Here is a 57671-nt window from a genome sequence, read left to right as displayed (position 1 = left end):
GCTTGATCTATTAATCCCATCATCATAAGTGAGTGTCAAAGGAGAGACCCCAATAGCCTTAGGGTCGAGGATAAGCATGCCCTCATTGACCTTGGCATCGATGATGTTGTCTTTTGCTCCTGTGATAGAGATTGCTGTTTTCATCCCTTGGGCAAAAGAGATAATATCGGTAAGGGCAATCTTATAGCCTTTGTCTTTGAGACCTACGATAATATCCTTGGATCCTACAAATCTAGGCGCTTGGTATTTGACCACCTTGTAGGTGATAGGGTACTCCTTAGCTTTCTTGTGCTCATCGATGAGCTTTAGGGTAAAGGTGTATTCACCCTCAGGCTGCTCAGGATAGATAGTGATATTGACTTTATCTTCACCACTATTACGCTTTATCACTACGCCCTTGAGTATACCACTCTTGTCGAGAGTCCACTTATGACCCTCTGGATCCTTCACGGTTAGTACGAGGTCTAGGGTAGACCTATTGGTGAGGGTAAGAGGCATATCGGATAGCCCGCTAATGACGGCAGGAGCTTCGTTCTTTTTGGTCTGGAACTCACCCTTTACGATACCAGACTTAGCACCCCAGCGGTCGACAGCACGGATAGCATAGAAGTACTTGCCTTCGTCTGTAAGTTCATCAGAGGTGTATTTTACCTTTTGTCCTACCCTGAGGGTCTCACCGAAGATCTTGATAGGGGTAAGCTGGTCTAGCTCACTATCGTTGGTGATAGCCTTGTCGGTAATATAGAGGTCGTAGAACTGTGCTACCTGGTTGTGCGCATCGGCATCCTTAGATACATCCCATGTAAAGTCTACATAGGTATAGTCTGCAGTAGCGACTACGTTGGCTGGGGTTGCAGGAGCAGTATTGTTTGCCCCTTTAGCGTCTAGAGCTCTAGCGGCATCTATGTATCCGGCACCAAGTTTCCCACGATAGTTGGCATGGTTGAGCGCATTGATGTCGTAAGGACGCAGTGCTGTAGTGAGCATCTCTTTAAGTTGTTTATTGGTAAAGCCCTGCTTGCCATATTTGGAAACGACCAATGCGGCAATGCCTGATACATGAGGACAAGCCATGGAAGTCCCCTGCATAAATCCATACTTATTCTTCGGTAATGTGCTGAAGACACCACCAAACTTCCCGAACTTGCCTTGGTCTCCACCTGGAGCCATGATATCGACCCAACTACCATAGTTGGTAAACTCCGACTTGGTGAAGTCACTTGCCATAGATGATACAGCAATTACTTCTGAATACATAGCAGGAGAGGCATCATAGCCTACGTAGTCATTACCAGCTGCAAATATCACTACTCCTCCTGCCATAGGAGAGTCTGGGAGTTGTTCCTTGCCGTCCTTATCCATGCCAGCATACTTGATAAAGTAGTCGATAGACTCTTTATCGTGTGGAAGTACTTGGCGAGGTCCTGGATATCTATAGCCCCAAGAGTTCTGGCTGATAACGGCGCCATGGTCTGCACCGTATTTGATACCTATGGACGAAGGAGGTGTTTTATCATTGCTATAGCCATATACCTGAGCACTGATTAGGCGAATACCTTTGCCTTTTCCATCTCCACCAGCGATACCGGCGACACCCTTCCCGTTGTTATTCACAGCGGCAACAGTACCAGCTACGTGGGTTCCGTGACCATCAACGTCTGGATATATGTTTTTGCCATGGTCTTTCCCATCTTTATCTTTAATGAAGTTGTAGCTATTCTCTATGTCGAGATTATCTACTAGGTCTTCATGCTTGAGGTCGATGCCGCCATCTACGATACATACCTTAACCTTAGGTGAACCTGTCTCTACCTCCCAAGCTTCGAAGAGGTTGATATCTGCTCTTGGCTTAGAGTACACTCTGGTACCATTGTTGTAGTAGTGCCACTGTAGGGATAGGAAGGGGTCATTGAAACCAGAGATTGCATCTGCCTTTTCTTCCTTAGGAATTTCGTCGGCAGACATAGGCGTGACCTTTACCTTAGGAAGCGTTTGAACATATGAGAATTCGACATACTCAAAGTCCTCCAGACTACGTACTATCGAGCGAGTCTCGGGTAGTTCTTGCTGTTCATCAAACTCAAGTATCATCCAACGGTCTAGTCCCTCTCGCTTTGTGCGCTCTTCAAATTCACCTGCAGGTGGAAATAGTCGCGTCATTCTCTTGGTGCCGATACTTCTTAAAATACACTGAGTCTCACTAGGGAGACTTCTTAGGTTGAGCTCCTCAGGCATTACTCGATAGTCCCCCAAGCTTCTCAATCCAGAGTCGGATAGCTTTATGATAAGTTGTCCTCGTGTGATATTATTGGCTCGCAGAGCTGCCATTTCGTCCTCTGTCATATTAAAAGGAACAGAGGAGGAATTCTCCACTACGTCTTGATTCTTCTCCTTTATTTCCTCTCTACTATTGGCGCAGCTATGGAGAGTAAAGAGCAAAAAGAGTAGTGGTATAGTGGTATATAATTTTAATCTTCTTCTCATAATGGGTGTTAGTTCTTCATTTGTTTTAGAATAGGGGAGAAACAATGGGAAGCGTTGAGGATATCATTAACGAAGTGTCTCTCGGCGTATTCCCCTCGCATAGCAGCTTCATAAAACAACTGGTCGTCTGCTGCTATGGCAGCTTTGAGATTGCTTTCAGGACGAGTTAATGTCAATGACATCATCTTGTCATGCCCTTCAAACCATTTTTGGGCTTCTGAGCCTAAGAACATCTGAATCCGTAATAACATATTGTCGGACTCACGAATATAATCTATGCCATCTCGTCTTATACCTGAATACCTGAATCCATTAGCAACGAGTAGGTCATTGAATTCTCGTGTTACTTTATATGACTTTTCATCAGGCATAAATACTCCTAAGTTATAATCAACGAAGCAGAGTCGAAGCATATTCATGGATTGAATAAACTCTGGCACTACGTTTTTCGCCCCATGTTTGTCAATTAATGTAACATTGTAGCTAGAGAATCTATAGTCTGCAATATGCTTATCAGTTTTATCTTTCTTTATTTTATAGACCATATGGATGGTCTCATCGTCATTTTTACAATACTGATGAGAAGGATCCACGTCTTTAACGGTCAAGTGATGCAAAACAGTGCTACCAAGTCCTTCTTCCAAGCTCTTTACATCGCTGAAGTGATAATTGGAGTTGTTGAGCATCTTAATTAGATCCGTAGGCTCTAGAGGGAGCTTAGGGAAGGTCTCATAAGGCTTGTCTTGAATGATCTGAGGCATAAACTGAGCAACATACCCTATCACCTTTGAGGAGTCAAACTTGTCTTTTACTGCTTTAAGATCTAGCCATAGTGAGCCATCTTGGTTTTCAAGCTTTGGCTTTTCATCAGTGGAACCATGTCTTTCTTTATAGCCATTTGCCTCTAGAAAAGTACGATAGCCACCTCCTTTTTGAAGTTCCGTCTTATCTGCGATTGGAACTTCAGCCGTCTGGTATGCTAGAACATACTCTGCGCTTCTTCTGTAGATAATTGTGGGCGTTTTCTCTAGTCCCGTAAGGAAGAATAGTACGTGGTCACTTTTTCCTAGCCATGTCTCTTCTGAAGGTAAATAAAACCCAAGTATATAGCCTTTTTCTACCCCGTGCCTGATGATAGCTCCTACATCAAATACGCGTAAGTTTTGTTCAAAAGGGAGCGCATAGGCTAGACGACCTTTCTGAGTGACCGTCATCTCTTTCTTGTCGCCACCCTCAACATTGATGCCGATAACAACCTCTCTTTGCTCAACTGTCTTATTAGGCTTAACCTCTAGATAGATAAGTCCTGCTTTTTTGTCGGCTTTTGCTTCAATCCAATCGTTCCCTTTCGGGAGGTCTGTGAGTGACCATTTGGTAGTGTTCGCCTTTACCTCTACTGTTATTAGTCCTCCACGGATAGGGGCATTGACTACATTATTGGTTAGTGTCAATGCTGCGTCGGCAGCACTCTGCCGTAGGCTTACTTTCTTCATTGCGCCCTCCGAGGTAACCACTATTGTGGTGCTTCTTGGCTGGGAAGTAAGGTTGAGATCAGTAGTAATCATGATCTTATCCCCTTCCTGCTTTATCGAAGCCCATTTTACCTCGGGGGTAAAGAAGGCATTCCAAGAAGTCGCTGAGGCTTTTACCATCACCTCCGCACTTGTCTCTATCTTCCCAAGCTCTATGCTTTCAGAAGATAGTTCAATCGTCTGGGGCGTGTTGCCTTTTCTCGAGGTATCACTCTTCTGGCAACTTGCCAAACAGACAAGTGTACAGAGAAGAGCACACCATTGAAGTATTCTGTTTTTCATCTGACAATTCTTTTAGTCTTAAATGCAATTCTTACTTTTGAAACAGAGGAGAGGTGTTGTCTCCCTCTATCAATATCAGTTGATATTCGCCTGACTTCAGACGTGTAAACTGATACTCAGGATATTTGTGACTGCTAAAGTTAGGTTTAGCTGAAGATCCTTCTTTTTCATTAGGTATTTGGAAGTAGCCTATCTGAACGTGAGGATTTCCTCCCATTATCGGGTCGTTGATATTATTGCTAAAGGTGACGTGTAGGACTTCTTTAGCATCCTTTATTTCTTTTAAATACAGCTGTGTACCATTGAGATTGCGCAAGAATGAGTAACCTTCTTTTTTGAGGAGTTTATGGAACTCTTCCGTTACATCCCATCCAGAGTTTTTAGGCTTGAGATAAACGGCTCGGGTGTACTCCTTGAAAAACAAGATGTACTCATTGACAGATCCTAAGTATTCAGGTGCAAACTGAATCTTAGACTGAGTGTGGTGGTAAAAGCCATACCAGCGTAAGTTTTCTTCTTCTGTCTTAAGTTGCTGATTTGCTTTTGGTTCAAACAATATATTTTCGATTTCTTGATCGTAGGGAGCATCATTCATCTTTCTCGCTTTCTCTGTACTCCCAAGGCTCTTCTCTAGACGAAGAACATCGTCAAGTTTCTTATCTTTTTTGTTGAAAACTGTGTCGTAAACTTTTCCATTTGCTCCCTTTGGTAGAACAGAGAAAGTCGCATAGGCTTGTTCTTGAGGATAAACAGGTACAAATCCCACTAAGGCAAAATCCCCATAGGCAGGGTCAAAATCTATAATGGCAATTGCCTTCCCATCTTTCCTTGTGAAGTGGCGCCTTTTTTCAGGTTGTCTTGAAGGTGTTTCTTCATAATTATTTTTAACTAGAAAGGCTGCGTACTCATCTATCTCCACACGATTTTCTGTATCCTTATATATTAGCTTGAGGATAGATTGTTCATACTTAGGATCTATTATTGTTGTTGTATAGATCAGTAACGGCATAACGCTACTAGACGTATTGAATATGATCTTCCCTTTCTTAGGTGATGAAAAAGCATCTCCCTTTTGAGGAAAAGCATATTGCTGCATTACAGATCCACGAGCTTGCTCGTGCTGTATGAGGTTATACTCACTGTACTCTCTCCAGTCTTGGTCAAATGGTAGCAGATACTTTGCTGTCCCTATTTGTTTGATGGAGATAAGTTTCTTTGTGCCATTGCTAAGTGTGGCAATAACTTCTGCCGTACGAGTTTCAAAGCTAGGATTAGTGGTGGTTTCTATTACGAGCATATCGCTCTGCCCGTTACCGCCCTTTATGCTAAGCCACTCTATCTCGCTTGCAAGAGGCTCTAGGCGCCATGAAGCGTTGTTGGACTCAACTGCTACGATCTTTATACCGCCCTGTGCAGGGAGAACCAATTCATTATTTTCTGATAAAGTGAAGATGACATCAGCACTTGATTGTTTGATGCTGATATTCTTATTTACACCATTGGCTGAGATGACTAATGTCGCTGTGCGGTCGTCAGCAGTTTTATTTTCAGATACAGAGATGAGTGCATTGTCGCCCTCTTTGGTTACCTTGAGCCACTCCTCTGTAGTGTTAGTAAAGAAGTCCCAAGCATCACTATTGGTCTCAATAGTTATCTTTTCTTGACCTCCTGTATTTGCAAAGGTGACGTCACCCTTACTGATAGATAGGGTCGTTACGTCACCCTTAGCATTGATGTCCTGGTTTGGGACACAATTGGTGAGACCTACAAGGAGTAGAAGCGAACCCACCAAGTAAATAGACAATTGTGTAATTTTTGTCATAGATCTGATTATTTTGTTGAATTGTTAATGTGACACAAGTATCGTACTCGGGTCAGTGTTATTTATCTCTCATATCTGGTGAAATCTAGCTTTGGTATAGATGTTATCTTATACCTAATGACAAGAATTCACTAAAAGTGGTCGAAAGATATATATTTTTCTTTAGAATAACAAACTTTTGTCTGGTGTATTAGGGTGAGAGTTTGGTGTGGAAAATGAATATTTAATGAGAAAATATAAGAAAATAGGTTCTGTTCCTTTCTCTTAGAAAATTTAGAGAGGCTGTGTTTTAGCTTGTAAATTAACGGAAGTTTTGTGCTGGGTGGCATTAATAGGAGAATTTTTCCCCTATAGAGAAGTTGTGTTGGCGTAATGCGTGCCCTTCTACAAGCGTTCGCACTGTACGGTAGTCTATATATCAGAGGCAGTCCCTCAGGCGAGGGACTCTAGTTCTTCCCGTCAGGGACTCCGGTCCCTTGCGGGAGAGACTTTCTCTACTCGGTATATTGAGTGTGTCTTCTCGGTAGAGGACGTTTGGGTGAGGTGTAAAGAGTAGGGCTGGCTCCGTACTTGGAACCAGCCCTATTCGCTAAAGTGTATGCTTTGCTGTTGTTAGTTGAGACAGCCTACGGTGTCTAATGAGGTGAGCGCTGCTACATCTACAATCTCTTTGACTGTAGCTCCGTGGTCTACGAAGTAGATTGGCTTAGCAAGCCCAATCTGGATAGGACCTACTACGCTCTCGGTGCTATCTAGCGACTTTAGTAGCTGGTAGCAGGCATTGGCGGCAGAAAGGCGAGGGAAGACGAGGATATTCGCCTTTTGCCCTTTTATCTTATTGTCAGGATACTCTTCATCGCGCTTTTGTGGATTGAGCGCTGTAGTTACTTGCATCTCACCATCTACATGAAGGTCGGGATACTTATCGTGTAGGATGGCTACTGCTTTGCGAGCCTCTACTGACGATTCTGCGCTGCCGCTTCCAAAGTCTGAGAAGTTGACGAGTGCGATATTAGGCTCAAGCCCTAGGCATCTTACCTTATCCGCAGCAAGCACTGTAATATCTACTAACGTATCTGCCTTAAGATTTTGATTGATAAGCGTGTCTACGAGGAAGAGAGGTCCTTTCTTGAGCGTTACCATGTGCATGGTGGCAAAGTGGCTGAAGCCTTCCTTGACACCTACTGTAGAGAGTGCTACCTCCTTGAGGTAGTTGTAGTTTGAATACAATCCAGTAATCATGCCCTCGGCATCTCCGCATTGTACCATCATCATCCCAAAGTAGTTGGGGTCGTACATTTTGTCTTGGGCTTCGCTAATCTTCCCACCTTTGCGCCAGTTTTGCTTAGCGAATTGCTGCGCATACTGTATTCTCTTCTCGTGGAACTCTGGCGATCTATGATTGATAACCGTCACACCTGTGAGGTCGAGCTCGTTGATCATCGCCTTGTGACGAATGCTTTCGGCGTCGCCCAAGATGATAGGTTGACCGATACCCTGTCGGAGCACTTCTACTGCTGCTTTGACAGATACGGTATGCTCGCCTGCTGCAAAGACGATACGTCTTGGATTGAGCTTCGCAGAGTTGTATACCCTACGGACTAGGCTATTGACATTGCCTACACGAGCAAATACTTCTTCTTCGTATGCCTCCCAATCGGTGATAACCTTGCGTGCAACGCCCGACTCGATGGCAGCCTTAGCCACTGCTAGTGAAACACGGAGAATCAGGCGTGGGTCGACTGGCTTGGGAATGAAGTAGCTAGGTCCGAAGTGTAGAGGTATATTGCCATAAGCTAGTGATACCTCTTCGGGTACTGGCTCTAGGGCTAGCTCCGCAATGGCTTTCGTGGCAGCCATCTTCATCTCTTCGTTGATGCCAGTGGCGCGTACGTCTAGTGCACCTCGGAAGATGTATGGGAATCCGATAACGTTATTGATCTGGTTAGGATAGTCCGACCTCCCTGTTGCCATCAAGACATCAGGGCGGGCTGCCATAGCCTCTTCGTAGGTAATCTCTGGATCAGGGTTAGCAAGGGCGAAGATGATAGGGCTTGGAGCCATCTGCTGTACCATCTCAGTCTTGAGTACTCCAGCACGTGAGAGCCCGAGGAATACATCGGCTCCTACGATAGCATCTGCAAGGTCATGGACATCGCGTGCTGTAGCGAAGTAGGCCTTTGCTTCGGAAAGGTTGGGTCTATCCTTACGGATAGCGCCTTTGGAGTCGAGCATTATAATATTCTCAATACGCGCTCCGAGAGCTACATAGAGTTTGGTACAGGAGAGAGCCGAAGCGCCTGCGCCACTTACTACAATCTTGACTTCCTCTATCTTCTTGCCCGCTATCTTGAGCGCGTTGAGTAGTCCAGCGGCAGATATGATGGCGGTACCGTGTTGGTCATCGTGCATCACTGGGATGTCCAATTGCTTCTTGAGCTCCTGCTCGATATAGAAGCACTCAGGAGCTTTGATATCCTCTAGGTTGATACCACCAAATGTGGGCGCTAGAGACTTGACAATCTCCACGAACTTTACTGGGTCTTTCTCGTCGATCTCTATGTCGAAGACATCGATACCTGCGTATATCTTGAATAGGAGACCTTTGCCCTCCATTACTGGTTTGCCTGCTAGAGCCCCAATATCGCCTAGTCCGAGTACTGCTGTACCGTTGGAAATCACTGCCACTAGGTTGCCTTTGGAGGTAAAGTCGTAAGCCTGTTCGGGCTCTGTCTCTATATCTAAGCAAGGCACTGCTACGCCTGGGCTATAAGCGAGCGTTAGGTCTCGCTGAGTAAGGTATGGTTTGGTGGGTCGTACCTCTATTTTGCCAGGCTGCGGAAGGGCATGGTATGCCCTTGCTGCCTCTGATAAATCCTTCTTCATCATATATATCTATTAATCGTCATTACGGAAATATTCAAAAATCGTTGTCGCTTCCCTCTCTCCTTAGTCTTTGAGAGGCTATCTCGGAATCTTGAGTTTCTGCCCAAGTCTAATCATATTCCCTCTGATGCCATTTGCCTTACGGATCTTGGCTACAGTAGCGCCCTTGTACTTTGCAGCGATACTGGAGAGCGTTTCACCGCGCTTTACGGTATGATACCTAAACTCGGGTTCTGGCTTGGTCTTAGTCACTTTTGCTATGGTTTTACTACCCGACTGCTCTATACGAAGGCTCTGACCTCTCTTGAGTCGGTCGGTGCGTAGACTATTCCAGTCCTTGATCTCCTTGACGCCGACGCCGTATTTGCGAGCAATGCTTGATAGCGTCTCACCCTTGGATACAGTATGCGTAATGGTTTCACCAAGCGCTTGCTCACTGTCTTCTTCGTGGGTGGTAGCAAGCGTAGTATCAGTAGTGGTGAGAGGTGGCAGTTTCTCTTTGTAGAGGAGAGCGAGGGAGTCCTTCTTGATACTAAAGCTAGTGGCATCGGCAGTAGGTAGCCGTAGTATCTGTGTGCCGTTATTCCCAGGGATAATCTCTCTACGGTATTGAGGGTTGAGATCCCTGATAATATCTAGGCCGACGCCACTAAGGGTACTAATCTCACTAAAGGTTACTTTCCTATTGATATGCACGGTGTCAGTTGCTAGCGGAACCGTAACAGTGTACGGGCGGATGTTGTGCTCCTGATAATGCTCCATCGCATAAAATGCTGCGATAAAGAATGGGACGTAGGAGCGGGTCTCCCTAGGCAGGTGCTGGTAGATCTGCCAGAAGTCTGTCTTGCCGCCCGACCGCCGAATAGCCTTATTGATATTGCCTGGACCGCAGTTGTAGGCAGCGATAGCCAGCATCCAATCGCCATATAAAGCGTACATATCTTTGAAGTACCGAGCCATCGCCTCGGAGCTTTTCCGAGGGTCGCAGCGCTCATCCACCATACTATCTATATGTAGACCGTAAGCCTTGCCTGTAGGGAGCATGAACTGCCATAGCCCTTTAGCACCAGCACGGCTAACGGCAGTGGGGGTAAGGGCACTCTCTACGATAGCGAGGTACTTAAGCTCTAGCGGGAGCCCATACTTATCAAGTGCGGCCTCGATAATGGGGAAGTAATAGGTGGCTTTGGCGAGCATTACACTTAGGAGACTACTACGCTTATTTACGTATAGTTCGATAGCCTCACGTACCGTAGGATTGTACGTGAGAGGGATAGCGCTCTCCATAGAATGGAGACGGTTGCGGTAGAGCTGGTCTAGGGTACGGGTCTCCTCGGTAGTTCGTACTGGTTTGGCGAGGTTGTAGTACTCTCTGTATCTATTATTGAATAGGGAGTCGAAAGTCATTTCGAAGCTCTCGGGCAATCGCCCGATGTCGCCTATCTTCATCTCCTCTTGTGCCGAAGCCATAGGGGGGAGCAGGAGGAGGGTTATCCCGATAAGTAGCTGTTGTAAGGCTCTATTCATTAGAATGTAAGTGCTAATTGTATGCCCACACCACTATCGGGGGTCTGTGGAGTAGGGGGCATGTATGCTGGCGAATAGGTGAGGGTGAGGTTGGGGGAGATGTCGAAGCTATACAGCTCGGCATCTACATAAGCATCGATCATAAAGAGCGCATAGACAGCCACGCTAACAATGATACTCATGTCGCGATAGCGGCGGAAGAAGTCCCGACCACGCTTCAGCTGGTCATGGAAGGCGGAGTTATTCACATAGCTCTCGGGATCCGCACCAAAGGGTACAAACTCTTTCCACGACTGAAACTCCATTGGTGTGTCGCTCTTGATGTCACGAAACGCAGTGGCATATTCGTTGAGGTTATTATTATTCCAGGAGATAGCGTAATAGCAAGCAGTGTAGGCACCTATAACGATAGGCAGTTTCCAGTAGACCCTATTGTAGATCTGTCCACCTCCGGGTATAATGCTAAAGAGTACGGCTTTCGTAGAATTGGGTTTCCAAGGTTTGCCGTCTTTAGTCTGTATAGGCGCTACTGCTGCTAATTTTTTAGCGGTTTCCTTTGCCGCTTCTGTTTTTGGGGTGACTCGCTGTATCTGATTGGCTATTTCCTCCTTGGTCGGCGTAGGTATAGTGTCGGGTACCTGCTGCCCATGGGCAGAGAGCGCGAAGACTACTGTGACTAATATAGCCCAGAAGCTATACCTGAGAGCCTGTATCATAGCTTGTCGAGGAGCGTAAGGATATGCTCCAGTTGGTCGTTATTCTCAAACGGGATGGCAATCTTGCCTTTCCCTTTCTCGCTGAGTGTCATAGAGACCTTCGTGCCGAATAGATTGCGGAAGCGCTTGGTGAGGAGCTTCACTTCCTCACTACTATTGAGTGGCTTCGCTTGCTTCGTAGGCTGTTTGCTGGGGGCTTCAGTATCAGGTTCGTTGTACGTGCGTACCATCTGCTCTAGTTCTCTTACCGATATCTGATCTCGGAGTACCTGCTCATAGAAAGCGAGCTGTACCTCTGGGTCTTCAATGCCGAGGAGAGAGCGTGCATGCCCCATCGATACTTTGCCATCCTTGAGTCCCATCTGAATCTCTGCGGGGAGCTTGAGTAGGCGGATTGTATTCGAGATAGTGGCGCGCTTCTTACCCACACGGGCGCTTAGCTCCTCTTGGGTGAGGTCGTAGCGCTCTATGAGATTCTTAAAAGCCAGAGCCACTTCAATGGCATTGAGATCCTGACGCTGTATATTCTCGATCAGCGCCATCTCCATAATCTGTTCATCATCGGCAGTACGGACATAGGCGGGAATCGCCTCTAGTCCCGCAATATTCGCTGCTCTAAACCTACGCTCTCCACTGATAATCCTATACTTGTTGTCAGATAGCGCATGTACAGTGATGGGTTGGATGAGACCAATATGCTTGATGGACTGCGCTAACTCCTGCAGTGCCTCGTCATCGAAGTCCGTACGGGGTTGCTCGGGATTAGGGATGATATCCACTAGTGCAATCTCATTGATGGATGATGAGCCCTCCGCCGCCACACCGCTGTAGTCGGTAGTGATGAGGGCATCTAGTCCACGTCCGAGACTATTCTTCTTACTGTTATTCTTATTCATAATCACTTGTTTTTCTCCAGAAGCTCACGTGCCAGCTGTAGGTAGTTTTGACTACCGCGCGATTCGATATCGAAGTCGAGTACCGATTGTCCGAAGCTAGGTGCCTCGCTGAGACGTACATTGCGGTGGATAACACTGGTAAAGACTAGGCTTTTGAAGTGCTTCTTGACCTCCTCGTATACCTGATTGGAGTGGCGCGTACGTGCATCGTACATTGTCATTAAGAAGCCCTCAATCTCTATGTTAGGGTTAGTGCGCTTCTTCACTACCTGCAAGGTGCTGAGGAGTTTGCTAATTCCCTCTAGTGCGAAGTATTCGCACTGCACAGGGATAATCACAGAGTCGGCAGCCGTTAGTACTGCTACAGTGATAAGACCAAGGCTCGGAGAGCAATCTATAAAGATAAAGTCGTACTCGTCACGGAGCTGCTCCGTAATGCGCTTCATCACTAGCTCTCGGTTCGCTACACTTACTAGCTCTACCTCGGCTCCTGAGAGGTCGCTATGAGATGGCAGGATCATCAGCCCCTCTACCGAGGTCTCTACAAGACACTCATGTGGATTGGCTTCGCCAATCATACAGTTGTACACCGTCTTATTGGGCGAAGCGATAGTAGCCCCAAGCCCGCTGGTGGCATTGGCTTGCGGGTCTGCGTCAATTATCAGAACCTTTTTCTCCAGTGCTACAAGGGATGCTGCGAGGTTGATTGTCGTAGTTGTCTTCCCCACGCCACCCTTCTGGTTGGATATCGCTATTACCTTTCTCATCTCTTACTCTATAATATCAATAACAAGCAAAGGTAACGATTTTTCCCTAATATGGATATTGTATGGTGCCTATTGTGCATATAGAGGCATTGCAACTATTTGTAGTACAGCATACTGTATACTATGACTCTACACGGTAGAGAGTAAGCACTTCCCCCTGCCGAGGATAAAAAAGGTACCCATAGCTGTGTTCCAAGCTCTGGATACCTTTCATCACTAATCTTAAGAACTAATGTCGTTGTAGCTTAGGTCTCTTCGCTAGGAGGTTAGTTCTCCATACGTCCTACTACAGAGTCGAGAGCACCCGAACCTTTATACTTGGCGTTCGTCGTATTGAAGCGATAGGTGACCGTAAAGGTGAAGGTCGTAGGAACGTGCTGTTGATTGGTAAGAGTCGTATACCTATCTTTTGCCATTAGCAAGTTTTGCTTGCTATTAAATAGGTTGTTGACACTAAATGAGGTGTCAGTTGTTTATTCTTGAGCCACTTCTTAGATATCTGAGCATAGGTGCGGAGTGTAGGCTCTATGAAGTCGTAGTTTTGGGAAGCTCCAGAAGTCATACAGTTAAGGTCGAGGCTGAGTATGATATCCTTTGGCAGGGTGAAGTTATTCTTCAGCATAACCCTGAAGATAGGCTTACGATCCTTGATGTGCTGGTCGAAGTGCCATACATCATATCCTATCATCTTTGCAGCCATAGCTATAAGCGTAGGTCTCCACCAGCCGATAGTCGGGCTAATCACAATTATGGCATTGATTGTGTGGTAAGGCTTGGCATTGAAGCTATCGAGGAGCGAGGTATAGGGTAGGTACTTGCCTGGGTTATTAAGGTCAGGCATCCGCACGGTTCTCTGGGATATATCATCGACAGTGTATTTGTCATTCAGTATGAGGGTAAACCACTTCTTATTTATCATCACCTGGGTATTGTAGCTGATACTGTTGTGTAGCGTAGGATTACCTGCAGAGTATTGAAATCTAGATACATAAGCATACCTAGGTTGTAGCTGCCAGTAGCTAGGGCGATTGATATTGCTCCTGAATGAGAGCTGAGTATTGAAGCCCCATAGACGACCGCCAATCGATAGAGTAGGGAAGAAGTTGGTGTACTGTCGGTACTGCTTATCGCCCTTCCCTCCTTTATTCATGTATTGACTCTTGAGGTGCTCAAGCCGAAGACCTGCAGAGAGGTTCCAGTTCTTCCCTATATTATGCCCATAGTCTATAAATAGAGCCGTAAGGCTCTCCTTATATTCGCTATCTAGGTTGGGGAGCTTGAGCGCTTGGTCGTTGTAGGTGAAGTATTGGTTATTCGTCATGGAGTATTCCCCACCGATGGTCAATTGTCCGCCCCACAGAGGTCCGTTGGCTTTGAGTCGGCTTCCTATAGAACTTTTGGATGACCCATTACTGCTATTGAGCGTTCGTAGCTCGTAAGCCTCCGTGTGTCCCTCTTTGATTTGTATATCGGATAGTGCGTTCTTATTGAGATAATAGTCTGCATCTATCTGGGCAGTCCACTCTCCCAACTTGCGCAAGTAGTAAAGTGAAGGTCTATGGGTATAGTTCCACTTGTCCTTCTCTATCTGTTTTACAAGGTAGCGGGTAGGGGTATTATTATCCAATTGGCTCCGCATGTCGGACTGCCCGTAACTTGTATTGTTATTGCCGTTAATTGAATACTTAGCCCCAGCACTTTGGTCTTTGTCGGTATAGTTCACGCCGACTATTACTCCGAAACTTATGCCATCCCATGAGTATTTGAGTGCTGATTTATTGAGCCAGTTGCCGTCCTCTGTTCGCCCATCCAGTATCATGGTTGGTGTATTGGTGATACCTGTATTCCTACTGGTATACAACTGGGTGAAGAAGTCCCAATTATCCATGCGGTAGTTGAGGTCGATATACGGATTGCCACTTACCCCTGGGCTTTCTAGCTGATGCTCAGCTCTGGCGAAGAGCATACCACTAAGCCCCGACCCAGGTTCGCGTCTGGTGTATATCTTCAGTACTGATTGTACTGAGGAGTTGTATTCTGCTCCTGGATTGGTGACTACTTCTATTCGGTCTATTAGGTAGGGTTTGAGTAGTTTCAGTTGGTTCGGATCCGTCATGCGTCGGTCGTTAAGGTAGATGACAGGGGAGCCTTTCCCCGTCACGGTCACCTTTTCCCCCTCAATCTCTATCATCGGTACGCCTCTTAGGATACTGTAGATGTCAGTTAGCTTGCCAAGAGGGGTATTGATTATATCAGTGCTAAGCCCTCCAGGGACTAGTTTGTGCGGGATTTTCTGTCCCGTAATCACAGCTTCATTGAGCATGATAGCCTCCTCTGTAAGCGTAAGTATATGATTCTTGGGAGTGTTTATTTGCGCTTGGGCAGTGCTAAACCCTAGCATACTTGCCTCCAGTAGTAGCGGATAACTTTTCCCGTCTATCCGAAAGGCAAAGGTGCCATCTTTCCTACTGATTCCTCCAGCTATTACTATGCTGTCGGGTAGGGTGATAATCTTTACGGTGGCGAATTCCAGTGGTTCCCCTGTAGTGCTCACCACTTTACCTGTGACTTCTTGTGCAGATACGCTCCAGGTGGTTAGTAGAGCGAAGAGCACTGATGCTAACATGTGTTTCATAATGCTGCGTTTCTATGTTTTTGTGATACTACTACTGCTTGCTCGAGAGGTAAGCCTCCCGAGCAGAGTAGTACAAACAAAATGAATGGTATTAGGAGACCTCCCTGAGCGGTCTCAACAAGACGTTATAGCTTATATCCTTAGTAGATCCTCTAGTGATAGCCCGAGAAGCTCTAGCTCATGGCGTAGGGCGGGGAGGGTTACCTCTCGAAGCTGACGCTTTCTGCTCTCCACCACTTTCGCTTTCGCCTCGGGGGAGACGAAGTAGCCCATCCCTCGTTTGTTGTAAATGAGGTCTTCCCGCTGCAGCAGATCGAAGGCCTTCATAGCGGTATTAGGATTCACCTCTAGCTCCACTGCCAAGTCGCGTACCGAGGGTATGCGTTCATCGGCTTGGTATTCGCCCGAAAGGATTCGGTCTTTGATGCCTTCGGCAATCTGCACAAATATAGACTGTGCTTCCCTCATGACTTCACCTCCTTTCTGCGTAATACAAAATAGGAACCTACAAGAGCCGCTATTCCTATCATAGAAAGGATAAGGGGGTACGCCTCCAATCCCAAGAAGCGAGGGGCATTTTCATTGCCCTCTAGGTTCCATTGGAGCATAGAAAATAGTCTAGATAGTAAGTAGATAGTTCCTACAGGCGCAATCACAAAGAGCGGATAGGCAATTATCTTCCATGAGAAAGATAGCGAGATGAGTAAGAGCAAGCCTATTGCATAGATTCCTGTAATTAATACCTCTTCCCTGAGTAAAGCGGCTGGAGAGAGGAAAAGCGAATCGTTAGCCAGCCAACTACTCATCCAATCATTGTATGCCGATGGCTCTGGGTGGTAATTAATCTGCGGGTACAGTGCATGTTCTACCCACAGATTGATTTGTATGGTAACTGAGGCTATGAGGAAATAGAGCACCCCTAGTAGCAATATAAAGAGGTACTTCTCCCCAACTGTGGCGGGAACAGATACAAAAGGATGTGCCGCACTCTGATGAAGTAGTTGATGTATTCTTGCGAAGAAGGCTAATCCTGTGCCTGCAAACACAAAGGGTAGATAGGAGTGAAGCACCCGACTATACACTTCGTAGGTGAAGTCTGGTCCATTCAGTAGCACTAGTAGAATAATGGCTAACATGGTTATAAATCCAGTTAGTAAGCCCTTCCCCTCAATCATTAGCTCGAGGCGCAATAGTTTCATTGTCCTTTTTATTGAGAAATGTTTCATGATTTTACTTGTTTATTACGTATTGCGAAATAACTACCAATCAGACCTATAATGCCTATGCTACACAATATACCCCCTATATAGTTTTCTGTGCTCCCCATCTTACTTTCAAGAGCATTATCTATTGTAGAGTTATCTCCAAAAATAATGGTAGTAACATAGCTTAATAGAGCAATAATCGCTATTGGAAGGAGTATGTAAGCTGGAATTGAAAATCTTTTCTTCGGTATTAGCGAGGAAGTCAATAGCAAGTTTCCCGTAAAAAAGAGTGAGACATGTCCAAGCTTTTCATTTATCCCCCATAAAGGATTAACAAGAGAAGTGTTATTGATCAGTATAGCTTCACTTGATAGAAACCCAGATGTATTTATTAGCGTAGGGAATTTCCATAGTTCTATCCAGTAATTAACCTGTACCGAGGCTATTCCCATGGCGTAGAATAAAAGCCCCAAAAATATTATCTGTATATACTTCTCTAGTGCTGTAGCAGGGATAGAAATGTACGGTAGTGTATTCTTTTCATGGATGAGATTGTGTACCCAAAGAAAGTATATGAAACTGAAAGCATAAAGAATCATTGGGGTAAAAAAGAATAGTACGTTACTCGTCCGCGTCTCAGATTGAAGAGACGAGTCAGATATAAGAGTGATAAATGCTACCGCCGCAGTTATGGTGGCGAATACTATTAGCATCTGCCTCCCTTGTATTTTAAACTCTGAATAGAGGAGCAACCCCACACGTTTTATCGAAAAAGCATTCATAAGGATGGTTATTTATTGAGGTGCTTCAGGATGTCTTCTTGGTTCGTCATCAGAGCATTGAAGAATAGCTCCGTAGAATAGGCGTCGCTTTCGTCGCCCTCTTCTTTGGCAAAAATACCCATCTTGCCGCTAATGGTCTGCTCACAGTAGACTGGGGTATCACTTGTAACTACAGGACGGAACGTGAACTGGTCGGTAATCTCGCCAATAGACTTGGAGAGGATTATCTTATTCTTGTCCATTACAATTACATGATCGATGATTTGCTCTAGGTCACGCACCTGATGGGTACTGATGATCACGTACCTGTCCCCGGTAATTTGCTTGGCGAGAAGCCTGCGAAGCGCACTTTTGGATGGGATGTCGAGCCCATTGGTAGGCTCGTCTAGCAATAAGATACGCGTGCCCAACGATAGTGCAAAGGCAATCATTGCCTTTTTTTGCTGCCCTTGTGAGAGCTTGGTTATCTTCATTTTATAGTTGAGGTTGAATGCCTCGAGCGCCTGGTCGGCCATCTCCTTGGAGTAATTAGGGTAGAATGGCGAAAGAGCATCGAAGTATTTTCGTATGGTTACGCCCTTGGGTACATTGACCGTCTCGGGTAGGTAGTACACGTCGGAAAGGAAACTTACCTGACGCTTCGTAGGGTCTTCGCCTGCCACAGAAAGAGTCCCTCCTTTTCTGAGGAGCTGCCCCGCGATGAGCTTGAGTAGTGTTGTCTTGCCCTCTCCATTTTTGCCTAGCAATCCTGAGATATGACCAGACTCTATGCTAAGAGATATTCCCTGAAATAGTGAGCGTGCTATGGAGTATTTGTACTCCAGATCTTTAATCTCAATCATAACTATTGTCTTCTACTGCGTTATATCAATTAAATGTTAGCTTGTTTGGTGTCCTATTGTAATAGTACACCGCAAATGTATTATCAATTTACGAATCTACCAAATATTATGGGTGAAATATTTTTGATTCATGGTTTGTTTCTACATCTCGACCATGCCATCAGCTAGCATTGCGTGTCCCATCGGCTTGTATGTATTCATCGATTGCTTTACTTGTTATATTCTATTGATTTACGATTGTATATAAGTGCGTGTGTGACCCCAATAGGATAGGAGAAAAGTTCGTTAGCTTTCACTCTCTGTCTCTGAACCCGCGATAGGTATTGGGAGGGCGAGAGATTGGGGACTATTATTGTTGGTTGTGTTTTGTCTAAAGTGATTGTTGGGACGGTGCAGTTTTGCAACTGGAAATTATTTCTAAGAGATTTGGGATTACCGAGATTAGTATATGGTAGATTTTATTGTCTCTTGATTATTTAAAGCCTTATTTATTTGCACCTTTGCTTAATTTGTTTTGTTGTTAAAACAAATATTTTTTTAGGTTGGTGGTGTGTGTGCTTTGTCGCAACTTCTTTGTGTAATTTGAATGTTTTGTGTATCTTGCGAATAATTCAGTTGGAAGACATCCTGCTGCTAATGTGTTTTACTAATTACTAAAAAAGCCTATGAAAAAGAGGTTTTTGTTCTTATTTGGTACTGCACTTTTACTTTCAACGGGTGCTGCTTTGGCGAGTCCAATAACCATTGAGACATCGTGTGGAAAGACTGTTATCGTGAATTCCGAAGATTTTAAGAACACTGAAGAACTTCTGAAACGTGTGGAAAAAATCAACGATGCCATGTGTGATGAAATCAAACCAACTTCACAAAGTGCTGACACCATTTGATTTTACTTATACTCTACATCTTAGTATAGATGTTTAAAATGCTGACTTTGGGCTAGAGTACACGTTCTTTGTGTACTCTAGCTTTTAATTCATTATATTATGGAAGTGAGAAAAATTATTTTTATTCTGTTATTGCTCGGATATTCGTTCGGCTATGGAATGGGACAAGTGCGTGTGGTAGGTGGAGTAGATCTTAGCCACCCCACTGATAGTGCCAAAGTAAATATCTATGACACAGCAGCCTATCGAGTTTATTATACAACTTATCATTGCAGCGACTCTAGCAACTGTCTATTGAAAGAAAGCTATTCAATCTTATTGATTGGGAATAAAGGGTACACCCAGTTTATGGATTACTCTAGTTTTAGGAGGGATTCCATGGTTGTCGCAGCTGCGAGAAATGGCGAGCCAGAGAGTTCTTTCCTCTTGAAGGCAATGGGATTGAAGAGTGGTAATGTTTTAGATGGCATACTTTTGTATAACCCTAACAGCAATGAATTTATCGTTCAAGAGGAACCCCCATTTTCTAGTCGTTTTCAGTATGTTGATGATCGCGCTGACCTAGAGTGGACTTTAGGAGAGAGAGATACCATTGTGTCGGGCATAGAATGCAAGATGGCGACTACGCACTTTAGGGGTCGTGGCTATGTAGCATGGTATGCCCCAGAAATCCCCTTGAGCTATGGACCTTATAAGTTTGGCGGATTGCCAGGGCTTATCCTCTCTATCTATGATACCAAAAGGCAATGTGAATTTACCATTGCGGGACTGGAGCCTGTGAATTACTACGACCGTCTATATACTTATCAGGAGTATGACCATGAGACCCGAGAAAATGTGCATAAAATGATACGTAATTATTATGCCGACCCCGCATCAGGAATAAAGAATAGTGGTCTGACTATTACTATGTCGGACGAAGACTGGGCGAGCATCAAACCTAAACCCTATAATCCAATTGAACTAGAGTAATAGTCGATTATGGTGCAAAGGCTCTTCTTGCTAGCGACCTTGCTCTTATCAGTTCCCTTTTCGATCTCAGCTCAGAGCGATGGGGAAGTATATCGGTTTGTCATTAGGGATGCAGAGAGTGGAGAGGCAATTCCCAATGTGATTTCCGTCTCTGTAGATAACAATGGTAAGATTGTGAGTAATGCGCTCACCAATACTGAAGGAGAAGTCTCTCTCTCCTCCGAATTACGGCAAATCAAGCTCTTTAGATTCTCCCTTCTGGGCTATGAGACTAAAGAGATAGAGGCCCAACTCATAGACACTAGGCAGGTCTCAGAGGTGCTGCTGCAGTTCGGCAATATGCGACTTCAGGAGATCGTAGTCTCGGTACCTCCTATTCGCCAAAAGGGTGATACTCTGGTCTATAATGCTGCATCCTTTATCAGTACGCAGGATAATTATCTTGACGATTTATTGAAGAAACTGCCAGGGGTATCCGTAAGCCCAAGCGGTGTAATACATTACCAAGGGAAGCCTATCAATAAGTTTTATATAGAGGGTCAAGATCTTTTGGGCAATCAGTACAATCAGATTACAAGAAACCTCCCGGTGGATGCCGTATCGAATGTGGAGGTGCTTGAAAATCACCAGCCGGTGAAAGTGCTCCGAGGGAAAGTGCTTGAGGAGAAAGCTGCCATGAATATCAGATTGAAGGAGAGCCATAAGCTCCGCCCTATAGGTGAGCTCGTGGCTGGTTTAGGAGGGACACCATTAGTGTGGGATAATAGATTGTTCCTTACACAGATTGCGAAAGATAATCAGCATTTGATGGTAGTGAAGATGACCAATAGTGGTGAGGATTTATCTCTTGACGTGGCAGAACAGATAAGCATAGGCGGCAACCCTAATTATACACTTCCACCTAGCCCATACTTATCCATTACTCCTTTGGCATCGAGCTTACCCAAACATCGTTGGCTGGAGAATAACGCCTATACCTTTGGTGGCAATAGTCTCTTCAGACTGGGAACCGCGGGAAGCCTAAGAGCTAAGATTACAGGATACTTGGATAAACAAAGCAAAAAGGATTATACCACCCTCTATGTAGATGCTCCACAGCCCCTAGAGATAGCTGAGACGAGAGAACTCTCAACTCACTATCGGCAGGTTGTCTCTTCGCTAACCTATGAGTTCAATGAAGAGAATACTTTCTTCGTGGACGAACTGAAGTATAAGTATTCTAGCTCATTACAGAGGGGTATTATTACCTCAAATGCTCTTGCACAAAAGCAGAATATAAGCGATCAATATCAATATATTGAAAATTCTCTTAGGACTACCTTAAATATAGGGAAGAAAATGCTAGATATTTCCTCTTTCACCCGCTATACATGGAGGAGAGAGCGTCTAGAGATTGATAATTCGCTGTCGAATGCCTTTGGCTTTGCCAATCGAGACTTTCTTGCCAGCAATACCCTCTCATGGCAGTTATGGCGAAAGGGTCAGCACAGACTGTCTCTATCTACTAATGCAATGTATAACTATAGCCATTTTGAGCATTATAGTGGTGTGGGGCTCTCAGAGCTAAGGTTCGTGGCTAGTCCATCCTATTCTTATCACTTTGGTTCTGGACGCATTGGGGTCTCTTTCCCACTGGACTGGAATAGTAGTTCTTTAGTCTTTGAGGATAAGGCAATAGAGGACAGTAGATTGCGCTTCTTTGCGCTATCGCCTAGTTTACGATTGGGTTATGAAATTAATAGGTGGTGGGCATTTGAGATGAATAGCTCTTATAATAAGCGACCATACAGAGAAGCGTATTACTTTAATATCCCTACGATGAAGGGTTATAGGACGAGATATGAGGGCGCTAAGGAGCTAAAGGCAAGCCATCAGGGAAGTATGGGAATCGGTCTGAAATATAAAAACCTTCTCAAGATGCTCTATGCGAACTTCTCTGCTAACTATAGTAGGACGAAGGTACCCTATATCATGGATTGTACTTATGCGCCGGAGCTTACCACTATGTCTTTTATCCATGTTCCCCACAATAAGCACTTCGTATACGCCAGCCTATCATTGGATAAGACATTTGCTCAGGCAATGGTAACGCTGAAGACTAATATTAGCTATAATGGCTCGAAGTTTGTCATTTCTCAGAATAAGAGCCTAGTGGATAACCAGTCAAATATGCTCAACTATACCTTCGATGCTAACTTCGCAAAGATTAGTTGGATAAAGGTGCACTATATGCTTGGCGGAGCTGTATTTTGGCGTCAAAACAAGTTGGGGACGAGTAAGCCGCTCAACCTATTTGCCAATGAGTTAAAGTTACTATTTCCTTTTACGAGTAGGATTAATGCTTCTGTGAGCTACCAACATAAGGCAAACCAACAACCTCAAGGGCATTATCTGCATGCTCATTTCGCTGATACAGAGGTCAATTATAAGCCTAATAAACACTGGGGAATAAGCATCTTGCTCAATAATATTTTCAATAACGACCATTACCAACTATTTAGTCAGTCTGGACTTAATGGTAGTTATTACTCACTTCCTCTAAGAGGACGGGAACTTATGGTGAAATTCAAGAGGAGCTTCTGACAGTAGTTAACACACCTAGTAAGCTTTCCTCATCTGAATATCACTTCCATCCAGACCGTATATCCACGACTGCTGAGACCATATACTCCTCCTTATTCAATTAGAAATGGGTTTGGGCGATGCCCTAGTCTTCTCTAGATATACTCCTCAAAGATATGTACCCGTTTATTCTAATGTGTCAGCCCAGAAATACCTACATGTAGGTATTGGGAGGGTGGGGGTTGGGTGGTATCTTTGTTGTTCTATATGACAAGGAGTAATTAATGAGACTATCCGAATTACATACTGGGGAGCGGGCAATTATTCGTAGGCACCATAGCAATAGGGCGTTTCGGAAGCGCTTGATGGAGATGGGGTTTATACCAGGAGAGGAAATCCTCGTGGTAAAGAATGCTCCCCTAAGAGATCCAGTGGAGTATCGTATCCTCAATTATGATGTCACGCTCCGACGCTCCGAGGCGATGGATATAGAGGTGGAGCCAATAAGTAAGCAAGCTCGAGAGCGCAGGCATACACATCAGAGGATGGAGCATAGTGTGGAGGGGCGAACCGTTATAGACTCCAAGCGGATTAGAGTTGCCTTTGTGGGGAATCCTAATAGCGGCAAGACGTCGCTTTTCAATGCCGCTAGTGGCGCTCACGAGCGTGTGGGAAACTACAGCGGTGTGACCGTTGAGGCGAAACGGGCGACCTATAAACAGGGCGGATATACCTTTGAGCTTATCGACCTCCCCGGTGCTTACTCGCTTAGTAGCTATAGTCCTGAAGAGCGTTATATCAATGATTATCTAACGGGAGAGAATAAGCCAGATGTTATCCTTAATGTGGTGGACTCTACAAATCTGGAGCGTCACCTCTACATGACCACACAGCTTTTGGAGACCAGTATACCACTCGTTGTGGCACTTAATATGTGGGATGAGATGGAGGCATCTAGCAGCCGTTTGGATGTAGAGGCGCTGAGTGAACTATTAGGTATGCCTCTTTGCCCAACTGTGGGACGGATGGGCAAGGGTATTCAGCAACTCTTTGGGCATATTATCTCTATCTTTCAAAACCGTTCGCACGTACGCCGTGTGATAGATGTACGGTATCGTACCGAGATAGAGCAGGTAATCCGTAGGGTGGCTGATGAAATTAATCAAGAGGGAAAGGGGTTGCCAGAGTCTCTGCGAGAGCTTCGACCTAGGTTCTTAGCCATTAAGCTTTTGGAGGAGGATGAGGCTACGCAGGGGAGGTTTGGCACGTTGGCGGATGGAGGGGAGCGACTTTCCGCTCTCGTAAAGCAGGAGATAGAGCAGTATCAGCGGCATACCGGCAACGAGATTCAGCATGATATTACCAATGGAAGGTATGGATTTGTGCGTGGCGCTTTGCAGGAGACTTACCAATCGGACTATGCCAAGCTGACAGAGCAAAACCACAGAATCGATCACCTACTTACGCATAAGGTGTGGGGGCTCCCTATCTTCGTGGTGGTGATGTTCCTGATGTTTCAGCTTACGTTTAGGCTTGGGGAGTACCCTATGCAGTGGATTGTGGAGGGCGTAGGACTATTGGTAGAATGGACGAATAATGCCATGAGTCCGGGTATGCTGAGGGACTTGATTGTGGATGGTGTTATCTCTGGAGTGGGCGGCGTACTGATTTTCCTCCCCAATATTGTGATCCTATATCTCTGCCTCGCTATCATGGAGGATACGGGGTATATGGCTCGTGCAGCCTTTATTATGGATCGGGTGATGCACGTGATAGGCCTGCATGGTAAGTCTTTTATCCCGCTTGTGATGGGCTTTGGGTGCAACGTGCCCGCTGTGATGGCAACGAGGACGATAGAGAACCGTAACAATCGATTGGTAACGATGCTGATTATTCCCTTTATGAGCTGTAGTGCTAAGTTGCCAGTGTACCTGCTCTTGGCAGGGACATTCTTCTCCAAGAATGCGGGGACGGTGCTCTTTCTGCTCTATGCTACTGGGATACTGGTAGCGGTAGGGAGTGCTTTGCTCTTCAAGAGGTATTTCAATACGGCTGAGGAGACACCTTTCGTGATGGAATTACCGCCTTACCGTATTCCCACGCTCAAGAGTGTATTGCTGTACATGTGGGAGCGCTCCAAGCAATATCTGCACAAGATGGGTTCGGTAATCTTGGTGGCGTCCATAGCTATTTGGGCACTGAGCTACTTCCCCAACGTAGATCATCTGCACCAGCATGAGCTTGACGAACTGGTAGCAGAGCATATTGCAGAAGTAAGCCCTACCGAAGCCGAGGATTTTCTCGCAATGGAGGGTAGTGCTCAGGCGGCAATGCTACAGCAGGAGTATTCGATGATAGGGCGGATTGGTCATGGGATTCAGCCCATCTTCGCACCTCTCGGCTACGACTGGCGTATGAGTGTATCGTTCCTCACAGGTATTGCGGCGAAGGAGATTGTAGTGAGCACGCTGGGCGTACTCTACACCGGAGAGGACGATGCGGAAATGATGCTATCTGAGAAGCTGCGGAGTACTCGATACCCCGACGGCTCTCCCGTGATAGATTTAGTAATTGCTTTCTCTTTTATGATATTTGTACTGGTGTATATACCGTGTATTAGCACCGTGATAACTATAGGACGGGAAAGCGGGAGTTGGAAGTACGCTCTTTTTAGTGCCCTCTATTCGATTACCTTGGCTTGGATACTAGGGTTTGCAGTAACTCAGATAGGACACCTCTTCTTATGATACAGACGATAATTACTTACGCTATACTTGTTTTGGTCTTTGTATTGGCGGTGCGCTTCCTATGGAAGAGCCTCAATCCTCCAAAGGATGTACCCCCTGCTTGCTCAGGATGTGCGCTCCGCGATGCTTGTAGTGCTAAAGCAAAGAAGCAGGGAGAGCAGATGAAGTGCAAGTAATAGCCACTCTATAGGGTAGAGACACCTTGGGTCAATACTTGTGCACCGGAAGGTATGCCACCTACGATTTCAATGTACTCCCTACTGATATTCCCCACCTGTACTTGGGTACGGGCAAGTGTGTAATTGCTCTCTTTCTCGCCCTCCACAATGTATACGAAGTAGTCGTTGCTCTCCTTCTGGACTGCCGAAATAGGTAGCGCAAGAGCCTAGAGACTGCTTATAGGTCATCTTGGCATCTGACTTCTCTGTAAAAATCAGGGTGTTATCGTAGTCGAGAGTGTGTGAGGTGCTCTTGGAGATTCCGCCACACTGNAGAGCCGTCTTTAAGAGTAGGCGATTGAGCTTTGCATTATGGTTGAATNTGAATGTGTTGTGCTGGCTAGAAGCTTTTTTGGACTGTACACTTAGGGCTTTTTCTTACGTGCGAGGGTATCGGGGCTAGAGATTTGGAAGTCGTTATTAAGCGAGAACCCCTCTTCTCTAAGTCGTTGAACGTCCTCGAGCACCTCGCCTCCAGATAGGAAAAGAAGCGAAAGGGAAAGAAGAAGATCGTTATAGGAAACTTCGTCTTAATCCGACTATACTTTCCTAACTGCTTGTTAATCAGTCCCGACATGCCTATTTTCTCCCAATATGAGATGAAAAATTGAGCTCCCCCGATCGCAGTCTTGCGATTTGTGCTAATAAATTGTACCTTTTCCATAACTAGTCCTCTATAATTTTTTTTGTGCTATGTTCTACACAATAAAGACACAAAAAAATCTGGACATAAGCCCTGCATTCTCCTTGAATGCAGGGCTTTAATTATCAATAATGCCACCTACTAATAATCAGGGGCTAACGCATACTTTGCGGAATCTAGGCGCGAGTCGCAACGAGTGGGAGCGCTAGTCAACTTTTTTGGGCGGGTATATCGGAGGGAAGGGCTTCTTATCTTATGGCTTGATTAAGGGCTGTATCCCTTGGAAATAGTTCGGCACCCACCAATCCTTACAAGTGTACTCGCTGTGGTCTGGTCTCGCTTCTATTTGGGGGTGACGGTGCATGTATTCCTTATTTTTATGGATTGTCGGCAGAGGGATATGAAAAGAAAGGCGAAAGTAAGGGGTAAATTCCAAAGAAAAAGGTTATCTTTGGGGTGTGGCTTCTATTTCTAAAGAAATTGAGCCTCCTTATGTAGGATTACGGACAGAAATGATAAAACCCCAAGGATATGGATAAGAAAAGATTTGAGGGCGTAGTGGAGGGCAAGGAGGTAGGTCTCTATACATTACGCAATAAGGGGATGGAGGTAGACGTGCTTAATCACGGTGCTAAGATCGTAGCTATCAGGGTGCCTGACCGTGAGGGCAATAGCGTGGACATAGTGCTAGGGCACGATAGTCTGGAGGATTATATCAATAGCGAGGAGCAGTACTTTGGTGCTATCTGTGGTAGGTATGCCAACCGGATTGCGAAGGGTAAGTTCGCAATTGATGGCGAGGCGTACACGCTGCCGGTGAATAACGGTCCTAATGCGCTCCACGGAGGGAAGAAGGGCTTTAATGATGTCGTATGGCATGTAGAGCACTACAGCGACCAAGAGCTGGTACTCAGCTATGTCTCTGCCGATGGTGAGGAGGGTTACCCAGGCGAGCTTACGGTTCAGGTCACTTATGGTCTCTGTCCCGTGAGCAATCATCTGCTCATCAGCTACGAGGCGAAGACCACGAAGCCTACCGTGCTCAACCTCACCAATCATACCTATTTCAACCTCTCGGGCGAAGGGGATGCTTCGGTGCATGATCACCAGTTATTGATCAATGCTAAGGCGTATCTGCCTACGGATGACACTTCTATACCTTACGGACAACCAGAGGCAGTAGCCGGTACACCATTCGACTTCCTTGCGCCTCACCTCATTGGCGAGCGTATCGATACCGATATGGATCAGCTCAACTGGGCTAGAGGGTATGATCACACTTACATCATCGATAAGCCCATAGGCGAGATAGGGGTACACGCTATCTGCTCTAGCCCTAAGACAGGCATCGAGATGACCATCAAGAGCGACCAGCCTGGTATGCAGCTCTATACGGGTAACTGGATGAGTGGTAACATGCGTGGTAAGGGCGATAGCCGCTATCCGGCACGTGCTGCCGTTTGTTTCGAGACTCAGCACTACCCCGATAGCCCCAATAAGCCTGAGTACCCTACTACGGTACTTCGTCCGGGCGAGACCTTCCGAAGCCAGACTAGCTTCGGATTTAGTGTGAAAGAATAACAGAACTTCAAATAACATTAAACTTAATAGAACTCTAAAGTAATGGCTTCAACAGAAAAGAAGAACTACACGCTCCCTATCCTTGTGATGATCCTACTTTTCGGTATGATCTCCTTCGTCACCGGATTGGCTAATCCTATGGGCGTTATCGTAAAGAACCAGTTTGCGACTTCCAACTTTATGTCTACTCTCGGTTACTTTGCCAATTTTATCGCTTACGCTTTTATGGGCTATCCAGCGGGGCAGATGCTACAGCGTATCGGCTACAAGAAGACAGCACTATGGGCTGTGGTCGTAGGTTTCTCGGGTGTAGGTATAATGTACCTATCTGGTCTAGCTGGTAGCTTCGCCGTCTATCTCATCGGTGCTTTCGTGGCCGGTTTCTCTATGTGTATGCTCAATACCGTGGTGAATCCTCTTCTCAATACCCTCGGAGGCGGTGGTAATAAGGGCAACCAGCTAATTCAGATTGGCGGCACCTTCAATTCACTGATGGCTACTATCGTGCCAGTACTTGTAGGTTATCTGATTGGTGCCAACGTAGAGAAGGCTCAGATATCAGATGCTTATCCTGCTCTTTATCTGGCTATGGCTATCTTCGCAGTGGCATTTGTAGTGCTCTTCCTTACCAAGATACCAGAGCCCAATATGGGGGGTGCGTCTAAGGGGGTTAAGCATGAGCATAGTCCATTTGCGTTCCGTCATTTCGTGCTGGGTATGATTGCCATCTTCCTATATGTAGGAGTGGAGGTAGGTATTCAGATGTTTATCAATCCTTACATGACGGATGCTGTAGAGAAGGGTGGTCTGGCATACAACACCACTGTGGCAGGTTCGGTAGTAGGTACCTATTGGTTCCTAATGCTTGTAGGGCTACAATAGGTGCGGCTATTGGCGGTAAGGTGTCTAGCAAGGCTATGCTTACTGTGGCTTCGTTAGTAGGTATCATCCTCGTGGTCTCTGCTATCTTTATTCCTGAGACCAAGCTGGTGAGTATGCCCGTATTCCAGTCTGATATCTCATTCGGTATTGTGCAGATTCCACTATCTATCATGCTGCTTGTGCTGGTAGGTCTTTGTACCTCTGTGATGTGGGGTGGTATCTTCAATCTTGCTGTAGAGGGGCTAGGTAAGTACACTGCTGCCGCTTCGGGCTTCTTCATGATTATGGTAAGTGGTGGTGGTATTGTGCCAGCTATCCAGGGCTTTGTGGCAGACAAGACCGACTACATGACCAGCTACTGGGTAATGGTAGCGGGTTTGGCATTCCTATTGTATTATGCACTTATAGGGTCTAAGAATGTAAATAAGGATATTCCTGTAAATGACTAAATAAAAGATTGTCGTATGAAAGATATAGAATTTGTTAGGAGCCGCTTTATTAAGCATTTCGATGGCTCCACAGGTTACATTTATTTCGCTCCAGGGCGAGTAAACCTTATCGGTGAGCACACCGATTATAATGGCGGATTTGTATTCCCTGGCGCAGTAGAGAAGGGTATTCTAGCCGAGATTAAGCCCAATGGCACTAGTCAGGTGCGAGCTTACTCTATCGACCTTAAGGACTACGTAGAGTTTGACCTCGGCGATGCTGAAGCACCAAGCGCTAGTTGGGCTAAGTATATCTATGGTGTGTGCCGTGAGATGCAGAAACTAGGCGTAGAGGTGAAGGGCTTCAATACTGCTTTTGCTGGCGATGTCCCTCTAGGCGCAGGCATGTCTTCGTCTGCGGCACTTGAGAGCTGCTATGCTACTGCTATCAATGAGCTATTTGCCGAGGGCAAGATAGATAAGATGGAGCTGGCTCGTGTAGGTCAGCGTACCGAGCACAATTATGTAGGCGTGATGTGTGGTATTATGGATCAGTTTGCCTCTATCCACGGACGTGAGGGGCAGCTTATGCGTCTGGATACCCGTAGCATGGAGTATGAGTATCACCCATTTAACCCTCAGGGGTACAAGCTAGTGCTCCTCGACACTGTGGTCAAGCATACCTTGGCTGATAGTGCATACAACAAGCGTCGCCAGAGTTGTGAGGCAGTAGTGGCTGAGATTAAGAAGGATCATCCTGAGGTGGAGTACCTGCGTGATGTGGATATGGCTATGCTGGAGGCGTACAAAGGGCGTGTCTCTGAGGAAGACTACAAGCGCGCTGAGTATGTGGTAGGCGAGACGCAGAGGGTACTCGACGTAACCGCAGCACTCGATAAGGGCGACTACGAGACTGTAGGGCAGAGGATGTACGAGACCCATAAGGGACTTAGCCAGCTCTATGAAGTAAGTTGCGAGGAGCTAGACTTCCTCAACGATATCGCCATAGAGTGTGGCGTGAGTGGCTCTCGTGTGATGGGCGGCGGCTTTGGTGGCTGTACTATCAACCTTGTAAAGGAGGAGCTATATGACCTTTTTGTGGATACTGCCAAGAAGAAATATGCCGAGAAGTTCGGTCACGAACCTAAAGTATACAATGTGATTATCTCTGACGGTGCCCGCCGTATCGAGTAATCCCAAGAGCTACTTTATATAGAAAACCCCTTGGGTGGCGATTGCCGCACAAGGGATTTTCTATTTATATCACTCGCTAGTCTTAAGCTATAGGAGTGCTATCTTTGGGGTTTTCGCCCCACTTGTTGGCTCCTGGTTGGCTGTCGGTGACATAGAGAATGATTAGCCAAATAGTTCCAATGATAGGGATAAAGGAAATTAGGATCCACCAACCAGACTTCCCAATATCATGTAGTTGCCGTACCGATACTGCTAAGTTTGGGATTAAGATTGCTAGTCCGTATAGAAGGAATATGGGACCATAGTAGAGGTCGAACGAGGAAAACGTAATCCCCAATAGGTTATCTAGCCCCATAGCGATGAGGGCGAATATACCATTAAAGAGGACAAAATACCAATACTCTTTACGTCTAGCACGACCACGAAAGTCGGCATACTGTCTTAGCACTTTCAAAAACCAATTCATAGTGTATTGTAGTTAGTTGTTATGTAATTCCGTTACGCCCTCAAAGGTATCGATTATTCCTTAATTAATCAAAACAAACATCTATTATTAAGGACGACTTAGTAGTTATTCGTTACTCTCCTCGTCGTAGAGTTCGTAGAGAAAATCATTGTATGGGAAACGGGTTACATGTATTTCGCGTACTCGTTGGTATAGAAGTTGTTTGAGCTCCTCTATGCCCTGCCCTGTGCGTGCTGATATGAACGCTACATCTAGATCGGCTTGCTTGCCCATCCAGGTCTGCTTCAGATCGTCCAGAGAGATATTCTCCTTGGTGCGTGGTGTGAGGTCGTCCTCTTCCTTTTCCTCGAAAGTAAACGCATCCACCTTATTAAATACCAAAATTCGAGGCTTTTTCTTGTCTCCCAGAATCTCGCTGAGTGTCTGGTCGACTACTCGAATCTGATCCTCAAAGTTATGGTGAGAGATGTCCACTACATGCACTAGTAGATCAGACTCCTTTACCTCGTCAAGTGTAGACTTGAAGGACTCTATCAGCTCGGTAGGTAGCTTGCGAATAAAGCCAACGGTATCGGAAAGGAGGAAGGGGAGGTTCTCTACTACGACCTTGCGGACAGTAGTATCAAGTGTAGCGAATAGCTTATTCTCAGCAAATACATCGCTCTTGGCGAGTAGATTGAGTAGCGTACTTTTGCCAACATTGGTATAACCAACGAGGGCGACACGCACCATCTTGCCACGGTTCTTACGCTGTACTTCCTTTTGCTTCGCTATGCTTTTGAGCTCCTCTTTCAGTTTGGAGATCTTATCGAGTACAATGCGTCGGTCGGTCTCCAGCTGAGTCTCACCAGGTCCACGCATAAGCCCGCCTCCACGCTGTCTATCCAAGTGACTCCAAAGACGGGTGAGGCGGGGCAGTAGATAGTTGTACTGCGCTAGCTCTACCTGCGTCTTGGCATGCGCGGTGCGCGCTCTAGAAGCGAAGATATCAAGGATGAGCGAGGTACGGTCTAGTATCCTCACCTTGAGTTCCTTCTCTATATTGCGAAGCTGATTGGGCGAGAGCACATCGTCGAATATGACGGTGCCAATCTCGTCTTTCTCTATTTTCTCGGCTATCTCTTTGAGTTTGCCACTACCCACAAAGGTGGAGACATTGGGGTGGTCTAGCCTCTGGGTAAAGCTCTCCACGGCTTGTATCTGCGCTGTATGTGCTAAGAATGCCAGCTCGTCGAGGTACTCATTTACCTCTTGCTCGTTGGTATCAGGTGTGATAAGCCCAACAAGGTATGCGCGATCCGTAGCGGCATCTGTCTTTATAAACTCTCTCATATATGAGTACAAACTTACAAAATTGTGAGGAATGGGCGTAGAAGCCGACTGTACTCCTCGGTATAATCGTGACGACTATCGCCCTGAAGGATGGTGAGTTGGCTCTGCTTGGTCGAGACAACGGGGTCGGGGGCAAATCGCAGAATATGTCTTTGTGGTGCCTTCCCCCTTTTGGTGATGATGGCAACCTGTTCCACCAAGTGTAACCCTGCCTCCTCTGCTGCGTGCTGATATAGACTGGTGGCTGATTGTGCCACAATGATGACTACATTAGTGCCTTGGCAGTTGCTGAAGAAGTGCTGAGGCGATAGCTCTACAGCGTGTTTGGCAATGGTCTCGCGGCGGTCGCTATTGCTATGAGTTGGGGTGAAATAGGGCGGATTACTCACGATAAGGTCGAAGGGCTGTGCAAAGTGGCATGCCCTAAAGTCGCCTTGGATGATCTCTACTCTACTAGCGAAGGGAGAGTGCTGTGCATTGTACTGCGCCTCTTGAGTAGAAAGCGGGTCTACCTCTATACCAACTACCTTTGACCGCAGTAGCTCTTGCGCTAGCATGAGAGCGATGATGCCCGTGCCGGTACCGACATCGAGGATGCTGCTGGGTGGTGTCTCGCGGAATCTATCTGCTACCCAAGCTCCAAGGAGCATGCCATCGGTGCCTACTTTGAGTGCCGAGAGCTCTTGTTGGATAGTAAACTGCTTTAGTCTGAATAGACTCATCTGCCGAGGAGCTCCTTGAGTTTGTACCAACCCTTCATTACCTTGTTATTGGTGCGCATGTAGTAGTGCTGGAGGATGCTCAGTGCCTCTAGGCTTTCGCTAGTCGGTCTATCATCGCCCGCATACAGCGGAAATGGACTTACAGGGGTCCAATACCTGCCACCACCACCAGAGTGAGTGCCACTCCCGTCGAAGCCTCCATTGGCAGCCAGAGGAGGTGTACTATTGATGCTTAGTTTGCCACGAAGCAATAGGGAGGCGTGCCAGCGGACAGCCCAAGAGTCGTTTGCGCCCTCAGTCTGTCGGCGCAGCATACGGGTGAACTTCATGAAGCCTCGGTAGTCGAAGCGCTTCCGCTCTTTTGGGCGTGCCTCCAGCTCGAGTAGGAGTTTCGTGCCGTCTGGTTCCCAGTACTGTTCCCAACGGTCGCGCCAAGTAGCCCAGCCCCAACTACCTACATAGCGGAGCGCATGATTGTGCTGCAGATGGGGGTGGGTGTAGAAGGTGCCAGCGTGTAGATGCGCTACCTCTTTGCTCTCGGCATAGCGCTCAAGGGCGTCATTCATCCAGCGAAGGAAGTAGGGCGAGAGGTACAGATCATCCTCCAGCACAATCACTCTATCGTATTGCTGAAGGAGTGTCGAAACACCCTGAATCACATTTCGGGCAAGTCCTACATTGGTGGGTTGCTCTACAAGCGTTATTCCCTCATAGCTTCGGCATAGCGCTCTCACTGCTTGTACGTTGGCACTATCGGCTGAGCTCTTTGCCCCATCGCTATAGACATAAATAGGCGTCTGCTCCGCCTCGGGCTGTGACAGGATCTGCTCTAGTACCCTTTTCGTGTGATTAGGTCGGTTGTACACGAAAAGCAGTACTGGGGAAAACTCCTGTCTCTGTACCGCTCTCTTGAGTCCCTCAAGGTCGAAAGGCGGACGGTTACTCCACAACTGGACTACCTTTCTTTGGGCATAAAGCGAACGCACCATACGGAATAGCTCAGGGCGAGTGATGCTCTCACCAAGTGGGGCAACTATCCCTCGGAAAATCCGCTTCCATCGAGGCAGTAATGGATTGACCAACTGAGCTAGGTGGTAGGTTTGCTTGAGCCAAAGCTCTTTTTCATGGCTTGGTTTGTCTATTCTCCGAAAGTGGTAGGCGGTGACATGAGGCAGATACCCCACTTGTAGCCCTACCGCAAGCACCCGATGAGTGAAGTCTAGATCCTCCCCATAGTGATAAAAGAGGGGAGAGAAGCCTCCAGTACTCAGTAAGGTACGATAAGGAAGGTACCAGTGTGCCGCATTGATGAATGCTACTTGGGTAAAGCCAGTCGCCTCAATAGTTGGCAGGTAATTGGCAAATCCCTGCTCTACTTCTCCTGATTCGTTGAGATGCTTGGGCGAGAGTATGCCAATCTCTTTATGGTAATCAGCGTAGTCGGCAAGCTCTCGTATCGCACTTGCCTCTATCGAGGCGTCCTGATTGAGGAGGTAGATACCACGGTATTCTTTGGTTAAGACTTCATCTATAAGTAGGTTATTGGCTGCGCCAAACCCCAGATTAGTACGTCTCCTGATGACCCGTACAAAAGGGTAGCGCTCGCTGATAGCATCGGGAGTGCCATCGGTAGAGGCATTGTCTACCACTACTATCTCTAGTCCGTCGCTATCAAGCACAAAGGGCTGGAGCAGACGATCTATCCACTCCAGCCCATTGTACGTAACTATGGCTACCAGCACCATATATTTATGATTTCCTATTTTCCCGCTTACGAGCTGTCTCGTCTAGGATTATCTTACGCATACGCATAGACTTAGGGGTTACCTCCACCAGCTCGTCCTCCTTGATATACTCGAGAGCGTCCTCGAGGGAGAAGCGGATAGGTGGCGCAAGCTGTACCTTGTCGTCTGACCCAGAAGCACGCATATTGGTGAGCTTCTTGGATTTGCAGACATTCACCCCAAGGTCTTCGTCACGGGTATTCTCACCTACTACCTGCCCAGCATATACCTCCTCCTGTGGCTCAATGAAGAATCTACCACGGCTCTGGAGGTTATTGAGCGCATAGGCGTAGGCCGTACCGCTCTCTAGCGCAATGATTGAACCATTGTTGCGGGTCTCTATCTCGCCTTTCCAAGGCTCGAAGTCGAGGAAACGGTGCGCCATAATCGCCTCACCGCTCGATGCTGTGAGCACCTGATTATTCAGCCCAATGATACCGCGAGAAGGTATGCGGAACTTAAGGAAGGTACGGTCGTTTTTCTGCTCCATCTCGATCATCTCGCCCCTCCTGCGGGTAACGAGGTCGATAATCTTACTAGCCGACTCCTCAGGAAGATTCACTGATAGCTCCTCTATAGGCTCATGCTTCACCCCATCGATCTCCTTGATGATAACTTGTGGTTGTCCTACCTGTAGCTCGTAGCCTTCACGGCGCATCGTCTCTATTAATATAGATAGGTGTAGCACACCGCGCCCGAAGACAATCCAGCTATCGGCGCTATCGGTCTCCTCTACACGCAGCGCAAGGTTCTTGTCTAACTCTCTCTGTAGGCGGTCATAGATATGGCGAGAGGTGACAAACTTACCCTCCTTGCCGAAGAAAGGAGAGTTGTTGATCATAAACCTCATACTCATCGTAGGCTCATCGATAGCGATAGTAGGCAGAGCTTCGGGGGTATTGACATCGCAGATTGTCTCCCCAATCTCGAAGTTCTCCAGCCCCACCACTGCGCAGATATCTCCACACTCTACCTGTTCTACCTTGCGGCGACCTAGTCCTTCGAATATATTAAGCTCCTTGATTTTGGAAGTCTGCTGCGAACCATCCCGCTTCATCAGCACGATATTCTGCCCCTCCCTTAGAGCCCCACGGTGAATACGCCCCACAGCGATACGCCCTAGGTAGCTAGAGAAGTCTAGCGAGGTGATGAGCATCTGGCTATCACCCTCAAGCATAGGAGGTGCAGGGATGTACTCTATGATAGCATCAAGTAGGGCATGGATATCCTCGGTAGGTTTCTTCCAGTCGTCCGACATCCAGCCTTGTTTGGCTGAGCCGTAGAACGTAGGGAAGTCGAGCTGATCCTCTGAAGCATCGAGGTTGTACATTAGGTCGAAGACCATCTCTTGCACCTCATCGGGACGGCAGTTCTCCTTATCTACTTTATTGATAACGACTATCGGCTTCAGCCCCATCTCGATCGCCTTAGAGAGCACAAAACGAGTCTGAGGCATTGGTCCCTCAAAAGCATCTACGATGAGGAGACAACCATCAGCCATGTTGAGCACGCGCTCCACTTCGCCTCCGAAGTCGGCGTGCCCTGGGGTATCGATTATATTTATCTTGTAGTCCTTGTACTGAATGGAGACATTCTTGGAAAGGATCGTGATACCTCGCTCTCGCTCCAAGTCATTATTATCCAGTACTTGCGTGAGTGCTGCACTCTCCTCTCTAAATAGCTTCCCAGCCTGTAGCATACGATCCACGAGCGAAGTCTTGCCGTGATCCACGTGCGCTATAATTGCGACATTCCTAATGTTTTGCATCTAATCTCCTTTGTTATCTTTTGTTCGGCAAAGATACCAAAAATGAATGGTGATTGGTGAACAAAGGGTTAGTAACGATATGTCCAACGCAAAAGCAACTGCCGAGGTCGTAGTAGGGTATTTGTTTCGTAATAATCCAGCCCTCTGTAGCTCGTATCGATATACTCCTTTTGGTTGGCAAGATTTGATAGGAGTAGCTCTAGTTCCCAGCCAGTACCTTGGTACTCTGCACCTATTGAGCTGTGATGGTAAGGCTTGTAGTTGTCTTGAGTGATACCTTTTTCCCATACTCCGTTGTATACTCCGAAGATGGAGAAGACCTTGGAAAAATATACTCTGACCTTGGCCGAGAGCTTACAGAGGTCTATTGAGGAGGTGCTGCTTAAGCCAGTATTTATCTGTTGGCTTGATGTCTGTCGGAAGTAAACAGCTTCAATATCTGAGGCCAATACATCTCTAAATAGGCTGGTTGAAATATTTGCTTTGGCGCTTATCAGGTGGTTTTTGATGTCGATAGGTTTGCCTGTCCTGTAGATTCGATTGTCCATATAAGTGTAATCTATATTTAGGCTGAAAGAAGTCCTAATCTGGAAAAACACCTTTCCTAGCTGTAGTGATTGATTGAGTCGATTAGTTTCTCTTTGGTGCGTGACCACCTCTGTCGTAGAGTGTTGTACCCCTATGTCTGTGTTATTCGAGGAGTTGTACCAGTGTTTCATGTAGTTGGTTAGGCTCGTAATGTAGTACCCATTGATAGGGTCATTGAACTTCGTAGAAAAGCTAGTACTATTAGTTTGGTTATGCCTGAATAATCCACTCCCTACAATAATAATTTCTCTGAAATCTCTTTGTATGGGGTGTAAAAGGTAGTCTCCTGCATTGCCAAAGCTATGCCCATGTCGGTTTTGTAGCGTAAAGGTCCAGTAAGCATTGGGTGTAAATCGAGCATATAGGGCGTATTCTGGGATGAATAGTTTTATGAACTTAGAGGAAGAGTCCTCTAAATCTCTCATATGAAATAGCTGCATGCTTAGTGGAAGTGTGGCTGATAGTATCCAGCTCTCTTTTTGGTACTTAATTCCTGGGTTTATTGATGCTTTCAGGTGGGTAGAGCGTATGGTATTTCGATGAGTACTCGTAGTGTTTGCTGTCCTTATACTATTGCTTTCTGCCGAAACTGCTACTCCAAGAGAGCTGTCGAGAAACCCAAATAGTTGCTTGTCTATATTGTAAGAAAGCCCTCCGAATAGCTGACTCCCCTCCGCTATTTGCCTTGTTGTCCCTTGCGATCTGTCGATGAGTGTCAAGTGGTGTGTAGGAGCATGATGCCAAGAAAGTAGTGCCTCCACGCGCCGAATGAGCGTGCTACGATGCATATAGCTAAAGTTATTTAGTAGCTGATACTCCCTAAGGCTATTTCTTTGCTCCGAAATATTCCCTCCCTTTAGCCCTATTTGAGATTGCCCCAACGTGGCAAAACCAATCGCAGTGTTATTGATATAGACGTTGTCTTTGTTGAGTTCATAATCAATAGATGATTGGAGCGTATGCTTGCTATTGGTTTGATTGCTTCCCTCCTCAATGGTAATAGGAGTGGCACCCAATCCAGATGTGATTGTCTTGCGCTGTATCGTATAGTTATCTGTGTCATAACTGTAGCTTAATTGTGGCGCTAGTCGACTGTCATCAGTGAGTTTGAAGAGAGAGTGAGCTGTCGCTCCCGCAGAGTAATTGTCCCGATAGTGCCCCATCGGGATGCTTGGAATGCCTACTGGCTGACTCTCAAGTAATCCAGATGGTATAAAGCTATTGGCTATAAATTGAGTATTACTTCGTACTTGTATGTTTTGCCTTGATGGATTGAGCTTCCCTATGGCATTGCTCTCTAAAGTAACGAGGTGTTGACGGCTTTGCCGTACGAGCAAGGTGAATAGGAGGGCATCATAAATTGGGCGACGATCATAACCCCCAGCTAAATATCCTTTACCCACAGGGCGTAACTTGCTTTTTTCTTTTAGTTTGATATTGATGGCGGAAGCATCAGATAACTCTATATCCTTCAGTAGTTTTATTGGCTGATGATCGGAGAGGATTTGGACAGACGCTATATCTTTGGGGTGTACGTTTTGGGTGACCAGGTTATAATCACTTCCCAGCATGTCTAAGCCCTCAATATAGAACTTATTGATAGGCTTACCATGCACAGATATTTCCCCCATTGGTCCTACAGATACGCCTGGCAAGCGCCTAAGTACTTCTTCAAGAGTCTTGTCGCTTTGACGTTTCAGGAGATCTACGACATAAGTAATCGTGTCGTTGGATCTCCTTACAGGCTCTCCCATGACAGTTACCTCTTTGAGGAGGATAACATCCTCCTCAAGGGTTATAGCTATTTCTTGTCCCAGATGTACCCTTCTCTTTTGCGGACGAAATCCCATTAGACGTGCCTCTAGCCAGAACGTCTTATGTTTGGAGACAGTCTCGGTGGGTGCTGTGTAGTCGATCCTAAACGAGCCATCGCCTTTACTTATGGAGTAGCCTATCAGAAGTAACGAATCAGGGACTACTTCATGACTAAGTGTCAAGACTGCACCTTGTATGGGAGCACCTTTTTTGTCCGAAATCCTTCCATTTACTTGTCCATAGGAGAATAGAGGGATTGACAAGAACAATACAAACACAAATAGCACTTTCATCCGAGATAGATAGGGGCTAATTACTTTTTGAATTGCTTATTGTATTCGTCTATCCAATCAAGTTCCCTAGGGTTATAAAATAATCTCGCTCTGCTACTTCCTGAAGAGGTCACCGGTAACCCGCGAGCCACTATCGTCTCAGAGAATTGCCAAGCCCCACGAGCCATCTGGATATTGAATTGTTGTCTATTGGTTTTGAATGTGTTCTTGCTTTGTGGACTGACATACATGGGAACCCCCTTGGAGGTCCTAATGGTGACTGCTTCGTATTTATACTCTCCATCACTTGTTTCGGCCGCTAGGATAAATCCAGGAAGTCCTCTTAGTTTCCATGGACCACCGCTCCTATCCATGTCGCTTGCAAACCATACTTGCCACTCACGACCTCTAAAATCAGCAATGGCCTTGGTACACTTGTGCCCAAGTATTTCCTTCGTCTCTGTCGGGATCAGTCGCCAAGCAATCCTCGGAATCTTTTCTTCGTAATAGCACGAAGTACCTGCCCTAGAATCTCTCTCAGTGAGTTCCTCCTGCTCTTTGTCTATTATCAGCCAATAGACTCTTGACTGAATACCATATTCATCGTACATCTGGTTCCACTCCAATTTCGTTACCTTCCAGTCTTGCTTGGAGAGCTGGTGTTGTTCTTGATAGCACCCATAATCATAGTATAAATCTATTTTCGCACCTACTTGTACGATATCATGACCCTCTCGAGATTTTTCTAATACAGGGTCGTAAATAGTATACCGATACACTACCTCGAGTGTCGCGTCTCCGATTTTTTCGGACTTCAGGGTAAGCACTTTGGACAAATCTTGTGCATAGGAAGAGGTAAAAGTGGTAGCTATAAGGAGTGCAACCAATAAGCAAATACTTGATGATGCTTTCATGTGAAAATAATTAGTTAAAGTAACATGCTGGTATATAGTGAATAAATCCATTACAGACCAGCACAATTTAATAGCGAGGTTTAGTAAACATTCGGGCGATTCCGGTTACCACACTGCCACTCGTTTATATCCCTTAAATACTGGTCGTATTCTTTTTCGGACATATCCGAGTCCTCTTCGGAGACTGTCATTATAACTTTGCCACAAGAGGTAACTACATTGGCATCTTGTTTAGCGTGAGCTAGAGCATAAGCACTGAAGAACAGTACAACAGTAAGAAGAGGAGCGAGGAACCCCAGTTTAGCTTTTCTCTTTTCCATAATCTTCCATACTAATAAGTTAAAATGAGTAGTAATACCCTTGTTGCAAATGTATGTATATTTTTTTTATATGACAAAACTTTCTCTATCTAAATATCGTAACTAGTATAGGGCTATTATAACACTATTTCCTCTTTCTGAATGTTCCCGATTCGCCACAAAGGTGGGTAAGTGCGCTTCTTTTCTCATATTCACTTTACTTGTATGCGAGCTCCTGTGTGAGTTCAGCACCCTCCTCTCTAAATAACTTCCCAGCTTGTAGCATACGATCCACGAGCGAAGTCTTACCGTGGTCTACGTACGCTGTAATTGCGACATTCCTAATGTTTTGCATCTAATCTCTTTGTTATCTTTTGGTGTGCAAAGATCCCAAAAATGTAAGGAGTAGAGGGGAAATGTAAATTGTCATGTATAACTCAGGGACTATGAATAGGGGATAGGTAACGATTATTCTCCTTTTAGCTATCAAGCGTGATCCGTAACGGTATATCCCTTGACCGCTTTCTGTAGAAGGAATGATTGTTTAATATATACTAATTGTGGTGATTAGTATATATTAAATCGGGTGATTAGTATATATTAAATTGCTCAATTAGTATATATTAAATGGTCATGCCTGATAAGATTTGGGTGCAGGGTCTCTAGGTCTATCGTTTGACGCCTATACAGCAATGGGGTATGCAATCTATGTCTTAGCAGATTACGATAGGTCACCATTGTTAGTTTTTTATTGTATGTGCTAAACTATTGTTATATAGCATGGTTTTCTACATTTAGTACCAATATTGAACTAAAATGGCTACATTTGTGCGGTCGGAGCATTTTGCCATGCTTCAGCATAAAAATGGATATACAAACGGATTAATAATCTATAAATTACTATTTTATGAAGACAGCTGAGATTATCAAGAACTTGGAAGCTAAGCACCCAGGTGAATCAGAGTTCATTCAGGCAGTGCAGGAAGTGCTCGAGTCTATCGAGGAACTATACAACCAGCATCCTGAGTACGAGAAGAACAAGATCGTGGAGCGCATGGTAGAGCCTGATCGTATCTTTACTTTTCGTGTGAACTGGGTAGATGATAAGGGTGATGTACAGACCAACATTGGCTATCGCGTGCAGTTTAACTCTGCCATTGGCCCATACAAGGGTGGTTTGCGCTTCCACAAAGCAGTGACTCCTTCAATGCTTAAGTTCCTAGGTTTCGAGCAGACTTTCAAGAATGCACTTACTACATTGCCAATGGGTGGTGGTAAGGGAGGTTCAGACTTCGACCCAGTAGGTAAGTCTGAGGCCGAGATTATGCGTTTCTGCCAAGCGTTTATGCTTGAGCTTGTAAACTGTATTGGTCCAGATCAGGATATCCCTGCAGGTGACGTAGGTGTAGGTTCACGTGAGATTGGTTTTATGAATGGTATGTACCAGAAGCTTACTCGTCAGTATCACACTGGTGTCCTCACGGGTAAAGGTATGACTTGGGGTGGTTCTGAGTTCCGTCCAGAGGCTACTGGTTTCGGTGCACTTTACTTCACTGAGCACCTACTAGCTAAGGCTGGCAAGGATATCAAGGGTAAGAAGGTAGCTGTTTCAGGTTTCGGTAATGTAGCTTGGGGTGCTGCTATGAAGGCTACTGAGCTAGGTGGTAAGGTAGTTGCTATCTCTGGTCCTGATGGCGTGTGCGAAATTCCTAACGGTATCACCAAGGAGATGATCGACTATATGCCTGTAATGCGTAGCTCAAACCGCAATAAGGTACAGGATATGGCAGATAAGTTCCCAGAGGCTACTAAGTTTACTCCTGGTAAGAAGGCTTGGAGCGTACCTTGCGATATCGCTCTTCCATGTGCTTTCCAAAATGAGCTTAATGGCGATGATGCTAAGGAGCTAAAGGCTAATGGTTGCTGGTGCTGCTGCGAGGTATCTAACATGGGTTGTACTCCTGAGGCTATCCACTTCTTCCAGAATAGTGGTATGCTCTTCGCTCCTGGTAAGGCTGTGAATGCTGGTGGTGTAGCTACTTCTGGTCTCGAGATGACTCAGAATGCTGCTCACCTCAACTGGCCAGCTGAGGAGGTCAATGAGAAGCTCCACTGGATTATGGAGAAGATCCACGAGCAGTGCGTGAAGTATGGTACACAGCCTGATGGTAGTGTAGACTACGTAAAGGGTGCAAACATTGCAGGCTTCATGAAGGTAGCTCAGGCAATGCTAGAGCAAGGCGTGATCTAATTCACTTCATCGAATAAATTAAAATAGCCACGGTATCAGATGGATGCCGTGGCTATTTCTTTGGTGTATGTTGTAGAGCCTTAGTGTGATACTGGCATATAGTAGAAGAAGTCGAAGGTGATAGGTTTGCCCTTGTGTAGGGTGAAGCTCTCTATGCTCTTATTTGAAGGATCCATAAGTTGAATAGTGGTCTCTTCAAGAGGTGTATAAAGGGTTACCTGAGCAGGCATCCCTTCCTTCCAAGTGAGATCTACACAAGCTCCGCCACGCACCTTTAGTCCACGGAAGCTACCATTTTTCCAGGCCTTAGGTAGGGCAGGGAGTAGCTCTACATATCCATCTTGGCTCTGGATTAGCATTTCGGCTATTGCAGCTGTACCACCAAAGTTACCATCAATCTGGAACGGAGGGTGGGCACAGAAGAGATTGTCGTAGGTACCACCACCCTTTATGGCTGGTTCGAGTAGACTCTTGAGAAGCTTGAGCGAACGCTCGCCATCCTTTAGTCTTGCCCAAAAGTTGATTTTCCATGCTCTTGACCATCCAGTGCCAGCATCGCCACGTCGATTGAGGGTAGCCTTTGCCGCCTCCGCTAGTTCGGGAGTGGTGTGGGTAGAAATCTGATTGCCAGGATATAGCCCATAAAGATGCGACACATGTCGGTGCTGTGGCTCTATCTCTTCGTAATCCTCCAGCCATTCCTGCAAATAACCTTTAGGACTTACTTGATGTGGTGCTAACCGAGGAAGTACGGCACGCGCTTTGGAAGTCCATTCGTTTTCGATGTCAAGCACCTTTGCAGCAGAGAGGAGGTTCGTGAGCAATTCGCGCACGAGCTGATTGGCCATTGTTGGCCCCATACAGATATAAAGTGGTGTGTTATCCCCTTTCATCCTAAAGCCATTCTCTGGACTGGAGCTTGGTGCAGTGACCAGCCAGCCGTGCTTAGGCTCCTCAATAAGTGAACTGAGGAAAAACTTTGCTGACCCCTCGAGCATAGGATAACAGCTTTGGAGGAACGCAGTGTCTTGGGTAAAGGCGTAATGGTCCCACACATGTTGCATGAGCCAAGCACCACCAGTATTAGTTGCCCCCCATGATGCCTGTTCGCCTGGTGCGGTGAAGCCCCAAGGATTAGTCATCATGTGTGCTACCCAGCCCTCCGCACCATAGTAGGTCTTGGCTGTCTTAGTGCCACTATCTACGAGTGAGAGTGCAAGCTGAACTAAGGGGTCTACATATTCGTGTAGACCAGCTACTTCGGTAGCCCAATAGTTCATCTGAAGGTTGATATTGAGATGGTAGTCGCCATTCCAAGGAGCTTGTGTACTATTCGCCCAAAGACCTTGGAGATTGAGGGGTAAACTTCCTGGGCGAGAGCCTGCTATCATCAAGTAGCGTCCGAAGTTGTAGTATAGAGCAGCAAAGGAAGGATCATCTTCTTTCTGAAACTTCCTCAGACGCTCATCTGTTGGCATTACTGGGTCTTCTCCCAAATCGAGAGATACTCGGTCGAATTTCTCTTTATAAGCTTTCAAATGGTTTTCGAGAAGTTGATCCCAAGGCTTGAATGCTAACTTACTGGAGCCAGGGAGAAGTGTCGTTGAATTGCCAATCAGTATCAATACTTCATCAGCTCCTGAGATAACCATTCGACCATTTTGGTGGTACATGGAGCCACCGATAGGATAAAATCGGACATCGGTAGAGTATTTTACCCCCTTGTCTGTACCCCATCCGTCGGGGAGCTGGCCATTCATCACCATTCGATTGCCTCCGATGCCTACCTCATTGGTACCAGTCCTCCAAATCCTTGCGCTTAGCGAAATCATTCTTGGCTGACTGGATGACAAGCGTATCATCAGGACATCTTCCTCGCCATGGCTTGCGATATATTCGCGCTTCATCTCTACTCCACCTATTTTGAAAGTGGTAGTAGCAATGGCGGTGCTTAGATCCAGCTCTCGTCGGTAATCCTTTATCTCCATATTGGGCATATTGTAGAGTAGCTCAAGCCATCCCAGCATCTGGAAACTACCATAGGGTGCGCTATTGCCATTGCCAAGGGCACTTCCCTGTCCGCCACTTATAAAGTGCTCGTATACGAGTTCTTGAGCTCTTTTGTTATTGCCTTTGAGGAGCTCTTGGCGAATCTCGGGTAGATAGGTAGCTGCACCATCTCTCCATTGTGTAGAGTCGGGACTCCCGCTCCACATACTGATGTCGTTGAGAATAAGTCTTTCGCCCTTAATATCTCCGCCAGGCATCATCCCCAAACGACCATTTCCCAAGGGTAAGGTCTCCTCCCACTGCTCAGCTGGCTCATCGTACCAAAGCTTATTTTTCTGCGCCAAAGCTGGCAGAGTGCAAAGCAATACTGCGACGAGTATGAAGGTCTTTCGTATGGATAAATTCATATTATTATAGGTAAAAATAAAAAGGGAACATGGGAATACTACTTATGTACTCCGATGCTCCCTTTTATTGTTGTCTCTTAGTTACATTAATTACTCCTGCTCAAGTTGGAGTGTCTGTGTGGGTTGGTCACAAACTTCGCTTGGGCCAAAATATTGGATAGGACCTGGGTAAACGAAGCAGGTCTCACGCGCCCACTTGTCTCGATACTGGGCGAAGGTCTTGAATGGTTTGCCATCGAGCTCTACAAGAGCTTTGCGAATCACAGGCTTCATCTTGCCATGGCGGCGCTCCATATTCATCATCATGGTGATAGGGATACCACCAGCTACCCATTCCGCAGCTGGGCGAGTGGTATTGCGGATAGAGCTCATATAGCCAGTAACACCCGATGCGATGAGTTCGGCTGCGTTGTAGCCCAAGCTATAGCAGTAGTCGGCATCGAAGTTGGAAGGCGCTGCGCATCTGCCCTCATAGCCGAAGAAGTGACGCTGGAAGCCGAACTTGCCAGTGTACTTACCCTCCTTTTTCCATACGGCGAGCTTATTCTTTACCATCTCGGCAAGGAGTTTCTCTGTCTCGATAAGCGATACCTGTACATTGCCGTGTGGGTCGCGGTCGAGGGTGAGCTGACGAGCGACATCCTCTGGAAGCGACTCGAATACTTCGCTATTCTCCTTAGAGAGCTTCTCTATTACGAAGTTGAGTTGAGCGTCTTTGTCTAGTTTGCTAAATGTCTCTGCCTCGTGTGCTAGGAGGTCATTGAGTTCAGCTATTAGCTTATTCATAGCTGGAATAAACTCAATAAGTCCCTCAGGGATGAGTACGGTACCGAAGTTACTACCATCGGCAGCACGATCGGCTACTACCTGAGCGATGTAGGTGACAATGTCATCGAGGCTCTGCTCTTTAGCTTCAACCTCTTCCGAAATGATACATACGTTGGGCTGAGTCTGGAGCGCGCACTCTAGTGCGATGTGCGATGCTGATCGCCCCATTAGCTTGATGAAGTGCCAGTACTTGCGAGCGGAATTGGCATCGCGCTGGATATTACCTATCACCTCAGAGTAGACCTTAGTAGCGGTGTCAAAACCAAAAGAGGTCTCGATCTGCTCATTCTTGAGGTCTCCATCGATGGTCTTGGGGCAACCGATGACCTGAACGCCTGCATTGATAGACTTGTAGTACTCTGCAAGTACACAAGCATTGGTGTTGGAGTCGTCACCACCGATGATGACTACTGCTTTGATCCCTAGCTCGCGTAGGATGATTAAACCCTTGTCGAACTGCTCTTTATTCTCCAGCTTGTCGCGACCTGAACCGATGATATCGAAGCCTCCTGTGTTGCGGTACTCGTCCATAAGCTCAGGCGTAATCTCCATATACTTGTGATTGATCAGACCGGCAGGACCCATCAAGAAGCCAAATAGGCGGCTATCCTTGTGTATTCTCTTGATGCCGTCGAAGATACCAGCAATCACATTGTGTCCGCCAGGAGCCTGACCACCAGATAGGATTACACCTACATTGAATGCCTCTGAAGCCACTGGAGTATTGCTTTCCTCGAAACGAATCACGGGTAGACCGTAAGTATTTGGGAATAGTTTCTTGATATCTTCCTGATTATCGACAGACTGTGTCGCCTCGCCAGCGACTGCCTTCACGTGCCCACGAAGAGCTTGTGGGAGTTTAGGCTCGTACTTAGCGCGAGCCTGTTGCAATGGACTGATTGTTCTCATCTCTCTTTCTTACGTCTATATGTTTAGTTCGTTTACTTATCTATCTTTACGGAAATCAAATGCTTTCGACTCCCTCTTTCCTTTCGCACCAGGATGTTTCTTACTATTGGCATTGGTGAAGATGAACATTAACCCTAGATTGAGTACCAATATCAGTGTGCCAGTGCCTAGAAATAGACCTTTATTACCTGGTATAAATACAAAGAATACCACCGCCGCTACTATTCCAATCACCATGAGTAGTAGCAGTCCTTTCTTCATGCCTTTCCAAAAAACTTCAGATGGAGCCATAACTATATCAATCTTAATATCCTCCTTCCCACTGAGTACAAAGATACCAATTTATTTACTCAATAAAGCGAAGTGGCTATGCGGATTCCGAATGTCGGTTGTCCGCATAGCCACTTCCTTATCTGTCTATTTCAGAATTACCAGTCGAATAGAGGACGGTGTCCCATCATCTCATTTACCTCACCACGAACTGCCTTGATTACAGCCTCGTCGGTTGGGTTGGAGAGTACACGGTCTATCTTCCTTACTACTTCACGAGCCTCATCTTCCTTGAGACCACGAGTAGTGAGAGCTGGTGAACCTACACGGATACCGCTGGTCTGGAATGCAGAGCGGTCGTCGAATGGTACCATGTTCTTATTGATAGTGATATCTGCCTCACCTAGTACGGTCTCAGCTACACGACCAGTGAGCTCTGGGAACTTCTTGCGAAGGTCTACAAGCATCAGGTGGTTGTCGGTGCCATCGGAGATAACCTTGTAGCCTAGGTCTACGAATGTCTGAGCCATTGCGCTCGCATTCTTGAGTACCTGCTGCTGGTAGGTCTTGAACTCTGGCTGCTGTGCCTCACCAAAGGCAACTGCCTTAGCAGCGATGATATGCTCTAGCGGTCCACCCTGTAGTCCTGGGAATACCGCGGAGTCGAGTAGAGAGGTGAAAGTGCGGGTTACGCCCTTAGGTGTCTTCTTACCCCATGGGTTCTCGAAGTCCTTACCTACGAGGATAATACCTCCACGTGGACCACGGAGGGTCTTATGAGTGGTAGAGGTTACTACGTGTGCATACTTTACCGGGTTCTTGAGCAGACCAGCAGCGATAAGACCAGCAGGGTGCGCCATATCTACCCATAGGATAGCGCCAATCTCATCTGCAAGAGCACGCATGCGCTCATAGTCCCACTCACGAGAGTAAGCCGAACCACCAGCTACGATTAGCTTTGGTTTATGCTCACGAGCGAGCTTCTCCATCTCATCGTAGTCCACTGTACCATCGCTCTCCTTTACATTGTAAGCAATAGGATTATAGATGATACCTGAGCTATTGACTAGTGAGCCATGGGTGAGGTGACCTCCGTGTGCAAGGTTGAGTCCCATAAAGGTATCGCCAGGCTTAAGACAAGTCAGGTAGATAGGGTTATTTGCCTGTGCTCCAGAGTGAGGCTGTACATTTGCCCACTCAGCACCATAAATATCCTTTAGTCTGTCGATAGCTAGTTGTTCAGACTTATCTACTACTTCGCAACCACCATAGTAGCGCTTACCAGGATAGCCCTCTGCGTACTTGTTGGTCATGATGCTTCCCATAGCCTCCATCACCTGATCACTCACAAAGTTCTCAGATGCAATCAGCTCTAGTCCCTTAGTCTGGCGTGCCCTCTCCTCGGCGATTAGGCTAAAAATCTTTTCGTCTCTCTTCATATTGTTATTTCCTTAAATATAGGTTGAAATATATTCTATGATTACTCCACAAAAGTAGTCTTTTTCCCCTACACAGCCAAATGCCTACGCCCTAAATCATCTCTACTGAGGATGATTGTGTGAGGGATAAAGGCGTAATCGCTAACTGGGGAGTTGGGATTTAGAGCTGGTTATCTGGAGGGCAACGGCTATTAGTATGATGCCAATGCCAATGGTAGTAGAAAAAGAAAGGCTCTCGCCTAGGATAAGTACGCCTACGAGTACAGCCGTGACAGGTTCTAGTACTCCCATGATAGAGGTGGCTGTAGAGCCTATTCGAGGGATAGCAGTAATCAGTAAGATATTAGAGATAATCGTTGGAACAATACCTAGCAGCGCGAGCAAGCCCCAAGCTGATGGTGTCTGTGGCAATTGTAGTTCTTGTTTGCCCAGTGCGACAAGCCCAAAAAATATGGTGGAGAAGACCATGAGGTAGAATGTGAGGCGCCACATAGGAATCTGGTCAGCTCTACTCCGATTAATCATAACGATATAAACCGCATAGCAGAAACCACTAAAGGCAACTAGTCCGATGTCCACTAAGGCAATCTGAAAACCACTTTCTCCCATAATTCCAGAGAGAAAAACCACACCGATAAATCCTAAGACTAGTGCTAACATACTCCCTCTATTGAGCTTTTGTCCAAAGAATATTAGCATAAGGAGTGCTACCATGATAGGGTAGAGGAAGTGAATCACCGTAGCTACTCCCGAGGGCATGGCTCTATAGCCATTGAGTAGGAAGTAAGCGCATAGAAAGTTGAGGATACTCAGTGTAAAAATGAGCCTTAGGTGCTTCCCAGATTCCTTAAAGGAAATACCTCTGACCACCATGATTAGGGCAACGATGATTGCGGCTAAGGCAAAACGATAGACAAGGATACTCGCCGTACTCATCCCCTCTCGTATCAGGGGGACACTAAATAGTGGGATTAACCCAAAGGTATTGGCGGATAGCAGTGCGGCAATATAGCCTTTGACATGATTCGATGAATTCATTTTTTTAATCAAATAAGGTAAGTTGGCAAGGAGCGAAGGAGCGACGGTGTAGAGGCGTGAGCCCAAGAGCGCGAATGCCCTCAAGGTGTTTGGGTGTGCCGTATCCCACATTGTGTTCCCAGTCGTAGCCTGGATACTCTAATGCATATTGCTGCATTAGATGGTCACGATAGGTCTTGGCTAGGATAGACGCCGCAGCTATGCTCGCTACCGTGTCGTCTCCCTTAACGATAGTATCGTAAGGGATAGCATGTTCGCCCTTAAATCTATTGCCATCGATAAGTAAATGTTCGGGTACCACAGATAGGTTGGCTACGGCTTGGTTCATAGCTCTATAGGTGGCATGTAGGATATTGAGCCGATCAATCTCTGGGGCAGGCACTTCCGCTATAGCATAAGCTATGGCTTGCTCTTTTATTAATACCGAGAGCGCCTCACGGTTCTTCGCACTTAGCTTCTTAGAGTCGTGTAGCCCTTCTATAGCGCAGTCTGTAGGGAGGATTACCGCAGCCGCTACTACTGGTCCTGCTAGGCATCCTCTTCCTACTTCATCTATCCCTGCCTCTAGTCGGTTAGCTATAATTCTATTGGGTAATACCACCGTCATTCTCCTTGTACCCTCCTATCTTGTGTATATAGGGTAACGTAGGTTCCACATGGATAATAATATGAGTGCCCTCTCCAAATCGTTCTGCTAGTTTCTCCTCCAGCAGTATGGAGAGGTCGTGCGCCTCGTAGAGAGAGGTATGTCCATCTACTCTTACATCTAGTTCTATAGCTACGGTGTCGCTCCCCGTCATACGTGTACGGAGGTTATGCGGGTCGGTAATGCCCTCTACACTCTTCGCTATTTCTATAATCTCTGCTTCGGTCTCCTTGGGCAGGCTCGCTTCGGTTAGCTTTGCCAGCGATGGCAGTGTGACCTCCAAGCCCATACGCATTACAAACCCTGCCACCACGATAGCGGCAATAGGCTCCATCAGCTGCGCTACACCACCGAAGAGGATAGAGGAGCCAGCTCCGATAAGCACCGCAAGAGAGGTGAATACATCGCTCCTATGATCCATTGCCTCGGCATGGAGCACTTCACTACGGGTCTCCTTGGCTTTCTTTAGGGTATAGCGATAAGCCCATTCCTTGAGCACCATAGCAAAGATTGCTACCGCCAACACAATGTACGCTGGCTGCTTGGGGAGTATGCCCTCACTGAAGTAATCGCCAATAGTCTTACCCGAGTCTACAATGATGAGGATACCTGCCACAATCATCGCTGCCCCTAGGGCAAAGGATGCCACCGTCTCGTACTTGCCATGCCCATAGGCGTGGTTTTCGTCCTGAGGCTTCCCCGAAACCCTTAGTAGCAAATACACCACGAGGTTGGAAATAATATCGGTGAGCGAATTGATACCGTCAGCGATAAGGGCGGCACTATTGCCTAGAAATCCTACCACCAACTTGAGTGGTGGTAGGATTGTATTCACCCAAAGACTGACCTGATACGCCTGTACTTTGGCTTTGTGGTTAGTAGATGTTTCCACGGTTTACTTTATGGTTGTAATCTTAGTCGTATCGGACTTCAGACCGTGGCTGGTAGCCGTTAGCGTAATCGTCCCTGCCTTCTTAGACGAGCGCACTATGGCAGTCAGCTGACCGCTAAATGCTGGTTGCTTAGTACTCTGGAATGGTACAATACAAGTAGCATCGCCATTTGCTGCAGCATGAAATGCCCCAGCGCCTGTAGCCTTGAAGGTGATTTCATTGGTAGCTGTAGGTACTACGTTACCGTCTTTATCTACCACTTGTACACGTACGTAAGCGATATCCTCACCATCGGCATGTAGGTTGTCATTCTCCAAAGTCAGCTTCACTGCATAGGGCTTCCCCGTTGTCTTCACTACCCTAGTGGCAGCGATATTACCTTCGTTGTCATAGGCAACTACCTTTACTTCGCCTGGTTCGTAGGTAGTATCCATCCACATCAGGCGATAGCGCGGTTGGCGTTCTAGTCCTTCCCTACCAGTCTTGGTAGAGATAGAAAGATCCTTCGTGCGCTTGCCTTGGCTCTTACCATTGATAAATAGTTCGGCAGATGGGTAGTTGGTGTAGACGAATATAGGGGTTACCTTGCCTTCTCTCCCTTGCCAGTTCCAGTGGGGTAGGACATGCAGCGTCTCTTCGCCCTTATTCCAGTGCGAGCGATAGAGGAAGAAGCGATCTTTCTCGATACCCGCTAGGTCTACCGCTCCGAAGTAAGACGAATGGCTTGGCCACTCGGTATAGTAAGGCGTAGGTTCACCTAAGTAGTCAATACCCGTCCATACAAATTCACCTATATTATAGTGGAAGTCCTCGTGGTTCATAAAGTCGTCCTCGGGGAGGTTGCTCCAACCACAGTGCTCTACATCGTAGCTACTGCACTGCTGATCGTCATAGGTTGCCATAGCTTTGCGCTCCACTGGGAACTTGTATACCCCACGGCTCGATACTGTAGAGGTTGTCTCCGCACCCATGATCAAGCGCTGAGGAAGCTTCTTATACGCCTCTTCGTACTGCCAATTGTGGTAGTTGAAGCCTGCGACATCCATTATGGAGGCGAAGTTATTCGCCACTGCGTTATTGGGGTCGTTCATACCTACGGTTACCGGACGAGTAGGATCCTCTCTATGGAAGATATTCTGGAGGTAGTAAGCTACCTTATTGCCACCCTCTTCCCCTTGCTCATAGATTTCATTACCAATACTCCACATCACGATAGATGGGGCGTTGCGGAACTGTCGGGTAAGGTTGGTGAGGTCTCTATCTGCCCAGTCGTCGAAGTAGAGATGGTACCCATTCTCTACCTTCGGGATACGCCACTCGTCGAAGCTCTCCGCCATTACCATAATACCCATTTCATTGGCAGCCTCTATGAACTCTGGCGCCGGCATATTGTGGGAGGTCCGGATTGCGTTCACTCCCATATCCTGCATCTTCATTATCTGTCGCTCATATCCACGCTTATTGGTGGCACCTCCGAGAGGACCTAGGTCGTGGTGCAGACATACGCCCTGAAACTTCACCATTCTGCCATTGAGGAAGAAGCCTTTGTCGGGGATGAGTTCGATAGTACGCACGCCAAAGGTAGTACTATAGCTATCTACTTGCTCACCATTCACATATACATCTGTTCGGGCGGTGTATAGGTTCGGCTGCTTTAGGTCCCATAGCTTAGGGTGATTGAGCTTTATATTCTGCTCCAAGGTGTTGTCGAAAAGAGCACTGCCATTACTCTCCGTCACCGCTACCTCTTGCACTCCATCTAGGATGGCTGTGCGTAGGGAGATTTGCTTAGGAGATACCCCCAGCGTGTTCTCTATTGTTGTCTTGATATTTACCTGTGCCCAGTCCTTATGAACCTTGGGAGTCGTAATCTGATGCCCCCATTCAGCTACCTTTACGCCTGAGGCAAAGGTGACCCATACATTACGGTATAGACCTGCTCCTGGATACCAGCGCGAAGTCTCGGCGGGATTCTCAAGGCGCACTGCCAATGTCTGCTCTGGTTTTGAGGTATCGATTAGGTCTGTGACATCGACATAGAAAGAGCTGTAGCCGTATGGCCAGAAGATGGCTTCCTTACCATTGACATAGACACGGGCATTACTCATAGCCCCGTCGAACTTAACTTCCACTCTATCGCCCGCCTTGTGCGTAGTAGGCAGACGGAAACTATTGCGGTACCAACCAGTACCTACGTGAGGAAGCCCACCGGTACGCGCGGTGTGGTAGATAGGGGTCTTCTGTCCGTCCTGAGAAATAGCAAGAAACTGCTTGTCTATTTCGGGGTCGAAAGGACCGTATATTGCCCAGTCATGAGGCACTACTACACTCTGCCACTTCGTAGCATCGTAGTTTACTTCTTTAAATGATGGGTTGTCCTCCCTTGTAAACTTCCACCCCTCTCTCAGGCGGAGTACTTCGCGCTCTTCCGCCCACGCAGGTAGCGCCATCATTACTATAGCGCATACCAGCATCACTTTAGTCCATCTTTGTCTCATCCTAATCAGTAAGTCTTTTTTCTGCTTTGTATCTCTACAAAGGTACTACTTTCTTCCTAATCTATTGGGTGCCCGTTATTTCTCAGTAAGGTGTTTACCGATAGCCTCTCCTATAGGTGTCCGAAGCGATACTAGGTAAAAGAGTACCATAGCTACCACATGGGCAATGACCCATCCTACATTGGGAAGATGTGGCAGATAAATAGGGTTGTAAACTATTCCTAAAGCAGCCATCAATGCCATCAAGAGGGTCACCGACTTCTTGAGCTTGTACTGATGCACCACATAGTAAATGGCTCCACCGCATAGTACTACATGCCCAATGATATCTACGAACCGGATTTCTCTCCGCTCCAGTATCAATAACACCAGCGCAACAAAGGCGCAAATCATATATAGTGACCTATTATTCATTCCTCTACTCTCAAGTCGTTGTAAAATAGTTGTAGTAGTTTATTCGCTGCGGCAAATGAACTCATCTTATCCTCAAGTATAGCCTGCTCCACTTTCGGTAGTTCTTTGATAATCTCTGGGTTGTTGTAGAAAGTATTCCTAAGAGTCTCATTGATACTCTCGTACATCCAGTACTTAGATTGCTGGTTGCGGTGGCGATAGAAGTACCCATTGTCCTTGACAAATGCGATGAAGCGGTCAATCATATCCCATACCTCATCTATCCTTAGGTCGTAAAAGCCCGAGTAAGTCCTGACCTCAGGTGTCCAACCACTCTCGGCAGGTGGAAAGAGGTGCAGCGCATTCTTGAAGTGCGAAGCTGCAAGGTCTGCTGCCTTGATATTGTCTCCATCTGCCTTATTAATAACGATGCCATCCGCCATCTCCATAATACCACGCTTAATGCCCTGAAGCTCATCTCCGGTGCCTGCCAATTGGATGAGGAGGAAGAAGTCTACCATAGAGTGTACCGCTGTTTCGGACTGCCCTACACCCACGGTCTCTACTATAATGGTATCGAAGCCTGCTGCCTCACAGAGGATAATACTCTCACGTGTCTTCCGAGCCACACCTCCGAGGGATCCAGCCGATGGGCTAGGACGAATAAATGCATCCTCCTCTTTTGCCAATCGCTCCATACGGGTCTTATCCCCTAGGATACTGCCTTTGGAACGTTCGCTAGAAGGGTCTATGGCGAGCACTGCTAGTTTGTGCCCACTCTTTACCACGTGCATGCCGAAGGCATCTATCGAGGTACTCTTCCCGGCACCAGGTACTCCCGTAATACCTACACGTACTGAACGCCCAGAGTAGGGTAAGCAACGCTCAATCACCTCTTGGGCTTTCTCCCTGTGCTCAGGCAGACGGCTCTCTACCAATGTAACCGCCTGAGAGAGCATAGCCCTATTGCCAGCAAGGATGCCCTCTACATATTCATCGGCAGAGAGGAGCCTCCGCTTCCTAGGTTTGAGGTAAGGGTTAACTATCGGTACATCGCTTACGCCACTATTCACCTTAAGACCCAAGTAATCGCTATTATTCTCTGGATGTTCGTGTGTCATATCTCTGTTTTATACGTTGTTGTCACTTTCTACAAAGGTACCCAAAATAATGATTAGCAACAGAGGTCTCCCACCGTAGCGGTAGTGTAGTTGATAAGGTCGCCGGAAGCTATCTTGAGCTGCAAACCACGCACCCCTGCACTCACATAGATATGGTCAAATAGCTGGCATGTCTCATGGATATAGGTGGGATATGCCTTCTTCATACCTATGGGTGAGCACCCACCTCGGATATAACCCGTAAGAGGGAGTAATTCCTTTTGGTGGATCATCTCCACGCTCTTATTGCCTGAGATATGTGCTGCTTTCTTGAGGTCTACTTCGGCATCGCCAGGGATGACACAGATAAGGATGCCTGTCTTGTTGCCTCTCAGCACAAGGGTCTTGAATACCTGATCTATATCTTCTCCCAATTGATTGGCTACGTGTATAGCAGATAGATCCTCCTCATCTACCTTGTACGGTACGAGTTCGTATCCTATGTTAGCGGCATCCATTAGCCGTGCCACGTTGGTTTTGTTGCTCTTCTTTGCCATCTCGTTCTGTCTTATTGGAAAGTCTCTAAGTACTTGCAAAGTTAGTGATATCTTTCTACAGATGACAGCGATTACCACTACCGTTGAACCTCGTATGCCATTGCTTTGACACTCGTTTACTCCTGGCTTGACCCGACTACGTATATTAAATGGTCATGCGCTCTATAGAGAAAGGGAAGGCAGGGTAGGGTAGAGCGAAGGTGCAGGGGAGAAAGCGTAGGGCGGTTATGCGCCTAGTATGGTGCAAAGAAAGAGATTGGAAATCAATTGCTACGCTTGTTGTGGGTGAGGACGGCTACTGTGCTGAAGAGGGCGATAAAGCCGACCAGGACAATCAGGTCGGGATAGATATCCATAAAGCCTGCCCCACGGAGGTACATCATGCGATTGATACGAATGAAGTAGGTAAGAGGGTTGGCGTAAGCTATCGCTTGCCCCCAAAGAGGCATGGCATTCACTGGGGTAAATAGTCCGCTAACGAGGAAGAAGATAAGGATAAAGAAGAGGGTAAGGAACATAGCCTGCTGTATGGTCTCGGAGAGATTGGAGAGAATTACGCCCATAAAGGAGAGCCCGATACTGAAGAGTAGGGTAGAAAATAGGTAGAGGAGGAAGCTCCCTTGGAAGCCTAGCCCATATACCCAATAAATGATAGGCACACTGAAGGCTACCGCAAGTACTGAGATGACCCAGAAGGGGATAATCTTGCCAAGGATAAAGAGGGTACGCTTCACTGGTGTAACATTGATTTGCTGTAGTGTGCCACGCTCTTTTTCCACCACGATACTCATAGCGGGGAATATGCTACTATAGAGGGTTATCATTATGACTAGGAGTGCTGGGAGCATGAAGAACTGATAGTCAAGCGTACCATTGTACTTGTAGACCGGTTTTATTTCTATCGTCTGAGGGTCTGACACACGTAGTTCTGAAGAGTACTCTTGAATCAGTCGAGTGAGGTAGCTCTGACCGAGACCCGCTTGGCTGCCATCTACTGAATTGATGAGTACTTGCACCTCTGTCTCCTTGTCTCTCTCTAGGCTTTGGCTGAAGTCTTCTGGAAGTACTATAATCGCCAAGGACTCTTGGCGCTCAATATCTTTTAGCGCAGTGGGATAATCGGGGTAGATGTTTTGGATTTGTATAGTGGGGGTGCCTTGGAGCTTCCCTATAAATCTCTGTGCATACTGCCCTTGATCGGTATTGACGATGGTTACCTTGAGCTCTTTTAGTTCTTGATTGATGGTCCAAGGAAAGAAAAAGAGTACAATAAGGGTATAAAACACCAGCATACCCCTGAGGATAGGATTGCGGAAGAGTTGCTTTACTTCTTTCTCTAGTAGAAAACGTAGTACCATAGGCTATCTAAGTCGGGGTTTGATTTTGACTATTGCTATAGTAATCATGACTGTAGCAATGATTACCAGCGCTAGCACTTGTGGCCATACTACGCCAATACCGACTCCCTGAATCATCACTTTCCGGGTGGCATCTATATAATACCGCGCCGGTACTATGGCTGTAATCCATTGCAAGATGAGCGGCATATTGGCAATGGGGAATAGCATGCCGGAGAGAAGGATGGTAGGCATCATCATGCCGAACCCTGAGACGATGACGGCACCTTGCTGATTCTCGACCATACTAGAGATAGCCAAGCCTATGGCAAGCGCGACAAAGACGTAGAGCATAGTAGAGACTGTTGCACATTCGAGTTTAGACGTTTTTGACTGACCTTTTTTCAGATTTTCGTCTTGTCTAGCTTGAAAAATCGCCTTGTTTTTTGATTATTCTCCTCTGTAAAAGCTCTAAATATGAGCTTTTACAGAGGATTTCTAGTACTTATCTCATAACAAGTGCTCCTCTTATAGAGGCTTCTTCATTTTGCAATAATGTATTGAGGTATAACTGGGGAGCTCTTTTGATGTTGTAGCAAATGGCTTCAAGTATATTTTGTGCATGCGTCTTAGCTAACCCCCGAT

Annotated in this window: 43 protein-coding genes and 2 pseudogenes (1 of these 45 running past the window's edge); 9 read left to right on the top strand and 36 right to left on the bottom strand. The window is 46.5% G+C overall.

What is annotated here, in order from left to right; all coding sequences use genetic code 11:
* From A3GG_RS12045 to A3GG_RS0106720, 14 genes are all read right to left on the bottom strand, one after another.
* A protein-coding gene (locus A3GG_RS12045; RefSeq protein ID WP_018358555.1) for a S8 family serine peptidase crosses the window boundary here: on the bottom strand, positions 1–2484 show its 5' portion. 282 nt of this gene lie to the left of the window's left edge; 2484 of the gene's 2766 nt are visible here — the first part of the coding sequence; the start codon lies at positions 2482–2484; its stop codon lies off the left edge, out of view.
* Positions 2485–2492: 8 nt separating this feature from the next.
* Positions 2493–4298: a BACON domain-containing protein gene (locus A3GG_RS0106780; protein ID WP_018358554.1), complete on the bottom strand. Its 1806-nt coding sequence runs from the start codon at positions 4296–4298 to the stop codon at positions 2493–2495.
* A gap of 31 nt (positions 4299–4329) precedes the next feature.
* Positions 4330–6120 carry a BACON domain-containing protein gene (locus tag A3GG_RS0106775; protein WP_018358553.1) on the bottom strand — a complete coding sequence of 597 codons (1791 nt, stop codon included), beginning with the start codon at positions 6118–6120 and terminating at the stop codon, positions 4330–4332.
* Between the two features lie 612 nt (positions 6121–6732).
* Positions 6733–9006: an NADP-dependent malic enzyme gene (locus A3GG_RS0106770; protein WP_026215689.1), complete on the bottom strand. Its 2274-nt coding sequence runs from the start codon at positions 9004–9006 to the stop codon at positions 6733–6735.
* Positions 9007–9084: 78 nt separating this feature from the next.
* Positions 9085–10533, bottom strand: a complete 1449-nt coding sequence (locus A3GG_RS0106765) for a lytic transglycosylase domain-containing protein (RefSeq protein WP_018358551.1) — start codon at positions 10531–10533, stop codon at positions 9085–9087.
* Entirely contained in the window at positions 10533–11249 is a 717-nt protein-coding gene (locus tag A3GG_RS0106760) for a DUF5683 domain-containing protein (RefSeq protein ID WP_018358550.1), read from the bottom strand. The genes A3GG_RS0106765 and A3GG_RS0106760 overlap by 1 nt, the downstream gene beginning before the upstream one ends.
* On the bottom strand, positions 11246–12145 hold the full coding sequence (locus A3GG_RS0106755; RefSeq protein ID WP_018358549.1) for a ParB/RepB/Spo0J family partition protein: 900 nt from the start codon (positions 12143–12145) through the stop codon (positions 11246–11248). The genes A3GG_RS0106760 and A3GG_RS0106755 overlap by 4 nt, the downstream gene beginning before the upstream one ends.
* Before the next feature lie 2 nt (positions 12146–12147).
* The gene (locus tag A3GG_RS0106750; protein ID WP_018358548.1) at positions 12148–12912 is read right to left on the bottom strand and encodes a ParA family protein; all 765 of its coding nucleotides are present in this window, start codon (positions 12910–12912) and stop codon (positions 12148–12150) included.
* A 266-nt stretch (positions 12913–13178) separates the two neighbouring features.
* Positions 13179–13328 carry a hypothetical protein gene (locus tag A3GG_RS13420; protein WP_018358547.1) on the bottom strand — a complete coding sequence of 50 codons (150 nt, stop codon included), beginning with the start codon at positions 13326–13328 and terminating at the stop codon, positions 13179–13181.
* Complete coding sequence (locus A3GG_RS0106740) at positions 13328–15547, bottom strand: TonB-dependent receptor domain-containing protein (RefSeq protein ID WP_083900387.1); 2220 nt, start codon at positions 15545–15547, stop codon at positions 13328–13330. The genes A3GG_RS13420 and A3GG_RS0106740 overlap by 1 nt, the downstream gene beginning before the upstream one ends.
* Before the next feature lie 132 nt (positions 15548–15679).
* Complete coding sequence (locus A3GG_RS0106735; RefSeq protein WP_018358545.1) at positions 15680–16015, bottom strand: GntR family transcriptional regulator; 336 nt, start codon at positions 16013–16015, stop codon at positions 15680–15682.
* Entirely contained in the window at positions 16012–16746 is a 735-nt protein-coding gene (locus tag A3GG_RS0106730; RefSeq protein WP_018358544.1) for a hypothetical protein, read from the bottom strand. Before A3GG_RS0106730 ends, A3GG_RS0106735 begins: the two co-directional genes overlap by 4 nt.
* Positions 16747–16769: 23 nt before the next feature.
* Positions 16770–17534 (bottom strand): hypothetical protein, encoded by a 765-nt coding sequence (locus tag A3GG_RS0106725; protein WP_018358543.1) that lies wholly within the window; start codon positions 17532–17534, stop codon positions 16770–16772.
* 8 nt (positions 17535–17542) lie between these two features.
* The gene (locus tag A3GG_RS0106720; RefSeq protein ID WP_018358542.1) at positions 17543–18376 is read right to left on the bottom strand and encodes an ABC transporter ATP-binding protein; all 834 of its coding nucleotides are present in this window, start codon (positions 18374–18376) and stop codon (positions 17543–17545) included.
* A 665-nt stretch (positions 18377–19041) separates the two neighbouring features.
* Between A3GG_RS0106720 and A3GG_RS0106715 the strand changes: the two genes are divergently transcribed.
* The 8 genes and pseudogenes from A3GG_RS0106715 (at position 19042) to galK (ending at position 30490) form a co-directional block, all read left to right on the top strand.
* Positions 19042–19263 carry a hypothetical protein gene (locus A3GG_RS0106715; protein ID WP_018358541.1) on the top strand — a complete coding sequence of 74 codons (222 nt, stop codon included), beginning with the start codon at positions 19042–19044 and terminating at the stop codon, positions 19261–19263.
* A 99-nt stretch (positions 19264–19362) separates the two neighbouring features.
* Positions 19363–20235, top strand: coding sequence for a GLPGLI family protein (locus A3GG_RS12845; protein ID WP_083900386.1), 873 nt, complete (start codon positions 19363–19365; stop codon positions 20233–20235).
* Between the two features lie 9 nt (positions 20236–20244).
* Positions 20245–22818 (top strand): TonB-dependent receptor, encoded by a 2574-nt coding sequence (locus tag A3GG_RS0106705; protein WP_018358539.1) that lies wholly within the window; start codon positions 20245–20247, stop codon positions 22816–22818.
* A gap of 263 nt (positions 22819–23081) precedes the next feature.
* The gene (gene feoB / locus A3GG_RS0106700) at positions 23082–25544 is read left to right on the top strand and encodes a ferrous iron transport protein B (protein WP_026215688.1); all 2463 of its coding nucleotides are present in this window, start codon (positions 23082–23084) and stop codon (positions 25542–25544) included.
* The gene (locus A3GG_RS0106695; protein WP_018358537.1) at positions 25541–25720 is read left to right on the top strand and encodes a hypothetical protein; all 180 of its coding nucleotides are present in this window, start codon (positions 25541–25543) and stop codon (positions 25718–25720) included. Before feoB ends, A3GG_RS0106695 begins: the two co-directional genes overlap by 4 nt.
* Positions 25721–26936: 1216 nt before the next feature.
* The gene (locus A3GG_RS0106680) at positions 26937–27986 is read left to right on the top strand and encodes an aldose epimerase family protein (protein WP_018358534.1); all 1050 of its coding nucleotides are present in this window, start codon (positions 26937–26939) and stop codon (positions 27984–27986) included.
* Between the two features lie 42 nt (positions 27987–28028).
* A pseudogene (locus A3GG_RS12625) lies at positions 28029–29317 on the top strand (MFS transporter).
* 15 nt (positions 29318–29332) lie between these two features.
* A complete protein-coding gene (gene galK, locus A3GG_RS0106670) occupies positions 29333–30490 on the top strand; it encodes a galactokinase (RefSeq protein ID WP_018358533.1) in 1158 nt (385 codons plus the stop codon).
* Between the two features lie 82 nt (positions 30491–30572).
* Here the strand turns inward: galK and A3GG_RS0106665 are convergent, their stop codons facing one another.
* The 9 genes and pseudogenes from A3GG_RS0106665 to A3GG_RS13100 all read right to left on the bottom strand — a co-directional run.
* Positions 30573–30956, bottom strand: a complete 384-nt coding sequence (locus tag A3GG_RS0106665) for a DUF805 domain-containing protein (RefSeq protein ID WP_018358532.1) — start codon at positions 30954–30956, stop codon at positions 30573–30575.
* 105 nt (positions 30957–31061) lie between these two features.
* Positions 31062–32288: a GTPase HflX gene (hflX, locus tag A3GG_RS0106660; protein ID WP_018358531.1), complete on the bottom strand. Its 1227-nt coding sequence runs from the start codon at positions 32286–32288 to the stop codon at positions 31062–31064.
* 14 nt (positions 32289–32302) lie between these two features.
* On the bottom strand, positions 32303–33010 hold the full coding sequence (locus tag A3GG_RS0106655; RefSeq protein WP_018358530.1) for a tRNA1(Val) (adenine(37)-N6)-methyltransferase: 708 nt from the start codon (positions 33008–33010) through the stop codon (positions 32303–32305).
* The gene (locus tag A3GG_RS12840; protein ID WP_018358529.1) at positions 33007–34755 is read right to left on the bottom strand and encodes a glycosyltransferase; all 1749 of its coding nucleotides are present in this window, start codon (positions 34753–34755) and stop codon (positions 33007–33009) included. Before A3GG_RS12840 ends, A3GG_RS0106655 begins: the two co-directional genes overlap by 4 nt.
* Positions 34756–34759: 4 nt before the next feature.
* Positions 34760–36562 (bottom strand): translational GTPase TypA, encoded by a 1803-nt coding sequence (gene typA, locus A3GG_RS0106645; RefSeq protein ID WP_018358528.1) that lies wholly within the window; start codon positions 36560–36562, stop codon positions 34760–34762.
* 68 nt (positions 36563–36630) lie between these two features.
* Positions 36631–39258 (bottom strand): carboxypeptidase-like regulatory domain-containing protein, encoded by a 2628-nt coding sequence (locus A3GG_RS0106640; RefSeq protein WP_018358527.1) that lies wholly within the window; start codon positions 39256–39258, stop codon positions 36631–36633.
* A gap of 20 nt (positions 39259–39278) precedes the next feature.
* Positions 39279–40151, bottom strand: coding sequence for a GLPGLI family protein (locus tag A3GG_RS12835; protein ID WP_018358526.1), 873 nt, complete (start codon positions 40149–40151; stop codon positions 39279–39281).
* An 80-nt stretch (positions 40152–40231) separates the two neighbouring features.
* Positions 40232–40471: a hypothetical protein gene (locus tag A3GG_RS0106630; RefSeq protein ID WP_018358525.1), complete on the bottom strand. Its 240-nt coding sequence runs from the start codon at positions 40469–40471 to the stop codon at positions 40232–40234.
* Positions 40472–40679: 208 nt separating this feature from the next.
* A pseudogene (locus A3GG_RS13100) lies at positions 40680–40805 on the bottom strand (GTP-binding protein); the annotation flags it as partial.
* Between the two features lie 552 nt (positions 40806–41357).
* Here A3GG_RS13100 and gdhA point away from each other — a divergent pair.
* A complete protein-coding gene (gdhA, locus tag A3GG_RS0106620; protein ID WP_018358523.1) occupies positions 41358–42701 on the top strand; it encodes an NADP-specific glutamate dehydrogenase in 1344 nt (447 codons plus the stop codon).
* Positions 42702–42781: 80 nt separating this feature from the next.
* Here gdhA and A3GG_RS0106615 read toward each other — a convergent pair whose 3' ends face one another.
* From A3GG_RS0106615 to A3GG_RS0106555, 13 genes are all read right to left on the bottom strand, one after another.
* Positions 42782–45118, bottom strand: a complete 2337-nt coding sequence (locus A3GG_RS0106615) for a glycoside hydrolase family 95 protein (protein ID WP_018358522.1) — start codon at positions 45116–45118, stop codon at positions 42782–42784.
* 90 nt (positions 45119–45208) lie between these two features.
* Entirely contained in the window at positions 45209–46855 is a 1647-nt protein-coding gene (locus A3GG_RS0106610) for a diphosphate--fructose-6-phosphate 1-phosphotransferase (protein WP_018358521.1), read from the bottom strand.
* Between the two features lie 36 nt (positions 46856–46891).
* Positions 46892–47146, bottom strand: a complete 255-nt coding sequence (locus A3GG_RS0106605) for a hypothetical protein (protein ID WP_134848894.1) — start codon at positions 47144–47146, stop codon at positions 46892–46894.
* A 137-nt stretch (positions 47147–47283) separates the two neighbouring features.
* Positions 47284–48564: a serine hydroxymethyltransferase gene (gene glyA, locus A3GG_RS0106600; RefSeq protein ID WP_018358519.1), complete on the bottom strand. Its 1281-nt coding sequence runs from the start codon at positions 48562–48564 to the stop codon at positions 47284–47286.
* A gap of 141 nt (positions 48565–48705) precedes the next feature.
* Positions 48706–49602: a DMT family transporter gene (locus A3GG_RS0106595; RefSeq protein WP_018358518.1), complete on the bottom strand. Its 897-nt coding sequence runs from the start codon at positions 49600–49602 to the stop codon at positions 48706–48708.
* Positions 49603–49606: 4 nt separating this feature from the next.
* A complete protein-coding gene (locus A3GG_RS0106590) occupies positions 49607–50209 on the bottom strand; it encodes a ribonuclease HII (protein WP_018358517.1) in 603 nt (200 codons plus the stop codon).
* Positions 50187–51140 carry a cation diffusion facilitator family transporter gene (locus A3GG_RS0106585; protein WP_018358516.1) on the bottom strand — a complete coding sequence of 318 codons (954 nt, stop codon included), beginning with the start codon at positions 51138–51140 and terminating at the stop codon, positions 50187–50189. Before A3GG_RS0106585 ends, A3GG_RS0106590 begins: the two co-directional genes overlap by 23 nt.
* A 3-nt stretch (positions 51141–51143) precedes the next feature.
* Complete coding sequence (locus A3GG_RS0106580; RefSeq protein WP_018358515.1) at positions 51144–53594, bottom strand: glycoside hydrolase family 2; 2451 nt, start codon at positions 53592–53594, stop codon at positions 51144–51146.
* A 120-nt stretch (positions 53595–53714) separates the two neighbouring features.
* A complete protein-coding gene (locus A3GG_RS0106575; RefSeq protein ID WP_240703966.1) occupies positions 53715–54032 on the bottom strand; it encodes a hypothetical protein in 318 nt (105 codons plus the stop codon).
* Between the two features lie 17 nt (positions 54033–54049).
* The gene (gene meaB, locus A3GG_RS0106570) at positions 54050–55153 is read right to left on the bottom strand and encodes a methylmalonyl Co-A mutase-associated GTPase MeaB (RefSeq protein ID WP_018358513.1); all 1104 of its coding nucleotides are present in this window, start codon (positions 55151–55153) and stop codon (positions 54050–54052) included.
* Between the two features lie 53 nt (positions 55154–55206).
* Positions 55207–55689 (bottom strand): Cys-tRNA(Pro) deacylase, encoded by a 483-nt coding sequence (ybaK, locus tag A3GG_RS0106565; RefSeq protein WP_018358512.1) that lies wholly within the window; start codon positions 55687–55689, stop codon positions 55207–55209.
* 263 nt (positions 55690–55952) lie between these two features.
* Positions 55953–57047: an ABC transporter permease gene (locus A3GG_RS0106560; RefSeq protein ID WP_018358511.1), complete on the bottom strand. Its 1095-nt coding sequence runs from the start codon at positions 57045–57047 to the stop codon at positions 55953–55955.
* 3 nt (positions 57048–57050) lie between these two features.
* Positions 57051–57380, bottom strand: a complete 330-nt coding sequence (locus tag A3GG_RS0106555) for an ABC transporter permease (protein ID WP_018358510.1) — start codon at positions 57378–57380, stop codon at positions 57051–57053.
* Positions 57381–57671: the final 291 nt, after the last annotated feature.

It is taken from the genome of Porphyromonas levii DSM 23370 (genome assembly GCF_000379925.1).
GTDB lineage: Bacteria > Bacteroidota > Bacteroidia > Bacteroidales > Porphyromonadaceae > Porphyromonas_A > Porphyromonas_A levii.
Note: the sequence above shows the minus strand (reverse complement) of the source record. Positions and strands in the feature narration are given on the sequence as shown.

What these genes read in the sequence shown, in the direction of transcription:
- A3GG_RS0106780 (WP_018358554.1), bottom strand. Translation starts at nt 4,298, where the DNA reads ATGAAAAACAGAATACTTCAATGGTGTGCTCTTCTCTGTACACTTGTC.
- A3GG_RS0106775 (WP_018358553.1), bottom strand. Translation starts at nt 6,120, where the DNA reads ATGACAAAAATTACACAATTGTCTATTTACTTGGTGGGTTCGCTTCTA.
- A3GG_RS0106770 (WP_026215689.1), bottom strand. Translation starts at nt 9,006, where the DNA reads ATGAAGAAGGATTTATCAGAGGCAGCAAGGGCATACCATGCCCTTCCG.
- A3GG_RS0106765 (WP_018358551.1), bottom strand. Translation starts at nt 10,533, where the DNA reads ATGAATAGAGCCTTACAACAGCTACTTATCGGGATAACCCTCCTCCTG.
- A3GG_RS0106760 (WP_018358550.1), bottom strand. Translation starts at nt 11,249, where the DNA reads ATGATACAGGCTCTCAGGTATAGCTTCTGGGCTATATTAGTCACAGTA.
- A3GG_RS0106755 (WP_018358549.1), bottom strand. Translation starts at nt 12,145, where the DNA reads ATGAATAAGAATAACAGTAAGAAGAATAGTCTCGGACGTGGACTAGAT.
- A3GG_RS0106750 (WP_018358548.1), bottom strand. Translation starts at nt 12,912, where the DNA reads ATGAGAAAGGTAATAGCGATATCCAACCAGAAGGGTGGCGTGGGGAAG.
- A3GG_RS13420 (WP_018358547.1), bottom strand. Translation starts at nt 13,328, where the DNA reads ATGGCAAAAGATAGGTATACGACTCTTACCAATCAACAGCACGTTCCT.
- A3GG_RS0106740 (WP_083900387.1), bottom strand. Translation starts at nt 15,547, where the DNA reads ATGAAACACATGTTAGCATCAGTGCTCTTCGCTCTACTAACCACCTGG.
- A3GG_RS0106735 (WP_018358545.1), bottom strand. Translation starts at nt 16,015, where the DNA reads ATGAGGGAAGCACAGTCTATATTTGTGCAGATTGCCGAAGGCATCAAA.
- A3GG_RS0106730 (WP_018358544.1), bottom strand. Translation starts at nt 16,746, where the DNA reads ATGAAACTATTGCGCCTCGAGCTAATGATTGAGGGGAAGGGCTTACTA.
- A3GG_RS0106725 (WP_018358543.1), bottom strand. Translation starts at nt 17,534, where the DNA reads ATGAATGCTTTTTCGATAAAACGTGTGGGGTTGCTCCTCTATTCAGAG.
- A3GG_RS0106720 (WP_018358542.1), bottom strand. Translation starts at nt 18,376, where the DNA reads ATGATTGAGATTAAAGATCTGGAGTACAAATACTCCATAGCACGCTCA.
- A3GG_RS0106715 (WP_018358541.1), top strand. Translation starts at nt 19,042, where the DNA reads ATGAAAAAGAGGTTTTTGTTCTTATTTGGTACTGCACTTTTACTTTCA.
- A3GG_RS12845 (WP_083900386.1), top strand. Translation starts at nt 19,363, where the DNA reads ATGGAAGTGAGAAAAATTATTTTTATTCTGTTATTGCTCGGATATTCG.
- A3GG_RS0106705 (WP_018358539.1), top strand. Translation starts at nt 20,245, where the DNA reads ATGGTGCAAAGGCTCTTCTTGCTAGCGACCTTGCTCTTATCAGTTCCC.
- feoB (WP_026215688.1), top strand. Translation starts at nt 23,082, where the DNA reads ATGAGACTATCCGAATTACATACTGGGGAGCGGGCAATTATTCGTAGG.
- A3GG_RS0106695 (WP_018358537.1), top strand. Translation starts at nt 25,541, where the DNA reads ATGATACAGACGATAATTACTTACGCTATACTTGTTTTGGTCTTTGTA.
- A3GG_RS0106680 (WP_018358534.1), top strand. Translation starts at nt 26,937, where the DNA reads ATGGATAAGAAAAGATTTGAGGGCGTAGTGGAGGGCAAGGAGGTAGGT.
- galK (WP_018358533.1), top strand. Translation starts at nt 29,333, where the DNA reads ATGAAAGATATAGAATTTGTTAGGAGCCGCTTTATTAAGCATTTCGAT.
- A3GG_RS0106665 (WP_018358532.1), bottom strand. Translation starts at nt 30,956, where the DNA reads ATGAATTGGTTTTTGAAAGTGCTAAGACAGTATGCCGACTTTCGTGGT.
- hflX (WP_018358531.1), bottom strand. Translation starts at nt 32,288, where the DNA reads ATGAGAGAGTTTATAAAGACAGATGCCGCTACGGATCGCGCATACCTT.
- A3GG_RS0106655 (WP_018358530.1), bottom strand. Translation starts at nt 33,010, where the DNA reads ATGAGTCTATTCAGACTAAAGCAGTTTACTATCCAACAAGAGCTCTCG.
- A3GG_RS12840 (WP_018358529.1), bottom strand. Translation starts at nt 34,755, where the DNA reads ATGGTGCTGGTAGCCATAGTTACGTACAATGGGCTGGAGTGGATAGAT.
- typA (WP_018358528.1), bottom strand. Translation starts at nt 36,562, where the DNA reads ATGCAAAACATTAGGAATGTCGCAATTATAGCGCACGTGGATCACGGC.
- A3GG_RS0106640 (WP_018358527.1), bottom strand. Translation starts at nt 39,258, where the DNA reads ATGAAAGTGCTATTTGTGTTTGTATTGTTCTTGTCAATCCCTCTATTC.
- A3GG_RS12835 (WP_018358526.1), bottom strand. Translation starts at nt 40,151, where the DNA reads ATGAAAGCATCATCAAGTATTTGCTTATTGGTTGCACTCCTTATAGCT.
- A3GG_RS0106630 (WP_018358525.1), bottom strand. Translation starts at nt 40,471, where the DNA reads ATGGAAAAGAGAAAAGCTAAACTGGGGTTCCTCGCTCCTCTTCTTACT.
- gdhA (WP_018358523.1), top strand. Translation starts at nt 41,358, where the DNA reads ATGAAGACAGCTGAGATTATCAAGAACTTGGAAGCTAAGCACCCAGGT.
- A3GG_RS0106615 (WP_018358522.1), bottom strand. Translation starts at nt 45,118, where the DNA reads ATGAATTTATCCATACGAAAGACCTTCATACTCGTCGCAGTATTGCTT.
- A3GG_RS0106610 (WP_018358521.1), bottom strand. Translation starts at nt 46,855, where the DNA reads ATGAGAACAATCAGTCCATTGCAACAGGCTCGCGCTAAGTACGAGCCT.
- A3GG_RS0106605 (WP_134848894.1), bottom strand. Translation starts at nt 47,146, where the DNA reads ATGGCTCCATCTGAAGTTTTTTGGAAAGGCATGAAGAAAGGACTGCTA.
- glyA (WP_018358519.1), bottom strand. Translation starts at nt 48,564, where the DNA reads ATGAAGAGAGACGAAAAGATTTTTAGCCTAATCGCCGAGGAGAGGGCA.
- A3GG_RS0106595 (WP_018358518.1), bottom strand. Translation starts at nt 49,602, where the DNA reads ATGAATTCATCGAATCATGTCAAAGGCTATATTGCCGCACTGCTATCC.
- A3GG_RS0106590 (WP_018358517.1), bottom strand. Translation starts at nt 50,209, where the DNA reads ATGACGGTGGTATTACCCAATAGAATTATAGCTAACCGACTAGAGGCA.
- A3GG_RS0106580 (WP_018358515.1), bottom strand. Translation starts at nt 53,594, where the DNA reads ATGATGGCGCTACCTGCGTGGGCGGAAGAGCGCGAAGTACTCCGCCTG.
- A3GG_RS0106575 (WP_240703966.1), bottom strand. Translation starts at nt 54,032, where the DNA reads ATGATTTGCGCCTTTGTTGCGCTGGTGTTATTGATACTGGAGCGGAGA.
- meaB (WP_018358513.1), bottom strand. Translation starts at nt 55,153, where the DNA reads ATGACACACGAACATCCAGAGAATAATAGCGATTACTTGGGTCTTAAG.
- ybaK (WP_018358512.1), bottom strand. Translation starts at nt 55,689, where the DNA reads ATGGCAAAGAAGAGCAACAAAACCAACGTGGCACGGCTAATGGATGCC.
- A3GG_RS0106560 (WP_018358511.1), bottom strand. Translation starts at nt 57,047, where the DNA reads ATGGTACTACGTTTTCTACTAGAGAAAGAAGTAAAGCAACTCTTCCGC.
- A3GG_RS0106555 (WP_018358510.1), bottom strand. Translation starts at nt 57,380, where the DNA reads ATGCTCTACGTCTTTGTCGCGCTTGCCATAGGCTTGGCTATCTCTAGT.